A 52,119-nucleotide genomic window follows, 5' to 3' on the forward strand; every position below is an offset into this window, starting at 1 on the left:
ATTTAAGTTTTTCAGTCTACGTCACTTCAGGACTTGCGCCCGCGTTCGCGCCGGGAGCTTCTCGCAGGCGATGCGCAACACCAGGCGCGGGGCCTTGTTCTTGATCTTCATCAGAAAGGGTACTTGCGCGGCGGGATTGGCCTTGCCCATCTCGCGCAGCAGCCATCCCAGGCCCTTGCGGACCATGTCGTCTTCATCTGCCAGCAGCATTCGGGAGAGACGAAATACCTCGTTACTATAGAGTTTGCGGCGGACCGAATGCACCAGGACGACGCAAGCTGCGCGCCGCGACCAGCGGTTCGACGAGCGCGACCAGACGAATACCCGTCTGAGATAGCCAGGATATGACAGGATCATGGGAGCAATAAGGCTATGGCACAGGTCGTCACATTCATCCCAACTGGCGATGAGAGGGATCCAGCGCTCGAAGCGGCGGAACTCGGCGGCGCCCAGGAAGGAAGCTTTGCCACGCAGCAACCTTCGGCCCTGCGGATCGAGCAGCATAATGGCGGCGTGGGCTTCTTCCCCGGTCGTTTTTGCGTGGAAAAGCTTGTCGGCGACTTCGAAGAGGAGTTTCTCGCCACCGGCGGCTTCGATTTCGCGGCCCATCTCAGCGGCATAGCGCCGCAGGTCGGCGGTGCGCCATCCGTAGCGCTTGACTGGTTCTTTGAAGAAGCGTTGCTGAGATTCGGCGTGATCGCGATTGCCACCACGATGCAAGGCTTGAACAATGTAGCGGACGAAATATTCTGGGGTCTTCATGGTTAGATCTATTTCCATAACCTAAATAGCTGTTTTTGGAGTTCAACAGCACAGGGGCTGAAGCCCAAAATTATCATAAGGCACTCAACGCACGGCTGAAGCCGGTGCTCTTCCACGGTAGCGCCAAGCATCGTTATGGCACCGACAAAATCCCATGCCCCTGACAAACGCGGAAGCAGAGAATTTCGGCACAATAGGGATTCCTCCGCTCCGCGTCGGAATGACAAGAACCCGAGTTTTTCCGCAACCTGTAAACTCGTTTCGGGACTTACTTCTGCGTGACCCTCAGCTTGTGGTAGCCGATGGTGGCGAGATCAATTTTGTCAGGCAATGAAAATTCTGAATCCATACCCACGCCGGGATACTGGGGTGTGAGGAATTCGTGAATGAAGAACTCAAGCGCTATTCGCGGAACCTCGGTGCCATCTATACTGACGGTGCGCACGTGTACCTTGCCCTGGCCGCCAGAACCTGCACCATCAGATTCAACACGCACATTGTGAATGCCGCTAAAGATGGACAACAACGGATTGGAAGAGCGCTGGCCTGCGCGGATCTCGTCAAAATCAATGGTCGCCAGCGCTGTGAGTGTTCCTGACTGACCCTGAAAAATAACTTTCTTTACCCCCTGCGGCAGATTCACACGTCCGGCGGCAAAGTAGTCGTTGATTTCATCTTCTGTCATCACAGTTGAGGCCGGATCGGGTTGCGCTGATTTTGCATTTTCCTGGATATGGTCCAGCTTGCGTTGCAGGCTGTCTGCCAGACGATGTTGCGGGCTGGACTGCTGTGCCGTGATGCAGACGCTGCCTGTCAGAAGAACAGCGGTAATCCAAATGGCTCTCATGACCGTATCCAATCAATTATGAAACGGCTCTAGGCGGCGACCTGTTGGGCGGCCGCACCTGCAGCATCTGGCGAAGTTGGCCGGAGGGTCTTGTCGTAAATCCATAGCAACAACGCAGTCACCACTCCTATCCCGGTGACCACCCACCAGATACGTGCTGGCTGGTGCTGAACCTCTCCGAAATGGTGGATCAGCTTTCCGCCAAGCCAGCCGCCGACTAATGAGCCAATCCCAATGGGCAGGAAGCCAAAGCCCATGTATGTACCTTGCTGCCCCGGCGGTGCGAGCCGCGAAATATATTCGTAGTAACGCGGTGACTGTATGATCTCACCCAACGCCACCACAACCAGCGTAAGAATTACCATAGGAACCGAAGGATGAATGATCAAAAGGACCCATGCCAAAGCAGTGATGAGGGTCCCCAGCGTAATGGCGCGGAATGGAGGCACCTTCTGGGTCAGGAAACTGATCGCCACGGTGAATAAGATCACAATGACCGGCCCGGTTGACAACATCAGATCGGTTTTTGCCTTCACATCTATGTAGTCGTGGACATAAATCGGCAGAATGAGGAACTCCTGCCAGAAGACAATCCAATACCCGGAAAAAATCAGCAGAAACAGCATGAATCGCAAGTTCAACACGACCGTGAAAAAATTCTTTGTTACTTCACCCAGGCTGGCGGCTTGCGCCTCATCGGAGCGCTTCGGCTCTTTGAAGAACAGCAGTACGGCAAAGAACATCAGAAATACGCTTAGCGCCGCCACCAAAAACACTTTCTCCACGCTCATGCGGTCATGCACCCATGAGCCGATCGCCGGCCCAGCCGCCCCGCCAATATTCACCAGGGTGTAGTAGATCGAATAGCCGATGGAGCGGACGTTTGGCTTTGAGGCGCGCGCTGTGGTGCCCACAATACAAGGTTTCACCAAAGCAACGCCGAAAGCGGGAAGCACCAAGACGATGGTAACCAGCGCAGAGAATGGAACAACGCCACGTACAGGCGCGAGCCAAGGAGCTTTTAGCGATCCCAGCAGGAAATAGGAGCAGGTCAAGATCAAGTAGGCGAGGGAAAGTGCGCGGCGAAATCCCAGGCGGTCGGCAAGAGCTCCACCGAAAGGGGCCACTAACCACACGAACCCGAACAATCCTGCCAGGCTGCTTGCCTGTTGTGTGGCGAACCCTAGTCCTTCGTGCAGGTAACGTGACAGCGACGCAAAGGCGGCGTAATACGACAGCCGTTCAAAGAGTTCGCTGACGTTGGCGACCCAGAACGGCCGCTCGAAGCCGGTTTGTATCTCGCGCAAACGCTCGGAAAAGGACAAGGTTTTTCTCCTTCAACCACCGTCAATCCTCAGCAACCATCAAGGAGACGTAGCAAGCTACGTCTCTACACTAAGAATGTCGACAAGTTAGACTATCTCGAACTGCTTGTTCCCGTCGCTTGTAGCCGCTGGCGAAGCTGCTCGGCACTGATGCCGCTGATACGTACAACTTTAAGACGATTTTTTTCGCCGCTGGCTATGGTAACGGAGGAGCGCGATACTTTCAAAAGTTTTGCGAAGAATTCAATGCAGGCCTCATTGGCCCGGCCTTCCACGGGCGGGGCCTTCAACGCGAGTTTGAGAGCGTCGCCCATTTCACCCACAATGACGTCGTGTTTCGCCCGAGGATGGACCCTGACTGTAAAGCTGACGCCTGCGCTGTTTTCGTGGATCGTGAACATTTATATGTATATGCCAATCTCCATAGATTGGCAGGTTCGCTGGTGTCGCTCACAGCCCTAGCCGTGCTGACTGGGCCACTGCAGCGTGGCGCTGGTAGAGCTCGACCTGCAATTCAAAGACCTGATATTCATCTTCGCGATCAAGCTCGCGATGAAATGCATCGTTGATCGCAGCGGCTCCCGGCGCTGTGAGCACCTGACTATATTGAACCAGCCAGATTCTTTGATGTCCGCGGGCGAGCGTATTGATCCACTGGCTTGCCGGTGCGTTGTCAGGATTGGAATCAATTGGAATCTTAAGATTGTGGTCCCACCTCGCCAGATAGTAATGGAAGGCCCACGGAGGAGAAGTTGGAGGCAATGCCACCACATCACCCGGTCTTGCATGGGAGAAGACATAAGCTGCGGCAGCGCGCCAATCTTCTTTGGGCGTCTGATAATACCTCTTGACGTACACCAGCGAGAAAAATACGAGCACACTCAGGTAAATCAAGAAAACCGAACGATTCAGGATCGAGCACAATCCCCAGGCGGCAACCAGCACACATGCGGGAATGCAAAAAATCAGGAACCTGGGATAAAGGATCGGTTTCCTGATGGAGATGATCAACACCACAAATAACGGAACCCAAAGCCAGCTCAACAATAACGCAGGAGACCAACTCGCGATTGAACGGCCAGACTCTCGAAGTATCCGAATAAACTCGCGTACCGCCAAAAAGAGCAACGGAATGTAGGGCCAAAGATTTCTTGTCCGGACGCCGGCAAGGAACGCTGCCACATTGGCCACGTCTCGTAGATTGGTCCTTTCAACCCAGCCGATCTGTCCCCCGTCGTGGGTGAGAATGAAAAATAGAGCCGGAGCGGCCAGGAGCAACACCGCTGTTGCGCTGATGAGAAAACTCTTCCAGCGGTTTTCTTTGGGTTTTAAGAACACAATCGAGAACCACTGCGCCGGCAGGAAGAAAACGGCGAATAAATGCGTGTAGATTGCTAGCACGGTGCAAGCGGTGTACAGCACCCAGTATCGGCGATGGCTTGTGTTCACGCCATACCATAGAAAGAGGAACGACAATGAACAAAGCAGCGTAACCAGACTGTAGCTTCGGGCTTCTTGCGAATATGCGATGTGGGAGACATGGATCGCCAGCAGGAAGGCGGCAACCAGGCCCACCTTTTGGGAAAGCAAGCGCGCTCCCAGAAGATAAATGATGAAAATATTGAATATCCCAGGAATGACGGAAAGACTCCGAATAAATGCTTCACTGTTTCCTAACTGAATCCACCCGCGCAGCAGCGAGTAGTAAAACACCATATTGAATTCTCTAGACCATGTTGACCTCAGAAATTCGGGCCAACTGAGATGATGGTCCGCATCAGGATTGGTCACGATGGCCATGCTTGCCGCCTCGTCAGCCCACAGGCTTGTTGCCCCTAAATGAGAAAAACGGAGTATGGTCCCTAAAACTATGAGCGCGCCAACTGCGGCAATCACAAAATAATTCCGAATGCGTGGCCGCTCAGGTTCCCGGGTTTGCGTAGTCGCCGTTACGTCAATCATGCTGATCTGCTCCCGGCCGCTCGCCGAAAATCGCTGTTCCCACCCGCACGCAAGTTGAGCCTTCTTCGATGGCGATTTCAAAATCGTGCGACATACCCATGGAAAGCGCGCCCGGGTTCATGCCTGAAATTTTCGCTAGCTCATCACGCAATTGCCGCAATTGGCGGAAGTGAGGCCGCACGCTTTCTGCATCTTCTGTAAAGGGAGGGACCGCCATCAAGCCGCCAATTTTGAGATGCGGGAGCTCAGCACTCTGCTTGAGCAAATCCCGCAACTCGAGGGAATGGGGAGAGAAACCGTGCTTGGAAGCTTCTCCTGCAATGTTGATCTCAAGCAATGTTGCCAGTTTCTTGCCGCGCTCATGGGCGGCACTGTTCAATCGCTGAGCAAGGCGCATGGAATCCAGCGAATCAATGGCCGTGAAGAGCTCTGCGGCCTGGTTGCTTTTGTTCGATTGCAAGTGTCCGATCAGATGCCATTGTGCTTCCTGAAGATCATGCAGTTCTGCCGCTTTGGCGGTAAATTCCTGCACGCGATTCTCGCCGAAGACGCGGATTCCAGCGTTGTAGGCTTCTTTGATTCGCGCCGCCGCGACCGTTTTCGTTACCGCCATCAGGGTTATTTCTTCAGGGGAGCGATTGGCGCGGCGGGCAGCCTGGGCAATGCGCTCGTGGATGGAAGCTATGTTTTGGGCGACGGACATTATGAAGTAAGAAGTTTGAAGTAAGAAGTACGATTTTAATCGTAAATCACAAATCGTAAATCAGACTTCTTACTTCATCCTTCGTCAATTCTTCTTGCTTTCCAGCGGCTTGCGGGCAAAGTAAAAGAGTGAGACGGCCAGCAACAGGAAAGTGATCACTGCAAGCAGGTTGCTATTGGCCATGGCAGGGAATTTCGCGCCCCAGGCTAGCCAGTTCTCGGGAAGCACTCCCGTACTTTCGAGGAGCTTCACGCCAATTCCGAGTAATCCCATGACTCCGCCCGCAGCGATGAGTCCGCTGGCGAAGAGAGAGCCGGGGCTGACCTCGCTTTCGGTGGGAGTTTCACCGGCACGCTTAGCGGCGGTTTCAACCAGCCATCGCGTCACACCTCCAACGAAAATCGCAAGCGTGGTTCCTATGGAGAGATAGGCGCCCACGGCAAAGGCCAGCGAACGTATGCCTAACAGCTCCACGACAATCACGAGAAAGACGCCGAGCATCACCAATCCCCAAGGCAGCTTGCGCGTAAGAATGCCGTTGATCACGGTAGACATCAATTGCGCCTGTGGTGCGGCGGCGCGCTCGCTGCCGATGCCCTGGATCCACTGCACCTCGATCTGACCTGTTTTGGGATTGTAGAGATATTTGCCATTGGCGATTTCAGACGAGTTGATGGCATTCAGCAGGTAGAAATCGCTGCCGTGAAGAGTGACCTCTTGTCCCTGGGTATTGTGATAGCTGAAATGGTCGCGATCGAATGTTCGCGCGCCATTGTTTTCTTCCAGGCTTACTCCAGCCGGCAGATGATTAATGTCTACCTGCTTGGTCAGCTGCCGAAACTCCTCGAGCCCTTTATTCATAAGGATCAGCGTGCTGCCTACGGCGAATGTAGAGACGACCACGCCGACGAGTAGCGCCAGTTGCTGCGCCCTGGGGGTGGAACCGATCAGATAACCAGTTTTGAGGTCCTGGGATGTATCGCCAGCGTTGGCCGAGGCGATGCATACCACGCCTCCGACGGCCAGCACGAGGGCACCAAAGGCAGGAGCGGTCCAGCCAAGGGCGAGGAAGATTCCTGAGGTTGCCATCAATGTTGCGATGGTCATTCCCGAAACAGGATTGGCGGAGCTGCCAATCAAACCACAGATGCGCGAGGAGACGGTAACGAATAGAAATCCAAAGACCACAACGAAGATCGAGGCGACAATGTTGGCGAACATCGAGGTCTCGGCGCCGTGAATCGGCTTGAAGGTCAGGAACGCCCACATCATGATGATGAGCAGCACCGAGCCGCCTATGGTGACCGAAATCGGCAGGTCGTTTTCAGTGCGCAGGTTCGACTGCTCGCTTTTGCCTGAGCCAAGCTGCTTCAGGCTGGCCCGCAATGCAGAGACAATGGTGGGAATGGTTTTGATCAATGTGATTAAACCTGCGGCTGCGACAGCTCCAGCGCCCATGGGCCTGACGTAGGTGCGCCAAAGATCGGTGGGCGGCATCTGCGAAATAGGAACAGTGCCGGGATAAATCGGTGTCGTCATACCAGAGCCAAAGAAGTGGATGGCCGGCATCAGTACCAGCCAGGAAAAGACTCCGCCGGCGAGCAGGACTCCGGCGACGCGCGGGCCGATAATGTAGCCCACGCCCATGTACTCTGAGGTGGTAGAAGCGCGAATGGAAGCACCCGGATATGACTTGATGTCCCATGTTGGAGCGCTGGGCCAGGCGGAGAACAGGTTCTCATTTTGGAACAGCGTGTACAGCGCGCCCAGTCCGAGCCCCCAGAAGACGCGGCCGGCGAAGCTACCTCCGCGGTCACCCGCGATGAGCACATCGGCGCAGGCAGCACCTTCAGGATACTTAAGCACACCGTGTTCCTTTACGATGAGCTGCCGGCGCAGCGGGATCATGAAAAAGACGCCGATCAATCCGCCGACCAGGCTCAGAACAAAAATACGGGGTCGTTCCAATTGGAACCCCAGGAAGATCAGCGCGGGTAGAGTAAAGATTACTCCTGAAGCTATAGACTGCCCGGCGTTGCCGGTGGTCTGCACGATATTGTTTTCGAGAATCGTAGCCTTGCCGAAGGCACGCAAAATAGTGATGGAGAGCACGGCGATGGGAATGGATGCCGATACGGTGAGTCCGGCACGCAGGCCTACGTAAACGGTCACTGCGCCAAACAGCAACCCAAACAACGCTCCCAGGGCAATTGCGCGGAAGGTGAACTCTGGTGGAGCCTGTGTAGCGGGTATATAAGGTTGAAACTCTGCTTCTTTGGGTTGATCTTTCGTCTGCACTTGAGTTTCTTCAGCCAAGATAGCCTCTCCTTGATTCAGCCGTGTTTGTCACAAATCGGTAAACAGCGGTTAAAATCTGATAAAAAATGAAAGGGGCACGTTAGCACGCCGCAGCCCCCAAAGACAATGGCTTAAAAGCGATGATATACTCAACTTAAGCACACACTCCAATTGTGGCCAGGGAGGTCAGTCTTCAGCAGTACAGATGACCTAACGCGAAGTAGGGTTCCTGAAGCCAGGGGATTTCCTGCGCTTTTCTCACCCCTGAGCGCCGCTGCCAAGGGCTTGTTTAACACGGTTTTTCCCGGCGATTGCCGCATCTGCGCGGTTCCTTTAACTGAAATCTCACGGCTTCCAGTCTGTCGGCAGTGCGTAGATTCAATTCACAGAATGGAAGGCGGAGTGTGTTCCATTTGCAGCGAACGCCTCTTTCGTTTCACATCTGGGCAGTTCACGCCATCTGATTCGGATGCAGGGAGTGTTTGCGGGATGTGCCAGCGCGCACGGCCTCCATTTACCAGGGCGGTAGCCTATGGCGGCTATGACGGTGAATTGCGCGAACTGGTTCACCTGCTGAAGTATGAGAACGTTCGGCCGGCCGCAGATCTTCTAGGAGCGTATCTGGCTGAGACCATCCGGTCGCTGCATCTCGAGGTGGGCGCGTGGAAGATTGTGCCGGTTCCGCTGCATCGTTCGCGGCACAGACAGCGTGGCTTCAACCAGGCGGAATTGATTGCGCGCGCCGCACAGCGGCGGCTTGGATCTAAGCTCGAAATAAATTCCGGCCTGCTGGAACGACGCAGAGAGACCTCTACCCAGACCGGGCTAACGCAACACCAGCGTCGCGCCAACCTGCGCGGGGCTTTTGTTGTGACGAAGCCTGCGGAGGTCCGAGATCATCTAATACTGCTAGTGGATGACGTCTTTACCACCGGGACCACCGCCGCCGAGTGCAGCCGCGTGCTGCTTCGCGCGGGCGCACGTGCTGTAGCGGTGGCTACAGTGGCACGAGTTTTTAAGGGAGAACCTGCGCGGCCAGCAGGATTTTTACGTACAAATAACATTAGTATGAACTTGGCCAAAGCAGCGGAGGCATAAGTAGAGGGTATGTCGGGGAAAATGCACCATTCGGGACACATGGCTCACCGGGCAGCGGAGCACCCACCTGCGCCATCCCAGAGTGGACATCACGTAATGCATGCTCCGGTCCTGGTCTTGAACGCTTCCTATGAACCCATCAACGTGTGCGCTGCACGCCGCGCCATTGTGCTGGTGCTCAAAGGCGTAGCCATGACCGAAGAAGAGAACGGGCACTTTCTGCACGCCGCCCGCTTTGCGGTGCGTGTGCCTTCGGTGATTCGTCTGCTTGAGTACCGCCGCATTCCGCATCAGACGCGGGCGCTCTCGCGTAAGAACATTCTGCTGCGCGACCGCAACACCTGCCAATACTGCGGCACCGTACTCGTGGCCGCCGAACTGACGCTGGACCACGTGATCCCGCGCTCTCGCGGAGGCTCGTCTACCTGGGAAAATCTGGTGGCCTGCTGCCATCCTTGCAACCGCAGAAAAGGAAGCCGCCTGCCGCACGAGGCGGAGATGAAACCGCTGCGCGAGCCGCGTCCTTTTAATTTGCATACCAGCCGGCACATCATGCGGCTGATGGGACACTCTGACGCCAAGTGGCGGAAATACCTGTTTTACTAGTCAGCTTCATCTTTAAAATGTAATGAGACGTGTGCCTACACCGGAGCGGAGCTGTGTCTCGGCTGAATTAATTGCGTTGAGTTTAGGTGCAGCAAGCGTATAGTGAGAATAGCTGATTTCTCCGGAGACACGGTCCCTATCCGTCGGGCCTTCGCCGATGCAGCCATTCGCATTGCGAGGTGCTACACATGCGCTCCGGACTCATCTTTGCCGCTTCGGTCAAGGTCCCCAACCGTTTTCTTCTTTGCCAGATCCTTACAGCGTCTATCAACAAGCGACACCGCGACGGCGCCTCGGTGCCGGAGACGATCAATGACTCACTCCGCGCGGTAGACGACAAATCTCAGGCGGTCGCACAAAAAGCAATCAGTAGCAGCACGGCTTGAGATCCAAAATGCCGGGAACCACTCCGCGGTGAGGAACCCACGGGCTTCGAACAAATCCATGATCACTGCGAGTCATGGAAGATGATTCCGAGGGTATGGCGATTGCCAGACCGAAGCCGGCTGACGCCATGCCGCATGTTGACGCGATAAGTTCCGCGTGTACCCTGCACCGGACGATTGTGCACCGCAAAAATCACTGCATCACCTCGCCGCAACGGAACCACCTCAACGCGTGACTGCATACGCGGCCGTTGTTCGGTCAGCACGAACTCGCCACCGGTGAAGTCTTCGCCTGGCTCAGACAAGAGAATCGCAACCTGCAGCGGAAAAACATGCTCGCCGTATAGGTCCTGGTGCAGAGAGTTATAGTCCCCCGCACCGTATTGGAGAAGAAGCGGTGTGGGACGCTCTTGACCTGCCTGGTGACAGCGCTTGATAAAGTCGGCGTGTGCGTCCGGGTAGCGAACGTTGATGCCCATCGAAGCATTCCAGCGATTGGCAATCGGCGCGAGTTGCGGATAGAAAGCATGGCGCAGATGGCGACGATATCAGGCAGCGGATAAGCGAAGTATTTGTATTCGCCCCGCCCGAAACCGTGCCGCGCCATTACAACCCGGCTGCGGAAGATGCCGTCGTTGACATACAGGTCTGCTATTTCATGGCATTCTCCGTCAGTCAAAAGTGCATCTATCATTGCCCAACCGTTAGCATCGAGATGAGTAGAGACGCTCGCCCAATCGAGCGCCTCCACACGGGTTTCGATGGTCCGGTCCGCCGGACCCGGTTGTTTTGACTGCGCAGTCGTGCTCATGCTGCTACCGCCTCACGCTTCAGGAGACTGCGTTTGCGTTCGACGCCCCAGCGATAACCAGACAGACTGCCATCGTTCTTCACGACACGGTGACAGGGTATGGCGACAGCGATAGCGTTCGCGGCACAAGCTTGCGCCACTGCGCGGACTGCCTTGGGCGATCCGATGCGCCGGGCGATATCGGCGTAACTGGCCGTCGCTCCGGCTGGAATCGCCCGCAATGCCAGCCAGACACGTTGCTGGAATACCGTTCCGCGCATGTCAAGCGGCAGGTTGAGACCGAGTTCCGGAGCTTCCACAAAACCGGCGACTTTGGCGATGAGTTTCTCGAACCCGGCATCGCCATCGGTCAGATGAGCGTGTGGAAATCGGCGCTTCAGATCGCGTGCCAATGCATCGGGAGCGTCTCCGAGCAGTAGGGCGCAAATACCCTTGGCACTCCTGGCCACGAGAAGAGAACCGAGCGAACATTGACCGATGAAAAACTGTATCTCTTCGACGGCCGCGCGCCTCGAACCTTTTTCCGTTGGAACTGCGACTAACTTTGATCGATTGAATATTGTGCTCATCTTAAATTTCCTTTCACGAATTAACATCGTGGATCCAATGTAAACGGCCTAGGTTTGGCGCCGCGCTCCGGCCCTTGCTTTCAAATCAGAAAATCTAGCCCAACTTTGTTTGATCGTGCTTCGGGATTGGGCTGTAGCTCTAATTTCACATATTGTGCATTGTGATGCTCATATACAGTTCTGCGTTTCCACTGCTTCTCTAAAACGTTGGAAATTATTTTTCTTTTCAATGACTTAGGGAGTAATTCTCATCTCTTCTGTGGAACCAGGAATGCATCGCCATCGAATGCAGGTTCCAACGTCATTTCTATTTCACACTTGGAGCGAGAATGACTGAAAATGTAATGGATCAAATTGTCGCCGAGCTGCGCGTTTCTGCGGCCAAGTTTTATCCTCAACATGGGGAGCTGCGCAATGTGCGCGTGGTTGGCCATACGCCCAAAACCGACCACTTCATTTACGATATCGTGCTGAACTTCGGCGATGGCAACGCGCGCGTGGCAGCCAAGGTTTATCGCAATAAGAGTGGCGCTGAACTGGCTCGAAACAAGGCGCAGCAGGAATTCCTCAATCTGGTTACGGTGCACAAGGTCTCGCAAAAGAAAAAGCTTATAGGCGTACCGCGCCCACTGGGCGACTTCACCGAATTGGGAACCGTAGTTGCAGAAAAGCTGAGCGGATTGCCCTTGCAATCCATGATCATGAAGGCTGCTTTGCTGCCGGGCTTCAATGCCGGCAACGGACTGGCTGAAGCCGCCAGGCATACCGGTACATGGTTGCGGTCTTTCCATCGCGCCACGGCTAACATGCCATCGCCTTTTGATGCTGAGCAACTGCTGGCTGAATTGGAGCAGGTTTGCACCCAATGCCGCAAAGAGGGGCTGGAAGAAAGCGATGTGCGTTCCATCATGACCGGCGCTCGTAATGCCCTGCATCGCAACAAAAAGACCATGGCGGCGTCAGCCGTATTGAACGATTTTACCCCGCTGAATGTGCTGGTAAGCGATGGTGGGGTCGGAATCAGTGAGTTCGCGCGCATGAGCCAGCACGGCGCCTCATTCCAGGATGTGGCCACGTTTCTGGCTACGATTGAAGCGCTGGAGAAATATCCTTTTTGCAACCGCAGCATTACCTCTTCTATCCAGAAAAATTTTTTGGAAGCCTACGGAGTTTCGGCCTCGGACCAGGCTCTGTTGCGCGTGCTTAAAATGAAAGCTTTGCTGGCCATGTTTGCCAACGGGCGCGGCCTCAAGGAAAGTGCTGCACGCAAGAAAGTGATGTGGGCGACCGTGATGAAGCGATTCATTCAGCAGGCCGCGCATCGCTCTCTGACCCAGCCTGCAGCGCACGTTGCCTAGCGTAGAGACGCAGTTTGCTACGTCTCTACCTGGCCAGTTTTTCATAAACGGCGCGTGCGTCTTGTATCGTTTTCAAAACCCCGGTTTTTTGCGCCTCGTTCTTGTATTCCGAGTTTGCCTTGGCATTTTCTGCTACTCGATCAATCCAGGCCATGAAGTACGCCGCATCATTGGGTGACCTGGGCTTGGCGCCGGCCACCGTGACGTAAATTGGACTGGTGGTCGCATAAGGATAACTATCGAGAACGGGGTCTTCCGTTTTTTCGGCCCAGGCGCGCAACAAACACCATCCGCTGCGCGGAAGTTGCAGGGCCCCAATTGCATCGCTGGCATTATGTGTCTGGTTCATAGGCACATTAATCATGACCTCGCCATTGCAGACAACTTCCAGATGGTCCACGGGCACAATAGAGCGTAACGCCACCGTGAATTTTACGCGTCCGGGTGCCAGCAACTTAAGCTCTCCGCCAACAGTTTCTGCGCCAAGGGTAAAACGCAACAGAGGACCGTTGGTAGCGAAACTGCGGCCGTGCTTTAGGCCATCAAGCCATGCATTGGTTTTGAACGGCCCGCTTGGGACCCGTACGTATACCCGGTCCAAGCCAACCGGCCCGCGCAGCGAAGAGTAGTTGGCAATGGCGCTACTCCCGGCGGCGGCGGGAAGACGAAATCCCAGATTGAGGAGCTTGTACCAGATCTCGGCAGACGATTTGTGATCGCCGGAGTCAAGAACTTCGTAGTAGTCCACTTTGCCCAGGGCAACATCAATGGGGAGCTCATAGGACAGCTTTTCATCATTGACGGGATTGGGAACTTCACTAAAATTTTGCGCGTAGCCAACCAACCTATTTGTTTGGTGAAACCAGTCAACGATATCGGCATTTGTGGGGAAAAAGCCGGTCCGAGCCGCGTTTGGATAAGCTGCATAGCGGCGGGAACTTGACGGATAAGCACTGAGCAATCCCAGATTTCCCAAGTAATTCGACTGGAACTCGATTCCGTTCAGAACATGGTGGGTAGTACGAACTCCGGGACCAGTCTTCAAATCAAAATTGGGATCGGCCTTGCTGGCTACGCCAGCCGTCGTGGCGTCCGGAGAATGTTGTTCATCGTTGCTTGTCATCAGACTGTATGCCAGGCTGAGGTCTTCTGCTTGCATCTGCGTGAGCAGGGTCAGAGGTGTGCTGCGGTATGCCCCTCCGTATTTCGTGCTCACGTGGACATCGCCGTCCATCCAACGGCTTCCCAGTGGATCACGCAAACGTAAAGCCTGCAGTTTGAATGGAATGGTTTTGCTTTCGCCGGCCTTCAGGTCAACATCCAGACTGACCGGCACATGTTCCAGGCCGTGCGTAATCTCTACGTGGATCTTTCCAGGCGGGAGCGTAATCGCCTGCGAAGGCCGCAGCCGCGAGACACTGAGGTCGAAATAATGAACTTCAAAAGGACGCTCTTTCCGGTCAAAGCCGTCGTCGGTGTAAACCAGAGCATCATCGGTTGCATAGTCGCGTCCATCTGCACCGGTGATGGAAACCCTCACCGGCCCTGCTGCTCCACTCACCTCGCCGCCTTGCAATCGAATCGTGGCCATCGTGGCAAGAAATTTGAGGTCTTTCCGGGCAATCTCATGCTGGCTTCCCTCCGACGCGTCTTGTACCCATAAGGAAAGATTGCCGCCCCGGTTGGAGATAAAAGCGATGGATTTTCCGTCCGGGGACCAGCGTGGGTTGGTATCGTCGTACTCTCCCTGCGATTGGGAAAGCGGCGCTGTGTCCCTGCCCTCGGAGGTCATTACCTGAAGCTGATGTTTCCCGCTCGCAAGCGATCCCGAATACGATGCATACGCCACGCGCTTGCCATCAGGGGACCAGTCGGGCCGCGCCCTCCATGTAGTTTCTTCATCATGAATCTGGTGTGACTCTTCTTTCACAATCGGCGGCAGCCGGCGGGCCATCATACCGAAGGGCCCGTGCGGAACCATGGGTGGGGCTTCCACCAAAACCGGTTGCGACTTCATCCGCCAGAAGCCGCCGGCGCCATCAACACGATTGTGGTTGGAAACAAAAATAATCTCTTTGCCATCGGGCGACCAGGTTGGGCTGATTTCATGGTCGAATATGCCGTAGAAAACCCGCGGCAGTGTGCTGCGCGCCTCTGCCGTCAGCCGCTGCACTTCTTTCAACTCTGCTTTGGCAGGATCAAATTGCGCCACAAAGACATGAAAATGCCGGTTGAGCTGGGTAGAGACAAACATCACCCGCATGTCTCCACTCTTAAAAGCAGGCGACCAGCGCGGCTCCACGTTGACAGCGTCGGTTTTGGTGAGCTGTTTGCTCTTTTGGGTGGTGAGATCGAGCAGCCACAATTCAATCGCATCATGATCGTACTTCGAATAAATCACCCACTTACCGTCGGAGGAAACATCGGGCTGGTAGTCATATCCAGGGCCGCTCGTGAGTTGCTCAGCAGTCGTGGACCCGAGGCCCTGCCGCCAAAGCGAGCCTTGCATGGAAAAGATGACGCTCTGCGAATCGGGCATCCACGCCACGGAGCTGGGGCCGCTGGTCAACTGCGGCAGGTACATTTCACGGTAGTAGAGGCTGTAGGGCAGGTCAATTTGCTTCAACACCGGCAGCCGCTGCGCGGACATTGGTAAGACTGCAAGCGCAAAGAAAATCAGAATTCGCCCAAAGCGATACGATAAGTCGCTCTCCAAGAGCCGGAGACGCCAAAGCGGATACGCAAATGCACGCAACCCACAAATACAGTTCGTATGCATGCAACTGAAGATAGATTTATTTCTTACCAGAAAGAATTCCTCCTGCTGCTGGAAAAATTTCAATGCAAGATGGCTCTGAAGAGACACGATACAAATCGAAAACGGGTGAACGAAAAGAAGTATCGGGCTGCAGCATACTCTCTCCGGAACAGCGCACGCGCGTTCCCTGCCCCTGCGCTGCCCGCGCCTGCATGATTTGTATCAGTTCCTTGAAGCTGTCTTTCTTTGTGACCAGAAAATGCTCTTGCTGGGGAACGTTGCCGGCATCGTAGCTGGGAATCTCCCGGTTAAAATAAAATCCCAGCCCGTATTCAATTTCACGCGGCACTTGAAAGACCGCCACCGGCAGCTTACTGCCGGCCAAATACCTGGCCACGGGACGCGCCGACTGTGTAGCGTCAATCACCGGGGTTGCAGTCTTTAACAGAACACCGGTTGCAGCCACCGCAATAAACAAGGTGCTGGCAATCATCATCTGCCAGCCTCGCCAAAACCCCAGCGCAATCATGCCTGCCGCTAAAATCGCGGCCACCACCAGTGGCACTGTCAACATACTGACAGAAGGCATCTCGTGAGTTTGCAAAATGGCAGGCGCCAAAAGAACGAATGCTGCAACCCCAGCCACGCTAAGCGCATGAACAATCCATAAGGCATAATTCCGCGTCTTTACAGTGGATTGATGCGTGAAATACAAAACCGTCAACAGGACCCACGCAGGAATTGCAGGCAGAATGTAGCCGGGAAGCTTAGATTGCGATAGGGAAAAAAAGACGACTGGGACCACGGCCCAAATCGCCAGAAATTTTCCCAGATCATCGGCGGTGGCTTCGTCTTTCGCAACTGCACTCCTCCGAAAAAAATCCCGTGCTACCCTGACCCACGCCGCCAGTGCAAATACCGTCCAGGGAAGCAATCCCAGCAACAAGACGGGAAGGTAATACCAGAAAGGCTGCTCGTGATGATAGAGATTGGTTCCAAAGCGCGCCAGGTTCTGCCGCAAAATAAATTCCGAGAAGAACTGTGGATTCCTCAACTGCACCAGCACATACCACGGCATTGCTGTCAGAAGAAAGACCAGAATGCCGGGAATCCATAGCGTCTGTAGAACGAGACGCACATCCCAGCGCAACAGCGCAAAACAGATGATGATCAACCCCGCCAGCGCCGGCGCTATTGGTCCCTTGGCCAGCATGCCTGCGGCCGTAAAAAAATAAAACCCAAGCAGCCACTTTTTCTCTTGTGTTTGGAACCACGCCAGCCAGGCCAGCAATCCCATGGTGAAGCATGCGGCCAGCGGCATGTCGGTAGAACCGGCGCGGGCAAAGGCCAATAGCGCTGCACTGGAGCAGGCAATCAATACAACATGAAGCTGCGCGCCGGGGCGGAAGCGACGTATGAAGAGATGGAGAGCAGCAACCATCAACGAGGCAAGCAGGGCCACCGGAATACGTGCCGCCCAGTCGCTCACTCCCAAAGCGCGATAGCTGAGCATGGCACCCCAGTAATAAAGAACGGGCTTTTCCAGCCAGACCCGGCTATAGAGTGTGGGCGATACCCAGTCGTGGCGTGCAAGCATCTCGCGGGCGATCTGTGCGTAGCGGGGCTCATCAGCGCCCACCAGGCCAAAGGCAGCCAATCCATAAAAAAAGAAGAAGGCGCAGAATACGCCCACTACGACCCACTCGTGAAGCCGCGCTCTGCCTTGCGATGGGTTCATGAATGAGGCTGGGTTGAGGAAACCCGCGCGATGGCGCAACGCAGCTTGCCCAAGACGAATTCTTCCGCAGCCGGCAAAGGACCTTCCACCGAGCATCCACTGGCACATTCATGGCCACCGCCGCCGAGTTCATCGGCAACCGCCGCCACGTTGACCGCTCCCTTGCTGCGCAAGCTCACGCGAAACCTGCCGTTCTCCAGCTCGCGAAAAAATGCCGCGACCTCAATGCCCGCGTTGCCCAAGGCGTAATTCACCAGGCCTTCGCAATCTTCATCGGCGGCCTGGCAATTGGACATATCCTCGCGGGTCACGTGCATCCATGCCAGCACTCCATCCCGCTTCAGATTGCGCAGCGCCGCGCCCAGCAACAAGGTCTTGGAAATCGGATTGGAAAAATAAACCGCCTGCCCAACCCGCACGGGATCGGCGCCGGAGCGCACCAACTCCTCCGCCAGGGCAAAGGTGCGCTGATTGGTCCCGGCAAAACGGAATGATCCCGTGTCGGTCACGACTGCGGTGTAAAGGCAGGTTGCAATGTCGGGTGTAATCTTCACGCCGGCCTTACGCGCCAATTGAAAAATCATCTCGGCTGTGGCGCACGCGGAAGGATCAATCCAATTCAAGTTTGCGAACGGACGCCCGCTGGCATGGTGATCAATGTTGATAAGGAAGCGGCGCTCGAGCCCGCGTAGACGGGTGCGCTGCAGGCTGTCACATTCAAGAATAATGGCGGCTTCGCCGCGGCCGTTGATCTCCGAGGCCTGGATCACCGAATCGGCCCAAGGCAGGCGCCGGTAGAGCACCGGCACGCCATCGCTCAGGACGATCTGTGTCTGCTTGCCTAATGATTGCAGGATCTGCGAACAGGCCAGCACGGAACCGATGGCGTCGCCATCGGGACGGGCGTGGGAGGTCAGCACGAACGACTCGTGCTCATTGATCTTCTTGATGACCTCGCCCACCATTGGATTCTGCCCTCTACCTTTAAAAAACTTTATTTTAAAAACCCTTATTTTCTCTTCTTGATGCGCTGCAACAGTTTCTCGATCCGATCCTGGCGCGCCGTGGAAGTATCGAGCTGAAAGAAAAGCTCCGGTGCATGACGCAGCCCGAGCCGCTCTACCAGTTTGTGCCGGATGAAGCCTCGCGCCGCATTCAGCCCCTCAACGGTGTCGTCCGCTTCCTGCTCGGTCCCTTCCGCTTCCACAAACACACGCGCCGATTTGCCGTCGCTCGCAAGCAATACCTCGCTCACCGTGGCCAGGCCGATGCGCGGATCGCCCAGTTCGCCTTCAATCAAGGCTCCGATCTCGTCACGCAACGCGTCTGCCATGCGCTCGCGGCGATGCTGTACATTACGGTTCTGCATAAACTTGTTTGAAAGGGGGGACTAGTTTCCAATAGTTGTTTACAGGCTATTTTACTGGAGTCTTGGCCGCCAATGCCAAGAATTCACATTTAGAACGTGCTCAGGCTACTTCCTCTTTTGGCAAGCCCCAGATCACAGTTCCCAGTCTCGGATCATAAATACTCAACCCAAATATCTGTGATCTCCGCCCCGGTGGTGTTGGCAACGCGATGGGCTTCGCGCTCCACGTTCTGCATGAGGCCCTCCAGATAATCCCGCGAGCCGGAAATACTGACGACTGCTATAGTGGCCCGCTGCCATAAATCGGTCGCCTCCATCTCAGCTACGGAAACATTAAATTTCGCCCGCAGCCGGTCTTTCATGCTGCGCACCACCTGGCGCTTGTCTTTGAGCGAGTGCGCGCCTTCGATGCGGAGCTCGAGGGTGAGAGAGGCAATAGGCATCAGAACAACACTAGAAACGACTTCTGCGTATCTTCTGCAAATTGTCTCAACCGGATTGCGTGCTTGCGAAGCAGATCCGCGACCGTCCGGGTCGCACAATTTCCCGTTCGTATTAAGACAACTTTAGGTGGAAATCCCTGCAGCAAGGATCGCCTCTGAAATCCAACATCTTTAGTAACAATGATGAAACCATTTTTATGCGCGAAATCCCAGACGAGGTTGTCGTCAGCGGCTGATAAACCAACGAACCGTACGTGCGCCGATTCCGCAAAAAGATCTTCCAGTGCTTTTACAAGCTCATGGGAAAGATTTTGATCGAAGAGCAGTTTCACGCGGGAAGGTAAACAGTTTTGCGACCCGCATCAGCTGCAAAAGCCAGGGCCGCGCGGATATCTTCCCGCGTCAGGTCGGGAAAATCATGCAAAATTTCATCTTCAGACATGCCTGATGCTAAATAATCAAGAATGTCATACACGGAAATACGTAAGCCACGGATGCATGGCTGTCCACCCAGCTTGCCAGGCTCTATCGTGATGTACTTTCGGTAGTCCATACAGGCTAAATTAGCCCAGTCATAGGGCGTTTTCAATTAAAAACAACAGCACACTCTGGTACCGACCCCGCCCAGAAGGCCTACGCAATCGCTTCCGCCGACACGCGTTCGCTCATGAAGGCCTCAATAACGTCGCCTATTTTGATATCGCTGTAGTTGGCGATGCTTAAGCCGCACTCCATGCCGTTGCGGACCTCGGCCGCGTCGTCTTTGAAACGGCGCAGCGAGCCGACCTTGCCGGTAAAGATGACTACGTTATCGCGCAGCAGGCGGACCAGGGAATCGCGTTTGATGATGCCATCCTGCACGAAGCAGCCGGCTATGGTTCCCGCTTTGGGAACTTTGAAGGTATTGCGTACCTCGGCCCGGCCCAGGTAGGTTTCCTTGATGACAGGCTCGAGCAGCCCGGTCATGGCTTTCTTGATCTCGTCCTGCAGTTCGTAGATGATGGAGTGCAGGCGGATATCCACCTTTTCCTGGTCGGCCAACTCCTGCGCCTTGCGCTCGGGACGGACGTTAAAGCCGATGATGATGGCGTTCGATGCAGAAGCCAGCAACACGTCGGTTTCTGTGATGGCCCCGACGCCGGTGTGCAGGACCTTGATCTTGACCTTTTCATTGGAGAGTTTGGAGAGCGAGTCGGCCAACACTTCGACTGAACCCTGCACATCGCCTTTGAGGATGATGGGCAGCTCTTTCATGCCAGCGGTCTTCAACTGCTCCGCCAGGCCTTCCAGCGACAAACGTGAGGACTTGGCCAGCGTCGCCTCGCGCGCCTTGGCCTCGCGATATTGGGCAATCTGTTTGGCTTTGTCACGGTCAGCAACCACGCTGAGCTGGTCGCCTGCCTGCGGCAAGCCCTCGAGTCCCAGGACTTCTACCGGGGTTGAAGGCGGGGCCTGATCCACGGCATTGCCGCGATCATCGAACATGGCGCGCACCTTGCCGTAGGTGTTGCCCACAATGAAGGTATCGCCGTTGCGCAGGGTGCCGTTCTGCACCAGCACGGTGGCCACGGCGCCGCGTCCGCGGTCGAGCTTGGCTTCCAGCACTGCGCCGGTTGCCAGACGCTCGGGGGCAGCCTTCAGTTCACCCAAGTCAGCTACCAGGCAAATCATTTCCATCAGCAGATTCAGATTGGTCTTCTTCTTTGCGGAGACTTCGACGAAAACGGTCTTGCCTCCCCAATCTTCCGGCACCAGGCCACGATCGGCAAGTTGCTTCTTCGGACGCTCCGGCATCGCACCCGGTTTATCAATCTTGTTGATGGCAACAATGATGGGCACGTTAGCAGCGGCGGCGTGATCAATGGCTTCCACGGTCTGTGGCATGACACCGTCATCGGCTGCGACCACCAGTACGACGATATCCGTCACCTTGGCGCCGCGCGCACGCATGCGCGTAAAGGCTTCGTGACCTGGAGTATCGAGGAAGACGATCTCGCGTCCGAAGGCGGGCGAGTTGGTGTCCACAATTTTTACCTTGTAGGCCCCGATGTGCTGTGTAATGCCTCCCGCTTCACCGCCGGCAACATTCGTTTCGCGAATGGCATCGAGCAACGAAGTTTTGCCGTGATCAACGTGACCCATGATGGTGACCACAGGCGGACGGGCATGGCGGCGTCCGGCATCTTCATTCTTCTCTAGGCCAGCTTCCACCATCTGCTCGGCGTGCTGCTCAAAGCTGATAACGCTGGTATCGGCCCCGAACTGGCGTGACATCTCGCTTGCCAGCTCCGAATCCAAAGTCTGGTTGATGGAAGCAAACACACCGCGCGCCAGCAGGCGGGCGATAACGTCTTTAGGACGCACTTCCAGCTTTTCCGCCAGGTCCTTAACGCTGATGCCTTCGGTAATCGTGATCGAGCGGGTAATCGGCAGCGGCTCGTTGGAAACTGCGGCCATGGTAGGCGGCGGAACAAAGCCCTTCATCGGGCCTTCTTTTACACCGCGCGGAACATAGCGCTGTCCAGGACGGCGTGCAGCCCCGCCAGCGGGCCGGCGCGTGCCTTCCGGTGGTGGCGGCAGGGCAGCGCCTGCTCCAGGTCCGGGGCGCGCTCCCATAGGCCGCACTCCCGTCGGAGACATGCGCGTGGGATGCAAGCGGCGCTCTCCTGGACGCAAAGGCGGTTTAGCTCCCGGCATGGATGGCCGTTGCCGTTGGAATATTGGTTGGCCTGGCACCGGACGCCCAGGCGCAGAACGCTGTCCTATCGGCTGTCCCGGTTGCACGGTTGCGCGCGGTTGTACGGGCGCCAAGTATACCGGGCGCGGTCCCGTCTGCGGAGTAATCACGCGGCGGGGCGGTGGAACCGCTGCAGCCGGCTTATGCGCTGTAGGCGGAGCCGATGCAGCCGGAGCCGAAGTCACAGGCGGGCGCGGCACATTCGCTACAACCGGTGGCGCTACCGGCGCAGCCGCTTGCGGAGGAGGAGCAGGCGTAGCGGGTGGCACCGGCGGCCGTTCCGCTGACGGTCTTTCTATAACTGGAGCTACGAACTTCGGCGCGGGCGCTGGCGCAGGCTGCTCAACAGGTGCGGGCACAACGGCGGTGACAGGCTTGGCTGCCACTGGAACTACAGGCTTGGGAGGAACAGGAGGCGCCGGCTTCGCGACCGGCGGCGGTACGGAGATTTCTGTCGTGGCCTTTTTACTGATGGCCTTCAGCACGTCTCCGGGTTTGGAAATTTTAGAGAGATCAATCTTGGTCCTGATCTCATCGGCCACGCCGCCTTTGGATCTCGACTTCTCTGCAGCGGCCTTTTCCACTTCTCCCTGGAAGTGCTTGCGCACGCGTTCAACTTGATCAGCCTCAAGCGAGCTGGAGTGGCTCTTCTTGTCATCAACACCAATCGTTGGCAGATAGTCGAGGATCGCCTTGCTTTTGACTTCCAGTTCTCTGGCCAGATCGTTAATGCGAATTTTATCCATTCCGTCCTGTGTTACTTTCTTAGCGTCGTTGCTTCCTTGTAACTCTTCTTGCTCTACTGGCATTGTGGATCTCTCTCATCTCCGGCCCTTGCCGAGTAGATATGTAGTTTAGCTACGTCCCTAAAAACTCTTGCATTGCTGTCATCTCGCGGCCTTGACCGCGAGAGACCCCTTTAACACTTACTCTTCCGGCTTCTTTTCTTCTGCAGTGGCTTCCGCGTTGGCTGCGTCTGAGCCAGCTTCACCAGCATCGCTGGCCTGAGGCTCTTCTTCCTGGACTTGTTGAACTTGGCCTTCGGCTACCTCGGTTGCCTCTGCTGCCGGAGAATTCTCTACTTCAGCCGGGGCTGCTGTGGCCTCGACCGATTCTTCGCCGGCCGGTGCTGCCGCCTGTCCAGCCTCCAGGCTGGCAAAATAACTGTTGACCGCAAGGCTGATCTTTTCCACCGTCTTGGGTCCAATGCCGGGAATGGCTTCGAGTTGCTCCGGCGTCATATCGGCCAAAGACTCGACTGTGGTGATGCCGGCAGCCACCAGCTTTTCCACCAGGCCTTCTCCCAAATCTGGGACTTGCTCGATAGGCGTTTGTGGTGTGCTCACCAGCGAAGCCATCTGCAGCTCCACTTCCTGGCGCTTCTCTTCTTCGCTCTTGATATCAATCTTCCAACCCAGCAGCTTGGCGGCCAGGCGGACGTTTTGTCCCTTCTTGCCGATAGCGAGGGAGAGCTGACTGTCATCCACAATCACTTCGAGGTGCTTATCGCCGGAGTCGAGCACCGACACCCGGCTGACTTTCGCTGGCTGCAACGCCTTTTCCGCAAAGGTCACCGCATCTTCGTGGTACTCGATGATGTCAATTTTCTCGCCGCGCAGCTCGCGAATGATGGATTGCACCCGCATTCCCTTCATGCCCACGCATGCGCCCACTGAATCCACGTCTTTATCTTTCGACATGACCGCAATCTTGGTGCGCTCGCCGGCCTCGCGCGCGATGGCACGGATGACCACCGTGCCGTCGTAGATCTCCGGCACTTCCGTCTGGAACAGGTTCTGTACCAACTCTGGCGCGGCGCGGGAAACAATCAGCCCCGGCCCCTTGCTGGCTTTTTCTACCCGGGCGATGACTACACGCACGCGCTCGCCAACTGCAAACGACTCCAGTCGTGATTGCTCCTTGCGCGGCATGCGGGCCTCGGTCTTGCCCACTTCGAAAATCACGTCCGGACCTTCAATGCGCTTCACAGTGGCGGTCACCACCTGGCCGCTTTTGTCGTTGTATTCGTTGAAAACCGTGTCGCGCTCGGCTTCGCGTACTTTCTGGAAGATCACCTGCTTGGCAATCTGCGCAGAGATGCGCCCCAGGCCCGACGGGCTGGTGAGCGCGTGGCTGGCGCGATGAAAACGCACTTCGCCGCCTACCTCCACGTTAGGATCGCTCTTGCGCGCCTCTTCCAGGGTGACTTGCAGGTTCGCGTCCTCGACCTGCTCGGGCATCTCCACGACGCTCTTGACCGCATACACGTCAATGGCTCCGGTCTCTTTATCCAGTGCGCCGCGCAGAGTCTCCTGCGTCTTCAGATTTTTGCGCGTGGCCACAGCAATGGCATCTTCCACCGCGTTCACTACAATTTGCGGATCAATGCCCTTCTCGCGGCTCAACCCTTCGATTTGCTGATAAAGCAGACTTGCCATAAATCCCTGTCCTTACTGTGAAAAAACCCTTTTTAGCTGTTGATTCTCAACTCTTGGCTTTGTTTCTTAGCTCTTAGCCTTTAGCTCTTTACGCTTGAAATCGACAATCGTACTTCGTAAATCGTACTTCCTAAATCTCTGGCACCAGGTGGGCCCGTTCAATATTGGCAAACTCAATTTCCACGTGCTGTGCCGCGCCAATCTTCATTTTTTTCTGTTTGCTCTTACTCAACTGCGCCACATCAAGCGTTACCCGCCCGTTGGCAAAACTTTGCAGCCGCCCTTGAAAGTGCCGGTTGTTGTTTACCGGCTCCCGCGTCATCAACTTCACCAGGCTGCCGGTAAAACGCTCAAAATCTGCCGGCTTCTGCAGCTTGCGATCAAGTCCGGGAGAAGATACTTCCAGCGTATAGGTCCCGCCACCGACGGCATCTTCCACATCCAGGATCGTGCTCACCTCGCGGCTGAGGCTGGCGCAATCCTCGTGGGTCACCCCGCCGGGCTTGTCAATGATGATGCGCAACGTGCGGCTTTTGCCTCCACCGCGCAACTCCACCTCTACCAGCTCCAGCGCCAGCGACTCTGCCACCCGCTGCGCAACCTGTTCCACCTGCTCAATCCCTACTGCCATGTCTAGCTCTTAGCGCTGGGCCATAAGCTCCGAGCCAATGGCCTTTTGTGAATCATCTGACGCCCACCAGCTCTCAAGCCCGGTTGACGTCCCCTTGTATCTTTAAAAGTTGTAATCCTGACAAGGCGCTCTTACGCCGAAGGAAGCCCTATGCTGCATCAAGGCATTCCTGAAGGGCCTTTACTCAAAAGACTCTTTGACGGTATTGCCTTGAAGCGAAACAACTTAGCAACTTACGAAACGCCGTTTCGCCTCTAAGAAATTTTCTGCAATAAAAAATGGGCTCGCGCCCACTGGTTTCTTCCGCCAATCGGGTTTTCCCGGCGCCTCCGCACTGCACGCCGGGCGAGGCTACTGCACGTGTTTAATGATACGCCCCCGCGCGGCGTATCGCAAGGGAAGCAACCCATTAATTAATGATGAAAATTTGCCTAAAATGGGTTCCAGCAGTCTTTATGTTTTGTATCAGGCTTTTGCTTTGTATCAGGGCACGAGTTTAGAGGTGCGGAAAAACTCAATTCCAGTGGAGTCTTTCGGAGGGGCACAGCTTTAGCTGTGCCGTAAGCCCCTGCCGATGGCAATACCCGCCCAAAATGCCGGCGCGAGAGAAATCCTGAGCCCTTTTTTCTTTCTAAGGGTCTTGCCTTGAGAAAAGCCAGACTAGGGCGTCGTTTCGATTGCGAAAGACCCGTATTGACTGGTCGCCCTTCAAACCGCGCAACATCTCGAACATTCGCGAGAACCCGAATATCAAGTCGCTTCTTTCTACGACCAGCGCGCGGCGCGAGTTAGGGGAAAATATGCTCGTCTCAGCGAACTTTCGTACGTCATCCGTTTTGATGACGAGTTCGGTAACGCCGTTGAAATCCATGAGTTGAGAAAAGCTGGGGTCGAAGTCTTTGTCCTTGGCGAGCCGCTTCTGATGTCCCCATATATCATCCACGGTCAACACGCCGGAGGCAGTGCTCATAACGAGTCTTTGTTTCTTATCAATCTCATAGGAGGCTGGCATCGTTCCCTCCACTGTGTACAACGATCAACCCCGAATGCTGGGGCTGAGCTCAACAATTTGAGAGGTATAAAGTATAACCTCATTTCAAACTGCATATTCAGCGCCTCAGGTTGCAGTCACTTAATTTGATTTTTGCGCCTGCACGCTGATGAGGTTGGATAAAACATGAGATACAAACCTGCTGAGCCTTGGCCCGCCCGGACAGGGCCGATTTTCCGGTGCGCGTAGCTCCCGCCCCGTGATAACATTCGTGGGCTTTTAGTCAGGTTCTTCCCGGTGCAGAGACAACACCAAAAGGCACTGTTGAGGGCTGGCTAAAATTCGTTGGGGAGCAATCCAACGGGTACGGAGGTTCGTACCAGTAACGAAGTTCTATCGAGAGTGACCAGGGGCCTGTTCTTTTGCAGTAGAGCAGTCCCATGTGCTCTCTATCATGCGAAGAACAAATCACTTAGCTAAGGAGACTCTACACATGACTAAATCAATGCGAGCATTGTTGGTTGGCGCGGCCCTGACCGGGTTTGTTGCTGGCACAACCGCCTCTGCTGTGGCCCAGGACACCGGAGACAAAACCAGCAAGAGCGACACCGGTAAGAAAGCAACCAAAGTTAAGAAAGAAAAGCACTCTTGCGAAGGCAAAAACTCCTGCGCAGGCAAGGGCGGCTGTAAGAGTGGCGACAACGGCTGCAAAGGAAAGAATTCTTGCAAAGGCAAGGGCGGCTGTAATACCACTAAACACGGTTGTAAAACGGCAACCAAATAACTGGAACTCCAACGTAGGAGGGCCAGTAGCATGCCTGCTGGTCCTCCCACTCTTTAATCGAATCTCGACTTCATCTTTAAAATAATATTCTTTATGCCTGCGAACAGATTTAACGGCCAAACGGACTACGGCGTTGGCATTGGCCTTCGCATTCCGCACTACCAGCATATCTTCGAGAAAAAACCGGTTGTAGACTGGTTCGAAATCATCTCTGAAAATTTCATGGTGGATGGCGGGCGCCCCCTGCAGGTGCTCGACCAGATTCTCGAGCAATATCGCGTTGTGCAGCATGGGGTCTCCATGTACTTCGGCTCGGCCGAGCCGCTGAACCGTGAGCACCTTGCGCGGCTCAAAACTCTGGTCAAGCGCACAAAAACCCCATGGCTCAGCGATCACCTGTGTTGGGGAAGCGTGGACGGGCGCTACTCGCACGACCTTCTTCCCATGCCCTACACATTTGAGGCCGCCAAGAGAACTGCACAAAAAATCCGCGAGGTGCGCGATTTTGTTGAAGTGCCTGTCGTCGTCGAGAACGTGAGCAGTTATGCCGAATTTCACGCCTCGGAGATGACCGAGTGGGAATTTCTCAACGAGGTCGTGGAAGGCGCCGATTGCGGCATTCTGCTCGATGTAAACAATATCTACGTGTCATCGCAGAACCACAGCTTCAATCCTTTTGAATATGTAAACAGTGTTCCGCATGAGCGGGTGGCGCAAATCCACATCGCCGGGCACTCCAAATACAGGAAGTACATTCTCGATACCCACGATCATGCGGTGATTGATCCGGTATGGCAACTCTACGCCCGGGCCATTGAACTCACCGGTCCGACGGCAACTCTGCTTGAGTGGGATGATCGCATCCCCTCGTTCGACGAAGTCCACAATGAGGCCCTGAAGGCCATGCGGTACGTTCCGGCAGCGAAAGAGCAGGTGGCATCATGAACCTCGCGGAACTTCAGCGCGCCTTCTTCGATGTGACTCGCCAACCTCTTACTCCGTCAGAAAACATGCGTCCTCGTACGACGGATGGAAAATCCATAAAAGAGATTGCCGAATCCATCATCAAACCCAACGACCGCCTGACCTCATTTGAACGGCTGGAGATTTACAACCGCCAGTATTGGTTCCGCATTCTGTCGGCGCTCGCTGAAGATTTTCCCGGACTGCGCGCTATCATCGGCGAGAAGCAATTTGAAAAGATGTCGGTCGCTTACCTGGTGGATTGCCCCTCGGAATCTTTTAGCCTGCGCAACCTTGGGGCCCGGCTGGAAGCATGGCTGATGCAGCGTCTTGAGTTCGCTCCCAAGGTAGAGCGTATCGCTATAGACATGGTGCGGCTGGAGTGGGCCGATGTCGCGGCCTTTGATGACCCCGAATTACCGCAACTCAAACCAGAGGACCTTGGCAAAATGGGCGAGGACCCGGTCTTCCAACAGCAGCCCCATCTGCACCTGCTGGACCTGGCCTATCCCGTGGACGAACTATTGCTGAGCATTCGTCACAACGACCACCAGGAAGCTGACGTTGCCAGCAACGCCGTAACCGAGCGTACCCGGCGCTCACGGGTTAAGCGCTCTTCGCTGCCTAAGCCGGAAAAAGTGCATCTCGCCGTTTATCGCAACGATAATTCCGTCTACTTCAAACGGCTGGAGCCCGACGCTTTTGCCCTGGTGCGCGCTCTCCGCGAAGGCAAGCCCCTCTCGCAAGCCATTGAGGCCTCGGTCAACTGGTCGAGCCGGAGCGTGGAACACGTCAGCGAACAACTGCATGACTGGTTCGCCAACTGGTCATCCCTGGGATGGTTTGCCAAGCAGCCATGAAGGCAATAAAACTATTAGAACGCAAGCTATGAAATCACTTCTCAAGTTCATTGATATGCTCTATTCCTGGTTCCTGCGGCTGGCCAACCTCGGCCAGCATCCCTTCCTGCTTGCGGTCCGTCTTTATTTCGGATGGCAATTCTTCCAGACCGGAATGGGGAAGCTTGCCGACATACAAAAAGTCGTGGAATACTTCACCAGCTTGAACATTCCCGCGCCGGCGCTGAACGCCCATTTCATTGCCTGGCTGGAAACTGTTGGCGGCATCATGCTGATGCTCGGGTTGGCTTCGCGCCTGATGGCAATACCTATGGCGGTTGATATGATCGTGGCTTACGTCGTCGCCGACAACGAAGCGCTGCACTCCATCTTTTCTGAACCGGATAAATTCACCGGGGCTGCCCCTTACAACTTTCTGTTTATCTTTCTGCTGATCCTTTTCTTTGGTCCCGGGTTTTTCTCACTCGATACCCTCATCCGCTGGCTCTGGAAAAAAATCCTGCACGAACCCGCGCCGGCGCCAATCCCGGGTTAACGATAAAATAAAACATGTATGCCTTGGCCTGTGTCGCGAACGTTGCCAGACCGCAACATACTTCTTTTGCTCGTTCTCATGACCGCGCCGTTTCTCATGTCTTCGCAAGCCCAGCAACCTGATTTTCAACACGTGGTCATGTCCGTCCCCGGCGGAAAAATCGAAATCACCCTGCCCGATGAACAAATGAAGCTTTCCCGCCAGGAGCTGCTCGATTGGGTCAAATCGGCCGCGGACGCGGTTTCGCACTACTATGGGCGTTTTCCCGTCCCGCGTCTTACGCTGCAGATTCACGCGGGCAGTGGCTCCGGCGTCCGGCATGGGGTCACGTACGCGCGCGACGGCGGTTCGATCCGCATCACCGTGGGCGACCAGGCCGAAGTCGCCGACCTGAAAGATGACTGGATGCTGACCCACGAGATGATCCACCTGGCTTTTCCCTCGATGGAGGAAAATCACCACTGGATTGAAGAAGGAATCTCGACGTATGTCGAGCCGGTTGCGCGGGCGCAGGTGGGCGGGCTTCCCGTGACCGAAGTATGGAAACAATCTATCCAGGACATGCCCAAGGGCCAGCCCCAATCCGGCGACGAAGGGCTGGATAACACGCCCACCTGGGGACGCACTTACTGGGGCGGAGCCATGTTCTGCCTGCTCGCAGATGTGCAGATTCGCGAGCGCACACAGAATCGCAAGGGACTGCAGGATGCCCTGCGCGCCATCCTGAATCATGGCGGCGACATCACCCAGGATTGGGAAATCGAAAAGGCCCTGGCCATCGGAGACCAGGCCACCGGAACCGATGTACTGCACAAACTGTACGAAAAAATGCGCGGCCAGCCGTCGCCGGTTGATCTTACTCAGCTATGGCAAAAACTCGGCGTTGCAATCAATGCCGACGGCACGGTCCGATTCGACGACAAAGCTTCGGAAGCTGACATCCGCCGGGCCATCACTTCGCCTGAAACCGTGACATCCCCCAAGAAGCACCATTAAGAGTTTTCGCAAACGCCTTAAAGCTGCCATTTATCTTTTAGTAATCTTCCGATTCTCTGTTTCGGATCGCCTCGTCCCCCACTTGCACAGGTAGTGTCTTTGGATCTAAACCATTGATATTAAATTTCTTACGGGAGGTTAAACGACCACTTGCTCAACGCATAAGTAGTAATCAGAGTGTCAACAATCAATAAGCTCTGTGACGGCGCGAAATACTTATCGGGGAACTGGAGGAATCCTGGTTAAGGCAGCAAGTTTTCAAAGAGCCATGGGGAGGGCCCCGCATCCTGGGATGCCAGATACACTTTCCAGGACGATCATAGTCTGTGCTTGCTCAGAAGTCAGCGTTTTGATACCACAATGGGGCCATGATGGGACCACGCGTTGGTGCCCAGGGGCTGCGGAGGTTGAGCAGAGCCTAAAAATTTTCGGCACAATAGGGATTCCTCCGCTCCGCGTCGGAATGACACGAAACCAAGTTTTTCTCAAACCGCCGAGGTTGAGTCACGCCAGCCCCTTAACCCCCTGAGGTTGAAGTCTCAGACCTCCAAGGTTCGAATGCTACAATAAAAGGTTACCTGCCCGCCGCGAGACCAAATTTATGATTAATTTTCCTGTACCCGAGGCCCTGACCTTTGACGACGTATTACTTCTTCCTGCCCGTTCCGAGGTGGTGCCGGCCAACGCCGAAACCCGCACCCGGCTCTCGCGCAACATCACGCTGAATATTCCGCTCATCAGCGCTGCCATGGATACGGTCACCGAGTCGCGCCTGGCCATCGCCATGGCCCAGCAGGGCGGCTTGGGCATCATTCACCGCAATTTTTCCATCGAGCAGCAGGCCAGCGAGGTAGACAAAGTAAAGCGCTCGGAGAGCGGCATGATTGTTGACCCGGTCACTATGTCGCCCGACGCTAAAATCTCCGACGCCCTCGAGGTCATGCGCAAATACAAAATCTCGGGCGTGCCCATTACCAAGAACAAGAAACTGGTCGGCATCCTCACCAACCGCGATCTGCGCTTTGAGACCCGTACCGATATCCCTATCAGCAAGGTCATGACCAAAAAGGACCTCATCACCGTCCCCGTGGGCACGACCCTGGAAGAGGCAGAAAAGATCCTGCATCACCACCGCGTGGAAAAACTCCTGGTAGTGGATGACAAGTACACGCTCAAAGGCCTGATCACGGTCAAAGACATCCAGAAGAAACTCAAATACCCTGACGCCGCCAAAGACAGCCAGGGACGCCTTCGCGTGGGCGCCGCCGTCGGCGCTACCGGTGACTTCCTGGAACGCGCGCAGGAAATGATCAAAACTAAAGTGGACGTGCTCGCCATTGACAGCGCCCACGGCCACTCCGAGCGTGTGATCGAAGCGGTGAAGGCAATCAAGTCGAAGTTTCCCGAGGTTGATCTGCTCGCCGGCAACGTAGCCACCTTCGATGGCGCCTGCGAGCTGGTGCGCAGCGGCGCGGACGCCATCAAAGTCGGCGTCGGTCCAGGCTCCATCTGCACCACGCGCATCGTTACCGGCGCGGGCGTGCCGCAGATCACAGCGATTGCCGAGGCGGCACGCGCCTGCCGCGAAGCCGGCATCCCGGTGATTGCCGATGGTGGCATCAAGTACTCGGGCGACGTCACCAAGGCCATTGCCGCCGGCGCGAGCGTGGTCATGATCGGCTCGCTCTTTGCCGGCACAGAAGAATCTCCGGGTGAGACCATCCTGTATCAGGGGCGGTCGTTTAAAGCTTACCGCGGCATGGGATCGCTCTCAGCCATGGCCTCAGGATCGAGCGAACGCTATATGCAGAGCGCCGAGCCCGACTCTTCGGCTGCCCTCAGCGTCGAATCCGAAGATGGCAACCGCCTGGGCAAAATGGTTCCGGAAGGAATCGAGGGCCGGGTGCCTTATCGCGGCACTGTGGCCGCCATGGTCTACCAGCTCGTTGGCGGATTGCGCTCAGGTATGGGCTACTGTGGCTGCGCCAACCTGGAAGAGCTGCAGAAGAAGGCGCGTTTCGTGCGCATCTCCAACGCCGGGCTGCGCGAAAGCCACGTGCACGATGTGGTGATCACTCGCGAAGCGCCAAATTACAGGCTTGAGTAATTTACGATTTTCGATTTACGATTTGTAATTTAAGAAGTACGATTTTAAGAAATACGGTTTTGATTCTGAAATCGTAAATCACACATCGTAAATCATAAATTTTGAACTCTACCACGCAAAAATTCTTCCGTTACTGGCTCCCTGCACTTCTTTGGATGCCGCTGGTTCTTATCGCATCGAGCGACCCCTTTTCTGCCGAGCATACCGGCAGAGTTCTGAAGGTCTTTTTCGGATGGATGCCGCCGCCCTCCTTCGACCTCATGCATTTTATGGTGCGCAAGCTGGCGCATCTGACCGAATACGGCATTCTGGGTTTTCTTTTCTTCCGCGCCTGGCGGGGAGCGCACTCCGGCTGGCGCATGATATGGGCGCGCCGTGCCTTTGCATTTTGTCTGGCCGTCGCCGCCATTGACGAGTTCCATCAGACCTTTGTGCCTTCGCGCACCGGCAGCCCGCGCGACGTTGCGATTGACGCAACCGGGGTGCTGATTGCGCTTCTAATTATCCACTTGCGGGTTCGGCAAAGAGGTGGCGATGCAACGGTCGAAACCAGCTCTGGCATTGCACAGACGTTAGATTAATCGGCGTTGACAAACTTTTTCCCTCGCAGCAACAGCATTGCGGCCGCCACGATTGCGAGCCCACCCGAAAGATAAAAAGGCAGGGCTGCGCCAAAATGCTTCCACAGCTCTCCGGTCAAAAGGCTCGCCAGAAGCGTGGCGATGCTGGTTACAAAGAAGAAAATCCCCAGCGCCCGGCCGCGTGCCTCCGGGGCAATGGTCTCGACCACCAGCGCCCGCAGCACCGGATCAGTAAGCGAGTAATAAACGCCATAACCAGTCATCGCGGCCCAAATCGCGGCCCGTGAAGGCGCCGCGGCAAAGGTGAGATAGACGGCGGCAAACACCAGGTAGCCAACCGCCGCAACCACGGGCTTGGAAACTTTGTCGCTGATCTTGCCCGCCGGCCAGGCCACCAGGGTGTACACAAAATTAAAGGCCAGCCCGAGCAGCGGTGCGTACGCGACCGGTATCCCAATATTCTGCGCGCGCAAAATCAGGAACATATCGCTCGAGTTTCCCAGGGAAAACAACGTCACCGCCGCCAACACGTAATAAAAACTGACCGGCAATACGACGGATTGCGACTCCGGTTGTGGCATCAATTGTGAGTTGGATACCTGTGTGGCCTTCTTCTCTGCAGAATCGGCCTTTGCATACGTAGCACCGCTCGCCTCGGCTGTGCGTCCGGTGCGGGTCTCGCGCGCAAACAAGGCTACGACGGCAATGGTCAGGAAACCTGGTATGGCGGCAATCCAGAAAACCTTGCGCATGCTGCTGTGCAGCAGGTCCAGCATCAGCACCGCCACCAGCGGACCAAGAATCGCTCCCGCCGAATCCATGGCCTGCAGCAGACCGAAGGCGGCACCCATTCTTCCCTTTTCCGTGGATTCGGCCAGCATCACGTCACGGGGCGCTCCGCGAAGGCCCTTGGCGGCGCGATCGGCAAAGCGGATAATCAACACCTGCCACCACGAGGTAGCAATGGCCAGCACCGGTTTAACGACGTTTGCTATGGTGTAACCCAAAACCACCAGCGGCTTGCGGCGGGGAAGGCGGTCAGTGAGGCGTCCGGAGAAAAGTTTGATAAAAGAAGCAGAGCTCTCGGCAAGCCCTTCAATCAATCCCAACTGCACCGGCCCGGCGCCGAGGGTTAAGAGAAACGCCGGCAGGATCCAGTAGGCCATTTCGCTGGCTGTGTCATTCAGGAGCGAAGTGATGCCCAGAACATAAACGTTGCGGGTTGTGGCCGCTTGCTGGGAGGTTTCTGTCTGCATTGGTGTACCTTAAATTATCAAAAGAGGCCGGGCTAAAGCCCAAACTTACGGACCTATCCCCCCGGCCTAAAGGCCGGGGCTCCCACCGTGCGCCGCAAGCGGCGCAATAGACTCGTGCCCTGATACATGTCTCGATTCGGACAGCGAGCTCGATTGTGAAACAACACTAACAGTATCGCAGCAGTCGCACGCAAAAGAAAAACGCACCCAACTTCAATCTGGGTGCGTTTGTCGTCAATCTCTAGATGCAGAGACGTAGCAAGCTACGTCTCTACCAGAAAATTTTCTTGATCGGCGTTCATCCGGGTTAATCCGCAGCGAAGCTACTTTTCTTCTTTCTCTTTTTTCTCAGAGTCGCCAGCCGGTTCGCCTTCTGCGGCGCTCTGCTCGTCCATGGCCTTCTTGGCTTCTTCGGCCTTCTTGGCGCGGACTTCGGCGCGTTTTTCGCGCTTTTCCTGCTGGATCTTCTCTGAGCCCAGCAGCTCAATGAAAGCCGTCTCGCCGCCATCGCCCCGGCGAAAGCCCTTGCGGATAATCCTGAGATATCCGCCTTCGCGGTCGCCGAAGCGCGGTGCAACCGTGTCAAAGAGCCTGTCTACCGCTTCGCTGGTCATGAGATAGGCGGCAGCCAGCCGGCGTGCAGCCAGGTCGCCGCGCTTGCCCAGCGTGATCATCTTCTCCACGTGGGGACGCATGGCTTTGGCTTTGGTGACGGTGGTTTCAATCCGCTCCTGGAGCATCAGTGAGGTCACCAGGTTGCGCAGCAGCGCGCGGCGGTGGCTGGTGTTGCGGCCTAATTTCCATCCTGCTTTGAGATGACGCATGTTCTTTTCCTAATCTCTAAAATCTTCGCGGTAAATTTGGCACTCAGCATTCGGCGCTTGGGCTGAATGCTGAGTGCTGAGTGCTCGCTTACTCTTCATCCCCGATTACTGCCGGAGCGGCCAACTGGGCGGCTGGATTGGGGACTGCATTGCCGTTCTCATCAATCCTCATACCCAGACTCAGGCCCATGTTCGACAGAATTTCCTTGATCTCGTTCAGGGACTTGCGGCCGAAGTTCTTGGTCTTCAGCATTTCGTTTTCTGTCTTCTGCACCAGCTCGCCGATGGTCTGGATATTGGCGTTCTTGAGGCAGTTGTAGCTGCGCACAGAAAGCTCAAGCTCCTCGACCGAGCGGTTCAGATTTTCGTTGCGAATTTCAGGCTTGCGGTCTTCACCGGCGGCGGCGGCTTCAAGTTCTTCCTCAAAGTTGATGAAGATATTCATGTGGTCTTTGAGGAGCTTGGCAGCGAGGCCAATGGCGTCCACGGCCTTAACTGATCCGTTGGTCCAGACTTCAAGCGTGAGCTTGTCGTAATCGGTGATCTGCCCCAGGCGAGCGGCTTCCACCGTGTAGTTGCACTTGCGCACCGGCGAGTGCACGGAATCAATGGGAATAAATCCGATTCCCAGGTCCTCTTCGAAATTCTTGTCGGCGGAAACATAACCGCGTCCCCGCTTGAGGCGCATTTCCATCTCGATGCGTCCGCCTTCGCTGACGGTGGCGACGTACATATCTTTGTCGAGGATTTCGACATCGCCATCCGCCTCGATCATGCCGCTGGTCACGACTCCAGGCTGGTCCACCTTGAGATAGATTGCCTTCGGTCCTTCGCCGTTCAGCTTGAAGGGAATCTGCTTCAAGTTGAGGATGATATCGGTCGCATCCTCGACCACGCCGGGAATGGATTGAAATTCATGCAGCACGCCTTCAATCTTGACCGCGGTCACGGCTGCGCCCTCAATCGAGGAAAGCAGCACGCGGCGCAGCGCGTTGCCGATGGTGGTGCCAAATCCGCGCTCAAAGGGCTGGGCCCAGAAGCGTCCGTATTTGTCGGTTAGACTGTCGGTATCCACCGAAAGTCTCTTGGGTTTCTGAAAACCTTTCCAAAGCATTACCTTCTCCATGTTTCATAGTCTCGGCCATTCTGCACCAGATGCCATCTCGCCAGGCCCAGGCAAGTGGTAAAAGCATCCATGCTGTTCTGGCCCGAAACCGGGCCTTACCTGTTCCGGAGCAAGCTCCGGAACAAAATCTGTGTGTCTTACTTCGAATACAATTCCACAATCAACTGTTCGTTGATGGGAATGTTGATATCTTCGCGCTTGGGCAGAGCCAGCATGCGTCCCTTGAAGTTGTCGCGGTCGACTTCGAGCCATCCTGGCGCCGGCTGATGGCTGGTGAACTCTTTCGCCTGTTCCAGCAGTACCAGCTTGCGGCTGTTCTCGCGCACCGTGACCTCTTCGCCCGGACTGACCTGGAAGGAAGGAATATTCACTTTTCTTCCGTTCACAGCGATGTGCCCGTGGCGCACCAATTGGCGCGCCTGGCGGCGTGAGAGGGCAAAACCCAGGCGCTGCACCACGGTATCCAGACGGCGCTCGAGCTGCTGCAGCAGGGCTTCGCCGGTCACGCCTTTGGTACGTGCGGCCTTTTCAAAATAATTGCGGAACTGTTTTTCCAGCGTGAAGTACATGCGCTTGGCCTTCTGCTTTTCACGCAGTTGCAAGCCGTAACCTACAACCTTGGCTTTGCGGTCTTTACCGTGCTGGCCGGGGGCAAAGTTGCGCTTTTCGACCGGGCACTTCTCGCTGAAGCACTTGGGACCTTTGAGGAATAATTTCATGCCTTCGCGTCGGCAAAGGCGGCATACTGGACCGGTATAACGAGCCATTTTTTCTCCTGTTTCGGGTTATAGATCGGTTTACAGGATGGCATCCCTTCTTCCCGATCAAAACATTTTGTAATTGCAGAATTGCGTAATTGAGTAATTTTTTTAGATGTTCGGTTGCTCAATCCGTCAATTCTTTCTAATCATTGCCAAATTCTTATACGCGACGTCTTTTTGGCGGCCGGCATCCGTTGTGCGGGATGGGCGTGACATCGCGGATCGTACGCACATCGAGTCCTGCAGCTCCCAAAGCGCGGATGGCAGATTCGCGCCCCGAACCGGGGCCACTGACGCGCACGTCAACGCTGCGCATGCCGTGGTCGCGGGCCAGGTTGGCGGCATTCATCGCCGCCTGTTGCGCCGCAAATGGAGTGCCTTTACGCGATCCGCGGAAGCCGAGCGAACCCGAGCTCTTCCAGGAAATCACGCGACCTTCACCATCGGTGATGGTCACCAGGGTGTTATTGAACGAGGCCTGGACGTAAACAATCCCGTGAGGAACGTGCTTGCGCTCCTTCTTCTTGAACTGCTTTTTCTTGCCCTTCTTCTCCGGTGCGGCCGCGCCGGCCGTTGCTGCTGCTGGTTTTGCCATGTGTCAATATCCTGAAAAACTTAAATTCTTTGTATTAGCTTTTTATTATGTTTTCGCTGCCGTCTTCTTCTTGTTGGCCACGGTCCCCTTGCGTGGGCCTTTGCGGGTACGCGCGTTGGTGTGCGTGCGCTGGCCGCGGACCGGCAGGTTGCGGCGGTGCCGCCCCCCACGATACGAGTTGATTTCCATGAGCCGCTTGATATTCATCGAGATTTCTTTGCGCAGGTCGCCTTCGACCGCGCCCTCGGCTTCAATGGTCTGACGGATGCGGTTGACCTCGTCCTCGTTCAAATCCTGCACCTTCTTGACGGGCTCAACTTTGGCCGTGGCCAGAATGCGCTCCGACCGCGGGATTCCGATCCCGTAAATGTAAGTCAGCGCGATGCGTACATGTTTGTTGCGCGGAAGATCCACGCCTGCTATGCGGGCCATAATTACCTCTTATCCTTGCCGTTGTTTGTGCTTTGAGTTCTCGCAGATCACCCGCACCACCCCGCGGCGGTGGATGATCTTGCACTTATCACAAATCTTTTTGACCGAAGCTCGTACCTTCATAATTCCGTTTCCAATTCTAAAGCTTTTGATTTTTGCTGTGATCCGAAGCTCGCAGCTTTATTTATAGCGATACACAATCCGTCCCCGGCTCAGGTCGTAGGGCGAAAGCTCCACGGCAACCTTGTCACCCGGAAGGATGCGTATAAAATTTTTGCGCATGCGTCCGGAAACATGTGCCAACACCTGGTGTTTGTTGGTATCCAGCTCCACCCGGAACATAGCGTTCGGCAGCGGCTCCAGGACCGTTGCCATCACTTCAATCGCGTCTTCTTTGCTCAATAGTTTCTAGCCTTACTTTTAGATTCTCGACTGTGCCGGAATCTTTAGTTTTTGTGAATCTATGCCGTCAAAATCAGCGGGCCATTCTTGGTGACCGCCACACTGTGCTCAAAATGGGCGCTATAGCTGCCGTCTTCGGTAACCACCGTCCAGTGATTGGGCAGCGTTTTTGTGCCCGACTTGCCGATGTTCACCATCGGCTCAATCGCCAGCACCATGCCTTCCAGCAGGGTCTGGCCGTGTCCTTTGCGGCCGTAGTTCGGGACCTGCGGTTCTTCATGCAGGCGCTTGCCGATTCCGTGCCCCACCAGGTCGCGCACCACGCTGAACCCGTTGGCCTCTACAAACTGCTGCACGGCGGCCCCAATGTGCCCGACCGTATTCCCAATGCGCACGGTTTCAATGGCCTGGCGCAGGGACTCGCGGGTTACATCCAACAGTTTCTGCAACTCCGGCTTGATTTCACCCACGGCGACTGTGATTGCCGAGTCGGTGTAATAGCCATCGAGCACCACGCCGCAATCAACTGAAATCACGTCTCCCGCCTTAAGAATGCAATCTTCCGACGGGATGCCGTGCACCACTTCGTTGTTCACCGAAGTGCACAACACGCACGGATAATTCTGGTATCCCTTGAACGCTGACTTTGCGCCCAGTTCCTGGATCTTTTTTTCCGCGGCGCGTTCCAGGTCCATCGTGCTTGCGCCGGGTGCGACCAAGGTGCTCACATGATCCAGCACCTGCCGCAGGATGTGCCCGCTACGGCCCATCTTCTCCAACTCCGCAGGTGACTTACAAACGATCATGCTCGATGGCCCGAAATAACGCGGCCGTCACCTCTTCTACGCTGCGATCCCCGTCAATTTCATGCAAACGGCCGCTCTGACGGTAATATGGCACCAGAGAAAGCGTCTGGCTTTCATATTCCTTCAGACGTTTCGAAATGACGTCTTCCGAATCATCTTTGCGGGTCACGAGCTTGCTCCCGCAAATATCGCATGTATCTGGAACACGCGCAGGTTGGAAGTAAATATTGTAAATCGTTCCGTCGACAGGACATGTACGACGCCCAGTCAGGCGCCGCCATAGTTGATTATACTCAACCACAATACTCACTACAACCAACGGCGGCCACGGCTGATCTGATTCGGCAACTCTTCTTGCTAAAAAATCATCCAGCCACTTCGCCTGGGCCACGGTGCGCGGAAATCCATCGAGAATACAGCCGCGAACACAATCTTTTTCCGCCAGGCGCGCTGCCACCATGCTGCAAACCAATTCGTCGGGCACCAGCTCGCCCCGGTCCATTATGGCAGCAGCTTGCTTGCCCAACTCGGTGCCGCGCGCACGATTTTCCCGCAGCAGGTCACCGGTAGAAATCTGTGGGATGCCGTAGCGCGCCACCAGCGCTTTGGCTTGTGTGCCCTTGCCCGCCCCCGGAGGCCCCAACAGGATCACCGGACCAATATTGCGGGTCTTCAAATCCAGAACGTCCGTCGCTTTTGCATCGCCTTGAGTCTCTGCGGCCATTACCACAGCTTGCGCCCCTTGATGCGCGTGCGCGAAAAGCCTTCGTAATGGCGCATGATCAACTGCGACTCGATCTGGTTCACCGTATCCATGGCCACACCCACCACGATCAGCAGCGACGTGCCTCCGAAGTAAAAGTTCACGTTCAATCCGTTGAGAACAAACGAAGGCCAGCGTTCAAAGAAGCTACCTATAAACGGTAAGTGCTGCAGGTGGATACCGCTGATCATCCACGTCGGAATCATCGAGATCACGATCAGGTACAGGGCGCCCACCAGGGTGATGCGCGTCAGGATATCGTTGATGTAATCGGCGGTGCGCTTGCCTGGCCGGATTCCCGGTATGAAGCCGCCGTATTTGCGCATATTGTCGGCAACATCTGTGGGGTTAAAGACGATGGAAACGTAAAAATACGCGAAGAAAACAATACCCAGCGAATAGAGCAGCACGTAGACCGGCTCGCTCGGGTGCAGGGCATCCAATACGGGCTTGAAATATCGGCTGTTTTGCAGATACTGCCCGAAGACCATCGCCGGGAAAGTCAGAATCGAGGAGGCAAAGATCACAGGCATAACTCCGCCAGCGTTCACGCGTAAGGGCAGATGCTGATACTGGCCGCCAACCACTTTGCGTCCCACGACCCGCCGTGCGTATTGCACCGTGATGCGCCGTTCACTGCGTTCCACATAAACAATGAAGGCAACCACCGCAACCATGAGAATAACCAGTCCGGCCACCGCAAGCGGAGTAAAGCTGCCACCCCACGCTCCGGTCTTGATTTTGTCCCACAACTCAGCAATGCCGCGTGGCAAGCCGGCCACGATGCCGGCAAAAATCAGCAGAGACATGCCGTTACCCACGCCGCGCTCGGTAATCTGCTCGCCCAACCACATGATGAACACCGAGCCCGCGGTCAAGGTCAGCATGGCCATAAGCAGGAAGCCCGTACCGGGATTGATCACCAGTTGCACATCACCGGTGCTTCTGCGCATCAGTTCCCAGGCAATTCCCAGCGACTGCAGCGCCGAGAGCACAACCGTGAGATAACGCGTCCACTGTGTGATTTTTTTGCGGCCCAGCTCGCCTTCCTTCTGCAGCTTGGCCAAGGGCTCATACACCACCGTCAGCAACTGAAGAATGATGGAAGCGGTAATGTAGGGCATGATGCCCAGGGCAAAAATCGTCAAGCGGCGCATGTTGCCGCCGCTGAACAGGTCTACGAAGCCCAGCAATCCGCCGCGGCTCTGTTCAAAGATCTGCTGTAGAGCGTCAGCATTGATGCCAGGCGTGGGGATATGCCCGCCCAACCGATAAACTGCCAGCATGGCCAGTGTGAACAGCACACGCTTGCGCAGGTCAGGGACGCGGAAGATATTGGCCAGCTTCTCGAACATTTACTGCAAAACCTCAACTTTGCCGCCGGCTTTGGTGATCTTTTCCTGCGCCGACTTGGAAAACTTGTGGGCATGCACGGTGATGGCGCCTTTTAATTCGCCATCCCCCAGGATTTTGATGCGGTCGTTCTTTCCCGCGAGGCGCGCCTTGTGCAGCACTTCGGGGGTAATGGTCTTCTCGCCCAACTCCACCAGACGGTCCAGATTCACCACCGCGAATTCCTTGCGGAAGATATTGGTGAAGCCGCGTTTGGGCAGGCGGCGATGCAAAGGCATCTGTCCACCTTCAAAGCCCCGGATCATGCGCGAGCCCGAGCGTGAACGTTGTCCTTTATGGCCGCGCGTGGAGGTCTTGCCCATACCGCTGCCCATACCCCGGCCAACGCGCTTGCGATTTGCAGTGGCCCCCTTGGGAGGCCGTAATGTCGAAAGGTTCATAATGCAATCTCTATTCTATTGTAGAGAGGCAGCCTGCTGCTTCTCTACACAACAAAATCTTTTAGGCAACAATCTTGACCAGATGGGGCACCTTCTGCACCATGCCGCGGATCGAGGGTGAATCCTCGCGCTCCACGACCTGGTTGAGCTTGGTAAAGCCCAGGCCCTTGATCACCTTCTTATGCTTCACCGGCGTAGCGATGGCCGAGCGGAACCACTGAATCTTGATCTTGCCCGCGGTTTGTTTTGATGCCGGTTTCGTCTTGGCAGCCGTCATGGTTTAGAGCTCCTCTACCGTCTTGCCCCGCAATGCAGCAACTTCTTTCCTGTCGCGCAACTGCAGCAGCGCGTCAAAGGTCGCTTTGATCACGTTGTGTGGGTTCGCCGTGCCAATGGATTTGGTCAGCACATTCTGTACTCCGACCGCAGTCATCACAGCGCGTACGGCTTTACCCGCGATGACGCCGGTCCCTTCCGGGGCCGGCTTGAGCAGCACCATGCCGGAGCCAAAGCGCCCCAGAACGGTATGCGGAATACTGGTTTGCGTCAGGTTCACTCTCACCAGGTTTTTCTTGGCGGCTTCCATGCCTTTGCGGATGGCCTGGGGCACTTCCTTCGCCTTGCCCGAGCCGTAACCCACGGTGGCGGCAGAGGGATCGCCCACCACCACCAGCGCGGCAAATGACATGTTCTTGCCGCCCTTGACCACCTTGGTCACGCGGTTGATGGCCACCACTTCGTCTTTCAGTTGCAGTGAACCTGCGTCAATCTTTGCTTTCTTCGTTATAACTGGCATAGAAACTCAATTCCTTAAAATTGCAAACCGGCTTCGCGGGCGGCATCCGCCAGGGCCTTGATCCTGCCATGATAGATGTAGCCTCCGCGGTCGAAGACCACCTTGCTCACACCCTTGGCCTTGGCGCGTTCGGCAATGTTCTTGCCGACTTCTTTTGCGGAAGCCACGTTGCCCGCGGCCTTCTTTACGCCTTTACCCTCTTTGGTACTGGCGCTGACAATGGTCTTACCGGCCATGTCATCAATCAATTGCACATAAATGTGGTTCAGTGAGCGGTACACGTTCAGCCGTGGACGCTCTGAAGTACCCAACATTTTTGCGCGGATGCGCTTGTGCACCCGGCGCCGTGTCTGGTCTTTTGAAATCAGTGGAATCATAGTAGTTCTCAGTTGTCGGTTCTCAGTTCTCAGTTATACGACACCACTTATCAGTCATTACAACTTGCATCACCAGGAACCAACTTAAATCTTGCTGCGAAAATGCAGCCACTGCCTCTCTAAATCGAAAATCGTAATTCGTAAATCGAAATTCCTGCTTCTTACTTCGCGCCCGTCTTGCCAACCTTCTTCTTCAGCTTCTCGCCTACATAGCGCACGCCCTTGTTCTTATACGGATCGGGCGGACGCAGCGAGCGCATGTCGGAGGCCACCTGGCCCACCTTCTGGCGGTCAATGCCGCTGACGGTCAAACGGGTCTGCTTGGCGTCAACCGCGCACTCCACCCCGGTAGGCAAGGGAACTTCAATGGGATGCGAATAACCCAGGGTAAACACCACGGTATTCTTGCCCTTCAGCTCGGCGCGGTAGCCAATGCCAACGATCTCCAGCTCTTTCGACCAGCCTTTGGTCACGCCTTCCACGGCGTTGTTCACCAGCGCGCGCACCAGACCATGCACTGCGCCCTTGGAGTCGTCTTCGCGGACAACATGGATGTGGCCGTCTTTCTGCTCCAGCTTCACTCCCGCCGGCACGTGATTATCCACCTTGCCCTTGGGGCCCTGTACGGTGACAACATTGCCTTGCACCTGTACTTTGACTCCCTGCGGAAGTGTTATCGGTTTTTTGCCAATTCGCGACATTTCAAAATTCCTTCTTGTTCTAAACGCCCCATCTTCATTGGCGCTGTGTTCGATCAATGCCGTTTCTAGTTTCTGTTTCCAACTTGAAACTAGAAACCCGAAACTTGAAACTGCTCTACCAGACTTCGCACAACAGCTCGCCGCCCACACCCTGTTTGCGCGCCTGGCGCCCAGTCATGACACCCTTGGGCGTGGTGAGGATGTTGATACCCAATCCTCCCAGCACGCGTGGGATCTCGTTGCGGCCGACATACACGCGGCATCCCGGCCTGGAGATGCGGTTCAGGTTCGTGATCGCGCTCTCGTTGTTGTTGCCGTACTTCAGGTACACGCGCAGAATCTTGTGTCCATCTTCTTCCACTGCTTTGAAGCTGGCGATGTAGCCTTCTTCTTTAAGAATGCGGGCCAGCTCCAGCTTCAGCTTGGAGGCGGGAACATCCAATTTGGGGTGACGGGCGTGGATCGCGTTGCGAACGCGCGCCAGAAAATCTGCCACCGGATCGGTTAATGCCATTTGTATTACTCTCCTCGTCTCGCGCGTTAGCTCCGGATCACCGGAGAACCAGCCGCGAGAAAAACCCTATTGCATAATTTCGCAATTGTGTAACTGCGTAATTGTCTTGCGCTTCAATTACCCGATTACTCAATTCTTTAATCACCAAGAGGACTTGCAAACCCCAGGTATCTCGCCCTTCAGCGCCAGGCTGCGGAAGCATAGCCGGCAGATACCGAACTTGCGCAGGTAAGCGCGCGGCCTTCCGCAAATGCTGCAGCGGTTGTGCTGGCGGGACTTGAACTTGGGTTTTCTCTGGTCCTTAACTCGTTTTGCTGTCGTTGCCATATTTTCCTATTGAGCCATTGCTCCATTGAGTCATCGGGTCATTGTTGTTGCGATGACTCAATGACAAAATTGTCTTACTGCCTAAACGGCATGCCCATGTGCTTCAGCAGGGCGCGCGCCTGGTTATCATCGGCGGCGGTGGTCACAATAGTGACGTTCATGCCCTTCATCTTGTCCACCTTAGCGTAGTCAATCTCCGGAAAGATCAACTGGTCGCGCAGGCCCAGCGTGAAGTTGCCGCGTCCGTCAAAGCTCTTGCTGCTGACGCCGCGAAAGTCGCGCACGCGCGGCAGGGCAACATTCACCAGCCGGTCGAAAAACTCGTACATGCGGTCTCCGCGCAGGGTCACCATGGCGCCGATAGGCATACCCTCGCGCACCTTGAAGGCGGCGATGGATTTCTTAGCGCGGGTGATCACCGGCTTCTGGCCGGCGATCTGGCCCAGTTCGTTCACCGCCGGGTCCAGCACCTTGGCATTCTGCGTGGCCTCGCCCAGCCCCATGTTGACCACGATCTTGTGCAACCGTGGCACAGCCATCGGGTTCTTCAGCTCAAATTCTTTCATCAGCGCGGGCGCTACTTCCTTCTGGAATTTTTCTTTCAAGCGCGCGTTTGTCTTTTTCTCTGCCATAAATTTCCCGTATTCCCTTCACGGTCTCGGAGTGGTTACCGTTACGTGATTTTTTACTTGAAACTATTTGTCCAATGTCGTTCCGCAGCGCTTGCACACGCGGTACTTGTGGTCGCCTTTTTTCTCGTGGCCCACGCGCACCGGCCCACACGAAGGGCAGACCAGCATGACATTGGAGACATGGATCTTGCTTTCCTGCTCGGCAATGCCGCCCTTGATATTGCGCTGCGGGTTGGGGCGCACATGTTTCTTCACCATGCGTACGTGCTCCACCAGCAACTTGCCTTCTTCAGGAAAGACGCGCAGCACGCGCCGCGATTCCTTGTCATCCTTGCCGCGTCCGGCGATGACCTTCACCATATCGTTCTTTCGAATATCAATTCGTGTGCTCATTGTCAGTTCTCTTTACCTGTCGCTTTAGACCTGTTCAACATCCTGCCTCGTTACTGAGTACTGAGTACTGAGTACCGAGTACTGTTCTCAAAGCACTTCCGGCGCCAGCGACACAATCTTCAAAAATTTCTTGTCACGCAACTCACGGGCCACCGGACCAAACACGCGCGTGCCCACGGGCTCTCCCGCATCGTTGATCAGCACCGCGGCATTCTGGTCAAACCGGATATAGGTCCCGTCCCTGCGGCGATGCTCTTTGCGGGTACGCACCACAACCGCTTTGACTACCGTTCCTTTTTTGGTCTGCCCATCGGGTGAAGCCTCTTTTACGGCGGCGGTGATCACGTCGCCCAAGTGGGCGCGCAGGCCAGTTCCGCCTCCTAAGGGCAGAATCATTTGCAGCTTGCGGGCGCCCGAGTTATCGGCCACCTCCAGCATCGATCTCATCATCACAGACATAAATTCAACTCCACGCTTCGCTCGGGGCTTTTGCCGCTCCGAGGTACAGGCTTAAAAGCCCTGAAAATTTCGCAACGTCGCTAAAAGATCGCTGCTTGTAAAACTAAACCGCGGTTTCGCCTTCTGCTTCGCGCCCCGGCACCAGCGCTGCACGCCGGATCACTTCCGTCAAACGCCAGCGCTTCAGCTTGGAGAGCGGCCGGGTCTCTTCGATGCGCACGACGTCTCCCAGGCGAGCGGTGTTCTGCTCATCATGCGCGTAAAACTTTTTCGAGCGCGAGATTACGCGGCGGTACATGGGATGCGCCCTCTGCCGGGTCACCTCCACCACGATGGTCTTGGCCATTTTGGTGGAAACCACATTTCCCACTTTGCTGTTGCGCCGCGACTGGCTCTTTGCCGCGTTCTGCTGTTGTTCGGACTGATGTTCAGCCATGGCTTACTTCTTCTCCGATCTCTTCTTGCCCGCGGTTTTTTTGCCCGCAGACTTGGCCTTGCTGTGTGCGATCGGCTTTTTCGCCGCCGCGGCTTTCACTGGGGCCTTTTGCGCTTTCTCCGCACCTTCGCCGGCCGGGGCCTTCTGCGCAGCGCTGGGTGGATGGACTTCGATCCCCAACTCGCGCTGGCGCAAAATGGTTTTAACCCGGGCAATATCCTTGCGCAGGTCGCGCAGCTTCTTCAGGCTCTCGGTCTGCCCCATCTTCAACTGAAAGCGCAGGCGGAAGAGCTGGTCGCTTAACTCCTGCTCCTGGTGCCGAAGCTCTTCCGGCGTGTTGTTCCTTAACTTTTCTGCATGCATAAGATTTTCTTTGTAAAACCCCTGACGACTGCATTTTCAGTTGCCAGTTTTAATTCGCAGTTGCCGTTTCTTTCTCCCACAGGCAAGCGGCAACTGGCTCGCGCCAGATGCCTACGCGTGAATGGTCTCCCGCGATACCAGCTTGGTGCGCAGCGGCAGCTTGTGTGACGCCAGCCGCATGGCCTCAGCCGCGTCGGTCGCATTCACGCCTTCCATCTCAAACAGAATCTTGCCTGGCCGCACCACCGCCACCCAGTGATCGGGTGCTCCTTTGCCTTTACCCATACGGGTTTCAGCCGGCTTCTTGGTGATGGGCTTGTCGGGAAACAACCGGATCCAGATCTTTCCGCCGCGCTTGATGAAACGCGTCATGGCCACACGACTGGCCTCGATCTGCCGGTCGGTGATGTAACCCGGTTCCAGGACTTTCAATCCGTAATCGCCAAACGACAGCTCCGAACCGCGCCAGGCCTTGCCCCGCCGGCGTCCGCGCTGTTGCTTGCGGTACTTAACTTTTTTTGGCATCAACATATTGCAAATTCCTCTAACTGGTTCGGACTGTCAGCTCTTAAGCTGTTAGCCTTTAGCTCTTGGCTTCTATGCAAAGCCTTGCTCCCAGTCCTCACTGATTACTGAGTACCGGGTACTGAGTACTAAAACACGCTTTTATCGCCCTGCGGCTCCCGCTTTTTCTGGGGAAGAATTTCGCCGCGATAAATCCAGCACTTCACGCCGATCACGCCATACGTCGTGCGTGCCTCCGAGAAGCCGTAATCAATGTCAGCGCGCAAGGTATGCAGCGGCAGCCGGCCCTGCAGGTACCACTCGGAACGGGCGATTTCGTTGCCGTTCAATCTCCCCGAGACCCGCACTTTGATTCCTTTGCAGCCGAAGCGCAGGGCCGAATCCACCGACTTGCGCATGGCCCGCCGGAATCCAACGCGCTTTTCCAGTTGCAGCGCAATGGATTCGGAAACCAGTTGCGCATCCAGCTCAGGCTTGTGCACTTCCAGGATGTCAATAAAGACATCGCGCGAGGTGCGCTTCTGCAGCTCGCCCTTGAGCTTGTCAATCTCGGCGCCTTTGCGGCCGATGATGATGCCCGGACGCGCCGTGCGGATGATGATGCGCAGCTTGTTGCCGGGGCGCTCGATCTCAATCGAGCTCACGCCCGCCGCTTTCAGCTTTTCCTTCAGCTCCGCCTTGAGCTTGTAATCTTCCAGCAGGAGCTTGTTGTAGTCGCGCTCTACGAACCAGCGCGACTTCCACGGCTTGGTGTAGCCGAGGCGGAACCCATAAGGATGGACTTTTTGACCCATAATCTGCTTCTCTCCGGAGGCGCATTCGCCGCACCTCCTTCAAAACTATTTCTTGGCCGCCGCTTTCTTGCCGGCCGTCTTGCCTTTGGCTTTGGCCTTGCTCTTCTCCTTAGCGGGCTCTTCTTCACCCACTACGGTGGCCAGGGCTTCACGCGTCTCCGCGTGGCGCTCTGCCAAAGCGATCTCGATATGCGCCATGCGACGCTGGTAACGGAACGCGCGTCCCTGTGGCGCCGGACGAATGCGCTTCAACCGCGGACCGTCATTGGCAATCGCCCGCTTGACGTAGAGGTTGTCCACATCCACATCCACGCCCTTTTCGCTGCTCAGGTAGTTGGCGTTCTCCAGCGCTGAGCGCAGGACCTTCTGAATATCGGGCGCGATTCCCTTTTTAGTAAAAGTCAGGGTATTCATCGCCTCTTCCACGCGGCGGCCCTTGATCAGGTCCAGTACTAACCGCGCCTTCTGCGGCGAAACCCTCGTAAACCGTGCTTGCGCTGTAAATTCCATATTGAACTCTTCCGTCTTTACTCGAAACTTGAAACTCGAAACTCGAAACTACCTAAGCCTTCGGTGCTGGCGCCGCCGGAGCTGCTGCCGGAGTTATTGCTCCCGGTCCACCCGGCACTCCCGCCGGCCGGGCCGCAGTTTCCGTGGCCGCCTTCATCGAGTGCCCCTTGAACACGCGGGTATGGCTGAACTCGCCCAGCTTGTGTCCCACCATGTTCTCGGTGATGTACACCGGAATAAACTTGCGCCCGTTGTGCACCGCGATCGTGTGTCCCACCATCTCCGGATGGATGGTCGAGCGGCGCGACCAGGTGCGCAACACTTTCTTCTCATTCCGCTTGTTCATGTCCTCAATTTTGTTGAGGAGGTGGGTATCGGCAAACGGCCCTTTTTTTGTTGAACGTCCCATAATTTAATTCTCTGTTCTCAATCGTCGCTTTTACTTGGTGCGACGGTTCACAATAAATTTGTCAGTCCGCTTGTTGTTGCGCGTCTTGTAGCCGCGCGTCGGCTGTCCCCAGGGCGTCACCGGATGGCGTCCGCCTGAAGTTTTTCCTTCGCCGCCGCCATGCGGATGGTCCACCGGATTCATGGCCACGCCGCGATTCACCGGGCGACGGCCCAGCCAGCGCGTGCGTCCCGCCTTGCCGATGGAAATATTTTCGTGGTCCAGGTTTCCCACCTGGCCAATCGTCGCCATGCAATCCACCAGCACCTTGCGCGTTTCACTCGACGGCAGCTTAATCAGCGCCCAATCGCCTTCTTTGGCAACCAGCTGTGCTGCGCCGCCGGCGGAACGCACCATCTGCGCGCCCTTGCCCGGCTTGAGCTCAATGTTGTGCACCGTGGTGCCGGGCGGAATGTTGCGCAGCGGCAGCGCGTTGCCCACCAGGATGTCGGCATCGGCCCCGCTGACAATCTTCTGCCCGATCTTCAGCCCCTGCGGCTGCAGGATGTAACGCTTTTCGCCGTCGGCGTAGCTGAGCAGCGCGATGCGGGCCGAGCGATTAGGATCGTATTCAATCGAAACCACCGTCGCCGGCACGCCGGCTTTGTCGCGCTTGAAATCAATGGCGCGCAGCTTGCGCTTGTGTCCGCCACCGCGGTGCCACAGCGTGATATCACCGGCGTTGCGCCGTCCGCCGGTGCGCAGCTTGATCTTGGTCAGCGGCTTATGCGGCTTGTCGGTTGTGATGTCGTCGTTGACAATCTTCGATTGAAATCGCAACGACGGTGTCATCGGTCTGTATGTCTTAATCGCCATAAATTCTTCTCTCGTAGAGACGTAACTTGCGACGTCTCTAGAAGCTCAGCTTCCTACAAATTTTGTGCGTACTCCGGCATCTTCTCGCCGGCCTTTAACTTCACGTACGCCTTCTTCCAATCGGGACGATAACCGGCATAGCGCCCCCTCCGGCGTTCCTTCCCCGGAAAGTTCGACGTCCGCACGCTGTGCACTTTCACCTTGAAAATCGTCTGCACCGCTTCCTTGATCTCGTTCTTGGTCGCCTTGGGCGCCACTTCAAATACCAGCGTCGCAGCGGTTTCCTTCGCGCCCAGTCCCTTTTCGGTAATCACCGGTTTATGAATGATCTGATATGCACTCTTCATGGTCTTTTACGCTTCGCGTTTACCTGACTACGCGACCTCTGCTTTCGACTTGGATTTCGGTGCCGCGGCCTTGAGCGCATCCTGCAACTTTTCCAGCGCCGCCTTAGAGAAGATCGCGTGCTCGTGGCGCAACAGGTGATACGGATGTACCTGGTTGCCCGAAACCACTTCCACGCCCTCCAGATTGCGCGCGCTCAACTCCAGGTTGCGGTTGCCCTGTTTGGAGGTAGCTTCCACCAACAGCGCCGTCTTTTCCACCTTGAGCGCATCCAGCGCCTCGCGCACCTGCTTGGTCTTGGCCTCTTTCAGCTCAAAATCGGAGACCACAATCAGTTTGCCGTCGGCCACCTTCGCCGCCAGCGCCGAGCGCAACGCGCCCTGCAGCTTCTTGCGCGGAAATTGATAGTCATAGGAACGCGGCTGCGGGCCGTGCACCGTGCCGCCATGCCGCCACAGCGGTGAACGGATGCTGCCCACGCGGGCGCGTCCGGTGCCCTTCTGTCGCCACAGCTTTTTGCCCGAGCCGGAGACCAGCTTACGGTTCTTGGTGGCGTGGGTGCCTGCGCGCAGCGAGGCGCGATAGTGTTTCACCGCTTCCCAAAGCAGGTCTTCGTTGATCGCGCCGAAAACTTCCTCCGCGAGGTCGAATGATCCTACCTTCTTGCCGCTTAAATCGTGTACGTCAATCTTTGCCATAAAAATCTCTCATAGAGACGCAGCTTGCTACGTCTCTCTACTTCTTACTTTTCCCTGCGGCCGCCTTCTTCGCCGCCTTCAACGGATCAATCGTGGTCGCTCCGGCAAATCCACGGCGCTCACGCGGAGGCTTCCTGGCTTTGTTGATGACCACATAGCCATCCTTGGGTCCAGGCACAGCGCCTTCCACCACCAGGAGATTGTCATCCTTGTCAATTCCCAGGATGCGCAGGTTGCGCACCGTGACCCGGTCCACGCCCATGTGCCCCGACATGCGCATGCCTTTAAACACGCGCGAAGGAAACGCCGAGGAGCCGATCGAACCGGTAATTTGGAACATCGAACCGTGCGACTTGGGACCGCCGGCAAAATGGTGCCGCTTGACGACACCGGTAAAGCCGCGCCCCTTGCTGGTTCCGATCACATCCACGAATTTCTCGCCGTCAAAAATGTCCACCAGGACTTTGTCGCCAACCTTTACGCCGCCAGCCTCGCCGTTCTCGCCCTGCGCCTTCGCGCCATCGGCTTCCACGGTGACCTCACGAATGAACTTCACCGGAGGCAGGTTGTGCTTGGCAAAATGTCCCTTCATCGGCTGGGTCAGGCGCGACTCTTTCACGAACTCCACCAGGCCGATCTGCACTGCCTCGTAACCTTCTTTGGCAGCGCCCTTCTTCTGCGTAATCACGCACGGACCGGCCTGCAGCACGGTGACCGGGCGCACATCGCCCTTGTCATCAAACATCTGCGTCATGCCGACCTTTTTTCCTAAAATTCCGTTGACCATAATTTTTTCATCCTCATCATCCCTGCCTGCTTCCAGAGGGACTGCCGGTTCTTCCGTTTTTGCTAATGGCTAAGAGCTAAGAGCTAACAGCTAAGATCTGCGGCGCTTCGCGCCGCTTACTTATGCGCCTTATCGAAGGCCTTGATCTCCACATCCACGCCCGCGGGCAGGTCGAGTTTCATCAGCGCATCCACCGTCTGCTGCGTGGGCTCGAGGATATCGAGCAAGCGCTTGTGCGTACGGATCTCGAACTGCTCCCGTGATTTCTTGTCTACGTGCGGGGAACGCAGCACGCAGTATTTGTTTTTCACCGTGGGCAGTGGAATCGGTCCTGCCACCTGGGCGCCCGTGCGTCTCGCGGTTTCTACGATCTCGCCCGTGGATTGGTCCAGAATGCGGTAATCGTAAGCCTTCAGTCGAATACGAATTCGTTGTCCTACCATTTTTCTTCTCTCAAAGATCTTGCGGTGTGATTGACCCGCGGTTAAATTTTCTTCTGTCGCCCACGGATTCGATAATTCGAATATCCGCAGTAAGCCTTTGCTTGGTTTACGCCAAAACTTCCGAGATGGTTCCGGCGCCCACGGTCCTGCCGCCTTCGCGGATCGCGAACCGCAAGCCCTTTTCCATCGCCACCGGCGTGATCAGCTCAATCGTCAGCGCCACGTTGTCCCCCGGCATCACCATCTCCGTGCCGCCCGGCAACTCCGCCACGCCCGTCACGTCCGTCGTACGGAAGTAGAACTGCGGACGGTAGCCCTTAAAGAACGGCGTATGTCTGCCG

General features: G+C 55.9%; 61 protein-coding genes. 11 read left to right on the forward strand and 50 right to left on the reverse strand.

All coding sequences use genetic code 11. The annotated features are described in order from the left end of the window. Positions 1–21: 21 nt before the first annotated feature. From VK738_08360 to VK738_08390, 7 genes are all read right to left on the reverse strand, one after another. Positions 22–762 carry a DNA alkylation repair protein gene (locus VK738_08360; GenBank protein ID HTD22651.1) on the reverse strand — a complete coding sequence of 247 codons (741 nt, stop codon included), beginning with the start codon at positions 760–762 and terminating at the stop codon, positions 22–24. A gap of 268 nt (positions 763–1,030) precedes the next feature. Beyond that, a complete protein-coding gene (locus tag VK738_08365) occupies positions 1,031–1,609 on the reverse strand; it encodes a hypothetical protein (protein HTD22652.1) in 579 nt (192 codons plus the stop codon). 29 nt (positions 1,610–1,638) lie between these two features. Next, entirely contained in the window at positions 1,639–2,934 is a 1,296-nt protein-coding gene (locus VK738_08370; GenBank protein ID HTD22653.1) for an MFS transporter, read from the reverse strand. Between the two features lie 92 nt (positions 2,935–3,026). Beyond that, the gene (locus VK738_08375) at positions 3,027–3,335 is read right to left on the reverse strand and encodes a DUF167 domain-containing protein (GenBank protein ID HTD22654.1); all 309 of its coding nucleotides are present in this window, start codon (positions 3,333–3,335) and stop codon (positions 3,027–3,029) included. Positions 3,336–3,384: 49 nt separating this feature from the next. Further along, positions 3,385–4,896 (reverse strand): glycosyltransferase family 39 protein, encoded by a 1,512-nt coding sequence (locus tag VK738_08380; GenBank protein HTD22655.1) that lies wholly within the window; start codon positions 4,894–4,896, stop codon positions 3,385–3,387. Beyond that, positions 4,889–5,599, reverse strand: coding sequence for a YggS family pyridoxal phosphate-dependent enzyme (locus tag VK738_08385; GenBank protein HTD22656.1), 711 nt, complete (start codon positions 5,597–5,599; stop codon positions 4,889–4,891). The genes VK738_08380 and VK738_08385 overlap by 8 nt, the downstream gene beginning before the upstream one ends. An 84-nt stretch (positions 5,600–5,683) precedes the next feature. Next, positions 5,684–7,915: an oligopeptide transporter, OPT family gene (locus tag VK738_08390; GenBank protein ID HTD22657.1), complete on the reverse strand. Its 2,232-nt coding sequence runs from the start codon at positions 7,913–7,915 to the stop codon at positions 5,684–5,686. 471 nt (positions 7,916–8,386) lie between these two features. Between VK738_08390 and VK738_08395 the strand changes: the two genes are divergently transcribed. The 3 genes from VK738_08395 to VK738_08405 all read left to right on the forward strand — a co-directional run bounded on the left by VK738_08395 (position 8,387) and on the right by VK738_08405 (position 9,987). Next, positions 8,387–8,995: a ComF family protein gene (locus VK738_08395; protein ID HTD22658.1), complete on the forward strand. Its 609-nt coding sequence runs from the start codon at positions 8,387–8,389 to the stop codon at positions 8,993–8,995. Between the two features lie 96 nt (positions 8,996–9,091). Then, entirely contained in the window at positions 9,092–9,601 is a 510-nt protein-coding gene (locus VK738_08400; protein HTD22659.1) for an HNH endonuclease, read from the forward strand. A gap of 188 nt (positions 9,602–9,789) precedes the next feature. After that, a complete protein-coding gene (locus VK738_08405; GenBank protein HTD22660.1) occupies positions 9,790–9,987 on the forward strand; it encodes a hypothetical protein in 198 nt (65 codons plus the stop codon). A gap of 62 nt (positions 9,988–10,049) precedes the next feature. Here the strand turns inward: VK738_08405 and VK738_08410 are convergent, their stop codons facing one another. Further along, a complete protein-coding gene (locus tag VK738_08410) occupies positions 10,050–10,466 on the reverse strand; it encodes a 2OG-Fe(II) oxygenase (protein HTD22661.1) in 417 nt (138 codons plus the stop codon). Positions 10,467–10,794: 328 nt separating this feature from the next. Further along, complete coding sequence (locus tag VK738_08415) at positions 10,795–11,367, reverse strand: methylated-DNA--[protein]-cysteine S-methyltransferase (GenBank protein HTD22662.1); 573 nt, start codon at positions 11,365–11,367, stop codon at positions 10,795–10,797. A gap of 329 nt (positions 11,368–11,696) precedes the next feature. Here VK738_08415 and VK738_08420 point away from each other — a divergent pair, with 329 nt between their 5' ends. Then, on the forward strand, positions 11,697–12,725 hold the full coding sequence (locus VK738_08420; protein HTD22663.1) for a hypothetical protein: 1,029 nt from the start codon (positions 11,697–11,699) through the stop codon (positions 12,723–12,725). A 25-nt stretch (positions 12,726–12,750) separates the two neighbouring features. Here VK738_08420 and VK738_08425 read toward each other — a convergent pair whose 3' ends face one another. From VK738_08425 to VK738_08470, 10 genes are all read right to left on the reverse strand, one after another. After that, entirely contained in the window at positions 12,751–15,375 is a 2,625-nt protein-coding gene (locus VK738_08425; GenBank protein HTD22664.1) for a CehA/McbA family metallohydrolase, read from the reverse strand. A gap of 145 nt (positions 15,376–15,520) precedes the next feature. Then, positions 15,521–17,221 carry a glycosyltransferase family 39 protein gene (locus tag VK738_08430; protein ID HTD22665.1) on the reverse strand — a complete coding sequence of 567 codons (1,701 nt, stop codon included), beginning with the start codon at positions 17,219–17,221 and terminating at the stop codon, positions 15,521–15,523. Next, positions 17,218–18,186, reverse strand: coding sequence for a bifunctional oligoribonuclease/PAP phosphatase NrnA (locus VK738_08435; protein ID HTD22666.1), 969 nt, complete (start codon positions 18,184–18,186; stop codon positions 17,218–17,220). Before VK738_08435 ends, VK738_08430 begins: the two co-directional genes overlap by 4 nt. 44 nt (positions 18,187–18,230) lie before the next feature. Next, positions 18,231–18,590 carry a 30S ribosome-binding factor RbfA gene (gene rbfA, locus VK738_08440; GenBank protein HTD22667.1) on the reverse strand — a complete coding sequence of 120 codons (360 nt, stop codon included), beginning with the start codon at positions 18,588–18,590 and terminating at the stop codon, positions 18,231–18,233. A gap of 152 nt (positions 18,591–18,742) precedes the next feature. Beyond that, positions 18,743–19,033 (reverse strand): DUF503 domain-containing protein, encoded by a 291-nt coding sequence (locus VK738_08445; protein HTD22668.1) that lies wholly within the window; start codon positions 19,031–19,033, stop codon positions 18,743–18,745. Between the two features lie 328 nt (positions 19,034–19,361). Next, positions 19,362–19,586, reverse strand: coding sequence for a DUF433 domain-containing protein (locus tag VK738_08450; protein ID HTD22669.1), 225 nt, complete (start codon positions 19,584–19,586; stop codon positions 19,362–19,364). An 80-nt stretch (positions 19,587–19,666) separates the two neighbouring features. Further along, positions 19,667–22,579, reverse strand: coding sequence for a translation initiation factor IF-2 (gene infB / locus VK738_08455; GenBank protein HTD22670.1), 2,913 nt, complete (start codon positions 22,577–22,579; stop codon positions 19,667–19,669). Positions 22,580–22,696: 117 nt separating this feature from the next. Then, the gene (gene nusA, locus VK738_08460) at positions 22,697–24,208 is read right to left on the reverse strand and encodes a transcription termination factor NusA (GenBank protein HTD22671.1); all 1,512 of its coding nucleotides are present in this window, start codon (positions 24,206–24,208) and stop codon (positions 22,697–22,699) included. A gap of 130 nt (positions 24,209–24,338) precedes the next feature. Then, positions 24,339–24,839, reverse strand: coding sequence for a ribosome maturation factor RimP (gene rimP / locus VK738_08465; protein HTD22672.1), 501 nt, complete (start codon positions 24,837–24,839; stop codon positions 24,339–24,341). A gap of 631 nt (positions 24,840–25,470) precedes the next feature. Next, positions 25,471–25,851, reverse strand: a complete 381-nt coding sequence (locus VK738_08470; protein ID HTD22673.1) for a hypothetical protein — start codon at positions 25,849–25,851, stop codon at positions 25,471–25,473. 472 nt (positions 25,852–26,323) lie between these two features. Between VK738_08470 and VK738_08475 the strand changes: the two genes are divergently transcribed. The 7 genes from VK738_08475 to VK738_08505 all read left to right on the forward strand — a co-directional run bounded on the left by VK738_08475 (position 26,324) and on the right by VK738_08505 (position 32,656). Then, positions 26,324–26,614 (forward strand): hypothetical protein, encoded by a 291-nt coding sequence (locus VK738_08475; protein HTD22674.1) that lies wholly within the window; start codon positions 26,324–26,326, stop codon positions 26,612–26,614. Positions 26,615–26,707: 93 nt separating this feature from the next. After that, positions 26,708–27,559: a DUF692 domain-containing protein gene (locus VK738_08480; GenBank protein ID HTD22675.1), complete on the forward strand. Its 852-nt coding sequence runs from the start codon at positions 26,708–26,710 to the stop codon at positions 27,557–27,559. Next, positions 27,556–28,437, forward strand: a complete 882-nt coding sequence (locus VK738_08485; GenBank protein ID HTD22676.1) for a DNA-binding domain-containing protein — start codon at positions 27,556–27,558, stop codon at positions 28,435–28,437. The genes VK738_08480 and VK738_08485 overlap by 4 nt, the downstream gene beginning before the upstream one ends. 28 nt (positions 28,438–28,465) lie before the next feature. Beyond that, positions 28,466–28,972, forward strand: a complete 507-nt coding sequence (locus tag VK738_08490; protein ID HTD22677.1) for a DoxX family protein — start codon at positions 28,466–28,468, stop codon at positions 28,970–28,972. Between the two features lie 18 nt (positions 28,973–28,990). Further along, positions 28,991–29,968 carry a hypothetical protein gene (locus VK738_08495; protein ID HTD22678.1) on the forward strand — a complete coding sequence of 326 codons (978 nt, stop codon included), beginning with the start codon at positions 28,991–28,993 and terminating at the stop codon, positions 29,966–29,968. A gap of 601 nt (positions 29,969–30,569) precedes the next feature. Next, positions 30,570–32,075, forward strand: coding sequence for an IMP dehydrogenase (gene guaB / locus VK738_08500; GenBank protein HTD22679.1), 1,506 nt, complete (start codon positions 30,570–30,572; stop codon positions 32,073–32,075). Between the two features lie 101 nt (positions 32,076–32,176). After that, positions 32,177–32,656 carry a VanZ family protein gene (locus VK738_08505; protein ID HTD22680.1) on the forward strand — a complete coding sequence of 160 codons (480 nt, stop codon included), beginning with the start codon at positions 32,177–32,179 and terminating at the stop codon, positions 32,654–32,656. On the opposite strand, the gene VK738_08510 is transcribed toward VK738_08505, so the two are convergent. The 31 genes from VK738_08510 to VK738_08660 all read right to left on the reverse strand — a co-directional run. After that, the gene (locus tag VK738_08510; GenBank protein HTD22681.1) at positions 32,653–33,912 is read right to left on the reverse strand and encodes an MFS transporter; all 1,260 of its coding nucleotides are present in this window, start codon (positions 33,910–33,912) and stop codon (positions 32,653–32,655) included. The genes VK738_08505 and VK738_08510 overlap by 4 nt on opposite strands. A 323-nt stretch (positions 33,913–34,235) precedes the next feature. Further along, the gene (gene rplQ / locus VK738_08515; GenBank protein ID HTD22682.1) at positions 34,236–34,736 is read right to left on the reverse strand and encodes a 50S ribosomal protein L17; all 501 of its coding nucleotides are present in this window, start codon (positions 34,734–34,736) and stop codon (positions 34,236–34,238) included. Positions 34,737–34,824: 88 nt separating this feature from the next. Then, a complete protein-coding gene (locus tag VK738_08520; GenBank protein HTD22683.1) occupies positions 34,825–35,850 on the reverse strand; it encodes a DNA-directed RNA polymerase subunit alpha in 1,026 nt (341 codons plus the stop codon). Between the two features lie 149 nt (positions 35,851–35,999). Further along, positions 36,000–36,629 carry a 30S ribosomal protein S4 gene (rpsD, locus tag VK738_08525; protein HTD22684.1) on the reverse strand — a complete coding sequence of 210 codons (630 nt, stop codon included), beginning with the start codon at positions 36,627–36,629 and terminating at the stop codon, positions 36,000–36,002. A gap of 154 nt (positions 36,630–36,783) precedes the next feature. Further along, positions 36,784–37,218, reverse strand: a complete 435-nt coding sequence (gene rpsK, locus VK738_08530) for a 30S ribosomal protein S11 (GenBank protein HTD22685.1) — start codon at positions 37,216–37,218, stop codon at positions 36,784–36,786. Positions 37,219–37,263: 45 nt separating this feature from the next. Further along, positions 37,264–37,650 carry a 30S ribosomal protein S13 gene (rpsM, locus tag VK738_08535; protein HTD22686.1) on the reverse strand — a complete coding sequence of 129 codons (387 nt, stop codon included), beginning with the start codon at positions 37,648–37,650 and terminating at the stop codon, positions 37,264–37,266. Between the two features lie 180 nt (positions 37,651–37,830). Then, positions 37,831–38,052, reverse strand: coding sequence for a translation initiation factor IF-1 (gene infA, locus VK738_08540; GenBank protein HTD22687.1), 222 nt, complete (start codon positions 38,050–38,052; stop codon positions 37,831–37,833). A gap of 59 nt (positions 38,053–38,111) precedes the next feature. Continuing rightward, positions 38,112–38,822: a type I methionyl aminopeptidase gene (map, locus tag VK738_08545; GenBank protein ID HTD22688.1), complete on the reverse strand. Its 711-nt coding sequence runs from the start codon at positions 38,820–38,822 to the stop codon at positions 38,112–38,114. A 22-nt stretch (positions 38,823–38,844) separates the two neighbouring features. Further along, positions 38,845–39,582: an adenylate kinase gene (locus VK738_08550; protein HTD22689.1), complete on the reverse strand. Its 738-nt coding sequence runs from the start codon at positions 39,580–39,582 to the stop codon at positions 38,845–38,847. After that, positions 39,582–40,976 carry a preprotein translocase subunit SecY gene (gene secY, locus VK738_08555; GenBank protein ID HTD22690.1) on the reverse strand — a complete coding sequence of 465 codons (1,395 nt, stop codon included), beginning with the start codon at positions 40,974–40,976 and terminating at the stop codon, positions 39,582–39,584. The genes VK738_08550 and secY overlap by 1 nt, the downstream gene beginning before the upstream one ends. Further along, a complete protein-coding gene (rplO, locus tag VK738_08560; GenBank protein ID HTD22691.1) occupies positions 40,977–41,414 on the reverse strand; it encodes a 50S ribosomal protein L15 in 438 nt (145 codons plus the stop codon). 61 nt (positions 41,415–41,475) lie between these two features. After that, on the reverse strand, positions 41,476–41,691 hold the full coding sequence (rpmD, locus tag VK738_08565) for a 50S ribosomal protein L30 (protein HTD22692.1): 216 nt from the start codon (positions 41,689–41,691) through the stop codon (positions 41,476–41,478). A gap of 3 nt (positions 41,692–41,694) precedes the next feature. Next, on the reverse strand, positions 41,695–42,210 hold the full coding sequence (gene rpsE / locus VK738_08570) for a 30S ribosomal protein S5 (protein HTD22693.1): 516 nt from the start codon (positions 42,208–42,210) through the stop codon (positions 41,695–41,697). 14 nt (positions 42,211–42,224) lie between these two features. Next, positions 42,225–42,587, reverse strand: a complete 363-nt coding sequence (rplR, locus tag VK738_08575) for a 50S ribosomal protein L18 (protein HTD22694.1) — start codon at positions 42,585–42,587, stop codon at positions 42,225–42,227. Between the two features lie 161 nt (positions 42,588–42,748). Next, a complete protein-coding gene (gene rplF / locus VK738_08580) occupies positions 42,749–43,288 on the reverse strand; it encodes a 50S ribosomal protein L6 (GenBank protein HTD22695.1) in 540 nt (179 codons plus the stop codon). A 115-nt stretch (positions 43,289–43,403) separates the two neighbouring features. Continuing rightward, positions 43,404–43,802, reverse strand: coding sequence for a 30S ribosomal protein S8 (rpsH, locus tag VK738_08585; GenBank protein HTD22696.1), 399 nt, complete (start codon positions 43,800–43,802; stop codon positions 43,404–43,406). Positions 43,803–44,203: 401 nt separating this feature from the next. Further along, positions 44,204–44,761, reverse strand: a complete 558-nt coding sequence (gene rplE / locus VK738_08590) for a 50S ribosomal protein L5 (protein ID HTD22697.1) — start codon at positions 44,759–44,761, stop codon at positions 44,204–44,206. 63 nt (positions 44,762–44,824) lie between these two features. After that, positions 44,825–45,154, reverse strand: coding sequence for a 50S ribosomal protein L24 (rplX, locus tag VK738_08595; protein ID HTD22698.1), 330 nt, complete (start codon positions 45,152–45,154; stop codon positions 44,825–44,827). An 87-nt stretch (positions 45,155–45,241) separates the two neighbouring features. After that, positions 45,242–45,613, reverse strand: a complete 372-nt coding sequence (gene rplN, locus VK738_08600; protein HTD22699.1) for a 50S ribosomal protein L14 — start codon at positions 45,611–45,613, stop codon at positions 45,242–45,244. A 103-nt stretch (positions 45,614–45,716) separates the two neighbouring features. Then, positions 45,717–46,049: a 30S ribosomal protein S17 gene (gene rpsQ, locus VK738_08605; protein ID HTD22700.1), complete on the reverse strand. Its 333-nt coding sequence runs from the start codon at positions 46,047–46,049 to the stop codon at positions 45,717–45,719. Positions 46,050–46,052: 3 nt separating this feature from the next. Beyond that, complete coding sequence (gene rpmC / locus VK738_08610; GenBank protein HTD22701.1) at positions 46,053–46,412, reverse strand: 50S ribosomal protein L29; 360 nt, start codon at positions 46,410–46,412, stop codon at positions 46,053–46,055. Between the two features lie 111 nt (positions 46,413–46,523). After that, a complete protein-coding gene (gene rplP / locus VK738_08615) occupies positions 46,524–46,943 on the reverse strand; it encodes a 50S ribosomal protein L16 (protein HTD22702.1) in 420 nt (139 codons plus the stop codon). Positions 46,944–47,065: 122 nt separating this feature from the next. Beyond that, complete coding sequence (rpsC, locus tag VK738_08620; protein ID HTD22703.1) at positions 47,066–47,731, reverse strand: 30S ribosomal protein S3; 666 nt, start codon at positions 47,729–47,731, stop codon at positions 47,066–47,068. A gap of 45 nt (positions 47,732–47,776) precedes the next feature. Beyond that, positions 47,777–48,241 carry a 50S ribosomal protein L22 gene (rplV, locus tag VK738_08625; protein ID HTD22704.1) on the reverse strand — a complete coding sequence of 155 codons (465 nt, stop codon included), beginning with the start codon at positions 48,239–48,241 and terminating at the stop codon, positions 47,777–47,779. A 52-nt stretch (positions 48,242–48,293) separates the two neighbouring features. Continuing rightward, positions 48,294–48,650: a 30S ribosomal protein S19 gene (rpsS, locus tag VK738_08630; protein HTD22705.1), complete on the reverse strand. Its 357-nt coding sequence runs from the start codon at positions 48,648–48,650 to the stop codon at positions 48,294–48,296. 30 nt (positions 48,651–48,680) lie between these two features. Further along, complete coding sequence (gene rplB, locus VK738_08635; GenBank protein ID HTD22706.1) at positions 48,681–49,505, reverse strand: 50S ribosomal protein L2; 825 nt, start codon at positions 49,503–49,505, stop codon at positions 48,681–48,683. Positions 49,506–49,558: 53 nt separating this feature from the next. Then, a complete protein-coding gene (locus tag VK738_08640) occupies positions 49,559–49,852 on the reverse strand; it encodes a 50S ribosomal protein L23 (protein ID HTD22707.1) in 294 nt (97 codons plus the stop codon). A gap of 27 nt (positions 49,853–49,879) precedes the next feature. After that, a complete protein-coding gene (gene rplD / locus VK738_08645; GenBank protein ID HTD22708.1) occupies positions 49,880–50,548 on the reverse strand; it encodes a 50S ribosomal protein L4 in 669 nt (222 codons plus the stop codon). A gap of 37 nt (positions 50,549–50,585) precedes the next feature. After that, positions 50,586–51,335: a 50S ribosomal protein L3 gene (gene rplC / locus VK738_08650; protein ID HTD22709.1), complete on the reverse strand. Its 750-nt coding sequence runs from the start codon at positions 51,333–51,335 to the stop codon at positions 50,586–50,588. Positions 51,336–51,451: 116 nt separating this feature from the next. Beyond that, positions 51,452–51,778 carry a 30S ribosomal protein S10 gene (gene rpsJ, locus VK738_08655; GenBank protein ID HTD22710.1) on the reverse strand — a complete coding sequence of 109 codons (327 nt, stop codon included), beginning with the start codon at positions 51,776–51,778 and terminating at the stop codon, positions 51,452–51,454. A 106-nt stretch (positions 51,779–51,884) separates the two neighbouring features. Further along, on the reverse strand, positions 51,885–52,119 hold a 235-nt coding region (locus tag VK738_08660; protein HTD22711.1), incomplete at its 5' end, for a hypothetical protein.

This window comes from Terriglobales bacterium (genome assembly GCA_035487355.1).
GTDB lineage: Bacteria > Acidobacteriota > Terriglobia > Terriglobales > Acidobacteriaceae > QIAW01.

What these genes read in the sequence shown, in the direction of transcription:
- rpsJ (HTD22710.1), bottom strand. Translation starts at nt 51,778, where the DNA reads ATGGTAGGACAACGAATTCGTATTCGACTGAAGGCTTACGATTACCGC.
- VK738_08395 (HTD22658.1), top strand. Translation starts at nt 8,387, where the DNA reads ATGTGCCAGCGCGCACGGCCTCCATTTACCAGGGCGGTAGCCTATGGC.
- VK738_08550 (HTD22689.1), bottom strand. Translation starts at nt 39,582, where the DNA reads ATGGCCGCAGAGACTCAAGGCGATGCAAAAGCGACGGACGTTCTGGAT.
- VK738_08445 (HTD22668.1), bottom strand. Translation starts at nt 19,033, where the DNA reads ATGCCTATTGCCTCTCTCACCCTCGAGCTCCGCATCGAAGGCGCGCAC.
- rpsD (HTD22684.1), bottom strand. Translation starts at nt 36,629, where the DNA reads ATGGCTCGTTATACCGGTCCAGTATGCCGCCTTTGCCGACGCGAAGGC.
- rpmD (HTD22692.1), bottom strand. Translation starts at nt 41,691, where the DNA reads ATGACGGCTGCCAAGACGAAACCGGCATCAAAACAAACCGCGGGCAAG.
- VK738_08490 (HTD22677.1), top strand. Translation starts at nt 28,466, where the DNA reads ATGAAATCACTTCTCAAGTTCATTGATATGCTCTATTCCTGGTTCCTG.
- VK738_08480 (HTD22675.1), top strand. Translation starts at nt 26,708, where the DNA reads ATGCCTGCGAACAGATTTAACGGCCAAACGGACTACGGCGTTGGCATT.
- rpmC (HTD22701.1), bottom strand. Translation starts at nt 46,412, where the DNA reads ATGCATGCAGAAAAGTTAAGGAACAACACGCCGGAAGAGCTTCGGCAC.
- rimP (HTD22672.1), bottom strand. Translation starts at nt 24,839, where the DNA reads ATGGCAGTAGGGATTGAGCAGGTGGAACAGGTTGCGCAGCGGGTGGCA.
- rplF (HTD22695.1), bottom strand. Translation starts at nt 43,288, where the DNA reads ATGTCGCGAATTGGCAAAAAACCGATAACACTTCCGCAGGGAGTCAAA.
- rpsE (HTD22693.1), bottom strand. Translation starts at nt 42,210, where the DNA reads ATGCCAGTTATAACGAAGAAAGCAAAGATTGACGCAGGTTCACTGCAA.
- rpsM (HTD22686.1), bottom strand. Translation starts at nt 37,650, where the DNA reads ATGGCCCGCATAGCAGGCGTGGATCTTCCGCGCAACAAACATGTACGC.
- VK738_08510 (HTD22681.1), bottom strand. Translation starts at nt 33,912, where the DNA reads ATGCAGACAGAAACCTCCCAGCAAGCGGCCACAACCCGCAACGTTTAT.
- rbfA (HTD22667.1), bottom strand. Translation starts at nt 18,590, where the DNA reads ATGCAGAACCGTAATGTACAGCATCGCCGCGAGCGCATGGCAGACGCG.
- rplN (HTD22699.1), bottom strand. Translation starts at nt 45,613, where the DNA reads ATGTCTGTGATGATGAGATCGATGCTGGAGGTGGCCGATAACTCGGGC.
- VK738_08410 (HTD22661.1), bottom strand. Translation starts at nt 10,466, where the DNA reads ATGGGCATCAACGTTCGCTACCCGGACGCACACGCCGACTTTATCAAG.
- rplD (HTD22708.1), bottom strand. Translation starts at nt 50,548, where the DNA reads ATGGCAAAGATTGACGTACACGATTTAAGCGGCAAGAAGGTAGGATCA.
- rplB (HTD22706.1), bottom strand. Translation starts at nt 49,505, where the DNA reads ATGGCGATTAAGACATACAGACCGATGACACCGTCGTTGCGATTTCAA.
- VK738_08470 (HTD22673.1), bottom strand. Translation starts at nt 25,851, where the DNA reads ATGCCAGCCTCCTATGAGATTGATAAGAAACAAAGACTCGTTATGAGC.
- VK738_08365 (HTD22652.1), bottom strand. Translation starts at nt 1,609, where the DNA reads ATGAGAGCCATTTGGATTACCGCTGTTCTTCTGACAGGCAGCGTCTGC.
- rplV (HTD22704.1), bottom strand. Translation starts at nt 48,241, where the DNA reads ATGGAATTTACAGCGCAAGCACGGTTTACGAGGGTTTCGCCGCAGAAG.
- rpsH (HTD22696.1), bottom strand. Translation starts at nt 43,802, where the DNA reads ATGGCATTAACCGATCCGGTGGCAGATTTTCTGGCGCGCGTTCGCAAC.
- VK738_08450 (HTD22669.1), bottom strand. Translation starts at nt 19,586, where the DNA reads ATGGACTACCGAAAGTACATCACGATAGAGCCTGGCAAGCTGGGTGGA.
- VK738_08400 (HTD22659.1), top strand. Translation starts at nt 9,092, where the DNA reads ATGCATGCTCCGGTCCTGGTCTTGAACGCTTCCTATGAACCCATCAAC.
- VK738_08375 (HTD22654.1), bottom strand. Translation starts at nt 3,335, where the DNA reads ATGTTCACGATCCACGAAAACAGCGCAGGCGTCAGCTTTACAGTCAGG.
- VK738_08520 (HTD22683.1), bottom strand. Translation starts at nt 35,850, where the DNA reads ATGCTTTGGAAAGGTTTTCAGAAACCCAAGAGACTTTCGGTGGATACC.
- VK738_08425 (HTD22664.1), bottom strand. Translation starts at nt 15,375, where the DNA reads ATGTCCGCGCAGCGGCTGCCGGTGTTGAAGCAAATTGACCTGCCCTAC.
- VK738_08420 (HTD22663.1), top strand. Translation starts at nt 11,697, where the DNA reads ATGACTGAAAATGTAATGGATCAAATTGTCGCCGAGCTGCGCGTTTCT.
- secY (HTD22690.1), bottom strand. Translation starts at nt 40,976, where the DNA reads ATGTTCGAGAAGCTGGCCAATATCTTCCGCGTCCCTGACCTGCGCAAG.
- rplP (HTD22702.1), bottom strand. Translation starts at nt 46,943, where the DNA reads ATGTTGATGCCAAAAAAAGTTAAGTACCGCAAGCAACAGCGCGGACGC.
- rplQ (HTD22682.1), bottom strand. Translation starts at nt 34,736, where the DNA reads ATGCGTCATCTCAAAGCAGGATGGAAATTAGGCCGCAACACCAGCCAC.
- rpsC (HTD22703.1), bottom strand. Translation starts at nt 47,731, where the DNA reads ATGGGTCAAAAAGTCCATCCTTATGGGTTCCGCCTCGGCTACACCAAG.
- rplC (HTD22709.1), bottom strand. Translation starts at nt 51,335, where the DNA reads ATGGTCAACGGAATTTTAGGAAAAAAGGTCGGCATGACGCAGATGTTT.
- VK738_08380 (HTD22655.1), bottom strand. Translation starts at nt 4,896, where the DNA reads ATGATTGACGTAACGGCGACTACGCAAACCCGGGAACCTGAGCGGCCA.
- VK738_08495 (HTD22678.1), top strand. Translation starts at nt 28,991, where the DNA reads ATGCCTTGGCCTGTGTCGCGAACGTTGCCAGACCGCAACATACTTCTT.
- VK738_08435 (HTD22666.1), bottom strand. Translation starts at nt 18,186, where the DNA reads ATGGTGGGCGAGGTCATCAAGAAGATCAATGAGCACGAGTCGTTCGTG.
- rplR (HTD22694.1), bottom strand. Translation starts at nt 42,587, where the DNA reads ATGATTCCACTGATTTCAAAAGACCAGACACGGCGCCGGGTGCACAAG.
- nusA (HTD22671.1), bottom strand. Translation starts at nt 24,208, where the DNA reads ATGGCAAGTCTGCTTTATCAGCAAATCGAAGGGTTGAGCCGCGAGAAG.
- VK738_08415 (HTD22662.1), bottom strand. Translation starts at nt 11,367, where the DNA reads ATGAGCACAATATTCAATCGATCAAAGTTAGTCGCAGTTCCAACGGAA.
- rplO (HTD22691.1), bottom strand. Translation starts at nt 41,414, where the DNA reads ATGAACCTTTCGACATTACGGCCTCCCAAGGGGGCCACTGCAAATCGC.
- rpsK (HTD22685.1), bottom strand. Translation starts at nt 37,218, where the DNA reads ATGGCAAAACCAGCAGCAGCAACGGCCGGCGCGGCCGCACCGGAGAAG.
- VK738_08385 (HTD22656.1), bottom strand. Translation starts at nt 5,599, where the DNA reads ATGTCCGTCGCCCAAAACATAGCTTCCATCCACGAGCGCATTGCCCAG.
- rpsS (HTD22705.1), bottom strand. Translation starts at nt 48,650, where the DNA reads ATGGGACGTTCAACAAAAAAAGGGCCGTTTGCCGATACCCACCTCCTC.
- rplE (HTD22697.1), bottom strand. Translation starts at nt 44,761, where the DNA reads ATGGCAGAGAAAAAGACAAACGCGCGCTTGAAAGAAAAATTCCAGAAG.
- infB (HTD22670.1), bottom strand. Translation starts at nt 22,579, where the DNA reads ATGCCAGTAGAGCAAGAAGAGTTACAAGGAAGCAACGACGCTAAGAAA.
- rplX (HTD22698.1), bottom strand. Translation starts at nt 45,154, where the DNA reads ATGAGCACACGAATTGATATTCGAAAGAACGATATGGTGAAGGTCATC.
- map (HTD22688.1), bottom strand. Translation starts at nt 38,822, where the DNA reads ATGGGCCGTAGCGGGCACATCCTGCGGCAGGTGCTGGATCATGTGAGC.
- VK738_08405 (HTD22660.1), top strand. Translation starts at nt 9,790, where the DNA reads ATGCGCTCCGGACTCATCTTTGCCGCTTCGGTCAAGGTCCCCAACCGT.
- guaB (HTD22679.1), top strand. Translation starts at nt 30,570, where the DNA reads ATGATTAATTTTCCTGTACCCGAGGCCCTGACCTTTGACGACGTATTA.
- VK738_08475 (HTD22674.1), top strand. Translation starts at nt 26,324, where the DNA reads ATGACTAAATCAATGCGAGCATTGTTGGTTGGCGCGGCCCTGACCGGG.
- VK738_08430 (HTD22665.1), bottom strand. Translation starts at nt 17,221, where the DNA reads ATGAACCCATCGCAAGGCAGAGCGCGGCTTCACGAGTGGGTCGTAGTG.
- VK738_08640 (HTD22707.1), bottom strand. Translation starts at nt 49,852, where the DNA reads ATGAAGAGTGCATATCAGATCATTCATAAACCGGTGATTACCGAAAAG.
- VK738_08485 (HTD22676.1), top strand. Translation starts at nt 27,556, where the DNA reads ATGAACCTCGCGGAACTTCAGCGCGCCTTCTTCGATGTGACTCGCCAA.
- rpsQ (HTD22700.1), bottom strand. Translation starts at nt 46,049, where the DNA reads ATGGCTGAACATCAGTCCGAACAACAGCAGAACGCGGCAAAGAGCCAG.
- VK738_08360 (HTD22651.1), bottom strand. Translation starts at nt 762, where the DNA reads ATGAAGACCCCAGAATATTTCGTCCGCTACATTGTTCAAGCCTTGCAT.